Source organism: Streptomyces sp. YIM 121038 (assembly GCF_006088715.1).
Classification (GTDB): domain Bacteria; phylum Actinomycetota; class Actinomycetes; order Streptomycetales; family Streptomycetaceae; genus Streptomyces.
Map to the genome: position 1 here is coordinate 10,076,757 of NZ_CP030771.1, position 53,798 is coordinate 10,130,554.

At 69.7% G+C, this 53,798-nt stretch carries 48 protein-coding genes and 4 pseudogenes (1 of these 52 only partly in view); 29 read left to right on the forward strand and 23 right to left on the reverse strand.

The features are described from left to right. The 4 genes from C9F11_RS48350 to C9F11_RS42505 all read right to left on the reverse strand — a co-directional run. Window positions 1-158, reverse strand: partial view of a cold-shock protein gene (locus tag C9F11_RS48350; protein WP_212767888.1) — the 5' portion only. 46 nt of this gene lie to the left of the window's left edge; 158 of the gene's 204 nt are visible here — the first part of the coding sequence; the start codon lies at window positions 156-158; the stop codon falls past the left edge of the window. A 325-nt stretch (window positions 159-483) separates the two neighbouring features. Further along, the gene (locus C9F11_RS42495; protein ID WP_138957309.1) at window positions 484-672 is read right to left on the reverse strand and encodes a hypothetical protein; all 189 of its coding nucleotides are present in this window, start codon (window positions 670-672) and stop codon (window positions 484-486) included. Between the two features lie 243 nt (window positions 673-915). Further along, the gene (locus C9F11_RS42500; protein WP_138965827.1) at window positions 916-1,581 is read right to left on the reverse strand and encodes an MSMEG_1061 family FMN-dependent PPOX-type flavoprotein; all 666 of its coding nucleotides are present in this window, start codon (window positions 1,579-1,581) and stop codon (window positions 916-918) included. Window positions 1,582-2,606: 1,025 nt separating this feature from the next. Next, a complete protein-coding gene (locus C9F11_RS42505) occupies window positions 2,607-3,593 on the reverse strand; it encodes an alpha/beta hydrolase (protein WP_138957308.1) in 987 nt (328 codons plus the stop codon). Window positions 3,594-3,737: 144 nt separating this feature from the next. On the opposite strand from C9F11_RS42505, the gene C9F11_RS42510 reads away from it, so the two are divergent. Further along, entirely contained in the window at window positions 3,738-4,367 is a 630-nt protein-coding gene (locus tag C9F11_RS42510; protein ID WP_138957307.1) for an XRE family transcriptional regulator, read from the forward strand. Between the two features lie 127 nt (window positions 4,368-4,494). Then, window positions 4,495-4,758, forward strand: coding sequence for a hypothetical protein (locus tag C9F11_RS42515; RefSeq protein ID WP_249401523.1), 264 nt, complete (start codon window positions 4,495-4,497; stop codon window positions 4,756-4,758). A 68-nt stretch (window positions 4,759-4,826) separates the two neighbouring features. Here C9F11_RS42515 and C9F11_RS42520 read toward each other — a convergent pair whose 3' ends face one another. The 3 genes from C9F11_RS42520 to C9F11_RS42530 all read right to left on the reverse strand — a co-directional run bounded on the left by C9F11_RS42520 (window position 4,827) and on the right by C9F11_RS42530 (window position 7,531). After that, on the reverse strand, window positions 4,827-5,336 hold the full coding sequence (locus C9F11_RS42520) for an Imm63 family immunity protein (RefSeq protein WP_249402121.1): 510 nt from the start codon (window positions 5,334-5,336) through the stop codon (window positions 4,827-4,829). A gap of 260 nt (window positions 5,337-5,596) precedes the next feature. After that, window positions 5,597-5,929, reverse strand: a complete 333-nt coding sequence (locus C9F11_RS42525; RefSeq protein WP_138957305.1) for a hypothetical protein — start codon at window positions 5,927-5,929, stop codon at window positions 5,597-5,599. A gap of 822 nt (window positions 5,930-6,751) precedes the next feature. Beyond that, window positions 6,752-7,531: an SDR family oxidoreductase gene (locus tag C9F11_RS42530; RefSeq protein ID WP_138957304.1), complete on the reverse strand. Its 780-nt coding sequence runs from the start codon at window positions 7,529-7,531 to the stop codon at window positions 6,752-6,754. 428 nt (window positions 7,532-7,959) lie between these two features. On the opposite strand from C9F11_RS42530, the gene C9F11_RS42535 reads away from it, so the two are divergent. Next, window positions 7,960-8,775 (forward strand): SDR family oxidoreductase, encoded by an 816-nt coding sequence (locus tag C9F11_RS42535; protein ID WP_138957303.1) that lies wholly within the window; start codon window positions 7,960-7,962, stop codon window positions 8,773-8,775. Window positions 8,776-9,036: 261 nt separating this feature from the next. Further along, window positions 9,037-10,542: an FAD-binding oxidoreductase gene (locus tag C9F11_RS42540; RefSeq protein WP_138965817.1), complete on the forward strand. Its 1,506-nt coding sequence runs from the start codon at window positions 9,037-9,039 to the stop codon at window positions 10,540-10,542. A 316-nt stretch (window positions 10,543-10,858) separates the two neighbouring features. On the opposite strand, the gene C9F11_RS42545 is transcribed toward C9F11_RS42540, so the two are convergent. Then, window positions 10,859-11,710, reverse strand: coding sequence for an oxidoreductase (locus C9F11_RS42545; protein WP_138957302.1), 852 nt, complete (start codon window positions 11,708-11,710; stop codon window positions 10,859-10,861). A 204-nt stretch (window positions 11,711-11,914) separates the two neighbouring features. On the opposite strand from C9F11_RS42545, the gene C9F11_RS42550 reads away from it, so the two are divergent. Then, entirely contained in the window at window positions 11,915-12,796 is an 882-nt protein-coding gene (locus C9F11_RS42550) for a helix-turn-helix transcriptional regulator (protein WP_138957301.1), read from the forward strand. A gap of 568 nt (window positions 12,797-13,364) precedes the next feature. Continuing rightward, entirely contained in the window at window positions 13,365-13,973 is a 609-nt protein-coding gene (locus C9F11_RS42555; RefSeq protein WP_138957300.1) for a hypothetical protein, read from the forward strand. A 25-nt stretch (window positions 13,974-13,998) separates the two neighbouring features. Here C9F11_RS42555 and C9F11_RS42560 read toward each other — a convergent pair whose 3' ends face one another. Continuing rightward, entirely contained in the window at window positions 13,999-14,187 is a 189-nt protein-coding gene (locus C9F11_RS42560) for a hypothetical protein (protein WP_138957299.1), read from the reverse strand. A gap of 715 nt (window positions 14,188-14,902) precedes the next feature. On the opposite strand from C9F11_RS42560, the gene C9F11_RS42570 reads away from it, so the two are divergent. Then, window positions 14,903-15,448 (forward strand): hypothetical protein, encoded by a 546-nt coding sequence (locus C9F11_RS42570; RefSeq protein ID WP_138957298.1) that lies wholly within the window; start codon window positions 14,903-14,905, stop codon window positions 15,446-15,448. Here the strand turns inward: C9F11_RS42570 and C9F11_RS42575 are convergent. The 4 genes and pseudogenes from C9F11_RS42575 to C9F11_RS42585 form a co-directional block, all read right to left on the reverse strand. Next, complete coding sequence (locus C9F11_RS42575) at window positions 15,412-15,933, reverse strand: EF-hand domain-containing protein (protein WP_249401522.1); 522 nt, start codon at window positions 15,931-15,933, stop codon at window positions 15,412-15,414. The genes C9F11_RS42570 and C9F11_RS42575 overlap by 37 nt on opposite strands. Window positions 15,934-16,890: 957 nt before the next feature. Next, window positions 16,891-17,262 (reverse strand): Clp protease N-terminal domain-containing protein, encoded by a 372-nt coding sequence (locus tag C9F11_RS42580; protein ID WP_269078152.1) that lies wholly within the window; start codon window positions 17,260-17,262, stop codon window positions 16,891-16,893. Further along, window positions 17,248-17,436 (reverse strand): annotated as a pseudogene (locus tag C9F11_RS49145) (Clp protease N-terminal domain-containing protein); the annotation flags it as partial. The gene C9F11_RS42580 and the pseudogene C9F11_RS49145, both read right to left, overlap by 15 nt. Window position 17,437: 1 nt before the next feature. Next, window positions 17,438-17,680, reverse strand: coding sequence for a hypothetical protein (locus tag C9F11_RS42585; RefSeq protein WP_138957296.1), 243 nt, complete (start codon window positions 17,678-17,680; stop codon window positions 17,438-17,440). Between the two features lie 873 nt (window positions 17,681-18,553). On the opposite strand from C9F11_RS42585, the gene C9F11_RS42590 reads away from it, so the two are divergent. Continuing rightward, a complete protein-coding gene (locus tag C9F11_RS42590) occupies window positions 18,554-18,883 on the forward strand; it encodes a hypothetical protein (protein WP_138957295.1) in 330 nt (109 codons plus the stop codon). A 209-nt stretch (window positions 18,884-19,092) separates the two neighbouring features. Here the strand turns inward: C9F11_RS42590 and C9F11_RS49150 are convergent. Further along, window positions 19,093-19,191: pseudogene (locus C9F11_RS49150) on the reverse strand (IS5/IS1182 family transposase); the annotation flags it as partial. Window positions 19,192-19,250: 59 nt separating this feature from the next. Next, on the reverse strand, window positions 19,251-19,655 hold the full coding sequence (locus C9F11_RS42600; protein WP_138957294.1) for a Rid family hydrolase: 405 nt from the start codon (window positions 19,653-19,655) through the stop codon (window positions 19,251-19,253). Between the two features lie 248 nt (window positions 19,656-19,903). Between C9F11_RS42600 and C9F11_RS47845 the strand changes: the two genes are divergently transcribed. After that, window positions 19,904-20,116: a hypothetical protein gene (locus tag C9F11_RS47845; RefSeq protein WP_171075581.1), complete on the forward strand. Its 213-nt coding sequence runs from the start codon at window positions 19,904-19,906 to the stop codon at window positions 20,114-20,116. Here C9F11_RS47845 and cutA read toward each other — a convergent pair. Further along, window positions 20,073-20,231: pseudogene (gene cutA / locus C9F11_RS42610) on the reverse strand (divalent cation tolerance protein CutA); the annotation flags it as partial. The gene C9F11_RS47845 and the pseudogene cutA overlap by 44 nt on opposite strands. A gap of 368 nt (window positions 20,232-20,599) precedes the next feature. Here cutA and C9F11_RS42615 point away from each other — a divergent pair. The 14 genes from C9F11_RS42615 to C9F11_RS42680 all read left to right on the forward strand — a co-directional run bounded on the left by C9F11_RS42615 (window position 20,600) and on the right by C9F11_RS42680 (window position 40,211). Beyond that, complete coding sequence (locus tag C9F11_RS42615) at window positions 20,600-21,175, forward strand: transcriptional regulator (RefSeq protein ID WP_138957293.1); 576 nt, start codon at window positions 20,600-20,602, stop codon at window positions 21,173-21,175. A 748-nt stretch (window positions 21,176-21,923) separates the two neighbouring features. After that, window positions 21,924-24,047, forward strand: coding sequence for a hypothetical protein (locus tag C9F11_RS42620; protein ID WP_138957292.1), 2,124 nt, complete (start codon window positions 21,924-21,926; stop codon window positions 24,045-24,047). Between the two features lie 213 nt (window positions 24,048-24,260). Continuing rightward, window positions 24,261-25,946, forward strand: coding sequence for a Mu transposase C-terminal domain-containing protein (locus C9F11_RS42625; protein ID WP_138957291.1), 1,686 nt, complete (start codon window positions 24,261-24,263; stop codon window positions 25,944-25,946). 12 nt (window positions 25,947-25,958) lie between these two features. Continuing rightward, complete coding sequence (locus tag C9F11_RS42630) at window positions 25,959-26,723, forward strand: ATP-binding protein (RefSeq protein ID WP_249401521.1); 765 nt, start codon at window positions 25,959-25,961, stop codon at window positions 26,721-26,723. Beyond that, window positions 26,720-27,529, forward strand: a complete 810-nt coding sequence (locus C9F11_RS42635; protein WP_138957290.1) for an ATP-binding protein — start codon at window positions 26,720-26,722, stop codon at window positions 27,527-27,529. Before C9F11_RS42630 ends, C9F11_RS42635 begins: the two co-directional genes overlap by 4 nt. Beyond that, window positions 27,526-29,148, forward strand: coding sequence for a hypothetical protein (locus C9F11_RS42640; RefSeq protein ID WP_138957289.1), 1,623 nt, complete (start codon window positions 27,526-27,528; stop codon window positions 29,146-29,148). The genes C9F11_RS42635 and C9F11_RS42640 overlap by 4 nt, the downstream gene beginning before the upstream one ends. Before the next feature lie 227 nt (window positions 29,149-29,375). Then, window positions 29,376-31,034 (forward strand): Mu transposase C-terminal domain-containing protein, encoded by a 1,659-nt coding sequence (locus tag C9F11_RS42645; RefSeq protein ID WP_249401520.1) that lies wholly within the window; start codon window positions 29,376-29,378, stop codon window positions 31,032-31,034. Continuing rightward, window positions 31,031-31,855: an ATP-binding protein gene (locus C9F11_RS42650; RefSeq protein WP_138957288.1), complete on the forward strand. Its 825-nt coding sequence runs from the start codon at window positions 31,031-31,033 to the stop codon at window positions 31,853-31,855. The genes C9F11_RS42645 and C9F11_RS42650 overlap by 4 nt, the downstream gene beginning before the upstream one ends. A 122-nt stretch (window positions 31,856-31,977) precedes the next feature. Further along, on the forward strand, window positions 31,978-32,667 hold the full coding sequence (locus tag C9F11_RS42655) for an ATP-binding protein (protein ID WP_249401519.1): 690 nt from the start codon (window positions 31,978-31,980) through the stop codon (window positions 32,665-32,667). Beyond that, window positions 32,664-34,124 carry a hypothetical protein gene (locus tag C9F11_RS42660; protein WP_212767777.1) on the forward strand — a complete coding sequence of 487 codons (1,461 nt, stop codon included), beginning with the start codon at window positions 32,664-32,666 and terminating at the stop codon, window positions 34,122-34,124. The genes C9F11_RS42655 and C9F11_RS42660 overlap by 4 nt, the downstream gene beginning before the upstream one ends. Window positions 34,125-34,233: 109 nt before the next feature. Beyond that, window positions 34,234-34,923, forward strand: coding sequence for an ATP-binding protein (locus tag C9F11_RS42665; RefSeq protein WP_138957286.1), 690 nt, complete (start codon window positions 34,234-34,236; stop codon window positions 34,921-34,923). A 460-nt stretch (window positions 34,924-35,383) separates the two neighbouring features. Further along, the gene (locus C9F11_RS42670) at window positions 35,384-37,432 is read left to right on the forward strand and encodes a histidine kinase (RefSeq protein ID WP_138957285.1); all 2,049 of its coding nucleotides are present in this window, start codon (window positions 35,384-35,386) and stop codon (window positions 37,430-37,432) included. Then, window positions 37,429-39,552, forward strand: coding sequence for a GAF domain-containing sensor histidine kinase (locus C9F11_RS42675; RefSeq protein ID WP_138957284.1), 2,124 nt, complete (start codon window positions 37,429-37,431; stop codon window positions 39,550-39,552). The genes C9F11_RS42670 and C9F11_RS42675 overlap by 4 nt, the downstream gene beginning before the upstream one ends. Further along, window positions 39,549-40,211 carry a response regulator transcription factor gene (locus C9F11_RS42680; RefSeq protein WP_138957283.1) on the forward strand — a complete coding sequence of 221 codons (663 nt, stop codon included), beginning with the start codon at window positions 39,549-39,551 and terminating at the stop codon, window positions 40,209-40,211. Before C9F11_RS42675 ends, C9F11_RS42680 begins: the two co-directional genes overlap by 4 nt. Before the next feature lie 555 nt (window positions 40,212-40,766). Here the strand turns inward: C9F11_RS42680 and C9F11_RS42685 are convergent. Continuing rightward, window positions 40,767-41,267 carry a hypothetical protein gene (locus C9F11_RS42685; protein WP_138957282.1) on the reverse strand — a complete coding sequence of 167 codons (501 nt, stop codon included), beginning with the start codon at window positions 41,265-41,267 and terminating at the stop codon, window positions 40,767-40,769. A 126-nt stretch (window positions 41,268-41,393) separates the two neighbouring features. Continuing rightward, complete coding sequence (locus tag C9F11_RS42690; RefSeq protein WP_138957281.1) at window positions 41,394-41,636, reverse strand: hypothetical protein; 243 nt, start codon at window positions 41,634-41,636, stop codon at window positions 41,394-41,396. Window positions 41,637-42,192: 556 nt separating this feature from the next. Here C9F11_RS42690 and C9F11_RS42695 point away from each other — a divergent pair. Together C9F11_RS42695 and C9F11_RS42700 are read left to right on the forward strand one after the other, a co-directional pair. After that, a complete protein-coding gene (locus tag C9F11_RS42695) occupies window positions 42,193-44,445 on the forward strand; it encodes a tetratricopeptide repeat protein (protein ID WP_138957280.1) in 2,253 nt (750 codons plus the stop codon). Between the two features lie 62 nt (window positions 44,446-44,507). Next, a complete protein-coding gene (locus C9F11_RS42700) occupies window positions 44,508-45,353 on the forward strand; it encodes an AAC(3) family N-acetyltransferase (RefSeq protein WP_138957279.1) in 846 nt (281 codons plus the stop codon). A 114-nt stretch (window positions 45,354-45,467) separates the two neighbouring features. Here the strand turns inward: C9F11_RS42700 and C9F11_RS42705 are convergent, their stop codons facing one another. The 3 genes from C9F11_RS42705 to C9F11_RS42715 form a co-directional block, all read right to left on the reverse strand. After that, window positions 45,468-45,692, reverse strand: a complete 225-nt coding sequence (locus tag C9F11_RS42705) for a hypothetical protein (protein ID WP_138957278.1) — start codon at window positions 45,690-45,692, stop codon at window positions 45,468-45,470. 103 nt (window positions 45,693-45,795) lie between these two features. Continuing rightward, a complete protein-coding gene (locus tag C9F11_RS42710; protein WP_138957277.1) occupies window positions 45,796-46,176 on the reverse strand; it encodes a hypothetical protein in 381 nt (126 codons plus the stop codon). Then, a complete protein-coding gene (locus C9F11_RS42715; RefSeq protein ID WP_138957276.1) occupies window positions 46,173-46,610 on the reverse strand; it encodes a hypothetical protein in 438 nt (145 codons plus the stop codon). The genes C9F11_RS42710 and C9F11_RS42715 overlap by 4 nt, the downstream gene beginning before the upstream one ends. Window positions 46,611-46,873: 263 nt before the next feature. Here C9F11_RS42715 and C9F11_RS42720 point away from each other — a divergent pair, with 263 nt between their 5' ends. From C9F11_RS42720 to C9F11_RS42730, 3 genes are all read left to right on the forward strand, one after another. Further along, the gene (locus C9F11_RS42720) at window positions 46,874-47,125 is read left to right on the forward strand and encodes a hypothetical protein (RefSeq protein ID WP_138957275.1); all 252 of its coding nucleotides are present in this window, start codon (window positions 46,874-46,876) and stop codon (window positions 47,123-47,125) included. A 695-nt stretch (window positions 47,126-47,820) separates the two neighbouring features. Next, a complete protein-coding gene (locus tag C9F11_RS49155; protein ID WP_249401518.1) occupies window positions 47,821-48,180 on the forward strand; it encodes a hypothetical protein in 360 nt (119 codons plus the stop codon). A gap of 202 nt (window positions 48,181-48,382) precedes the next feature. Then, window positions 48,383-49,606 carry a hypothetical protein gene (locus C9F11_RS42730; protein WP_138957274.1) on the forward strand — a complete coding sequence of 408 codons (1,224 nt, stop codon included), beginning with the start codon at window positions 48,383-48,385 and terminating at the stop codon, window positions 49,604-49,606. 139 nt (window positions 49,607-49,745) lie between these two features. Here the strand turns inward: C9F11_RS42730 and C9F11_RS49160 are convergent, their stop codons facing one another. Together C9F11_RS49160 and C9F11_RS42740 are read right to left on the reverse strand one after the other, a co-directional pair. Then, a complete protein-coding gene (locus C9F11_RS49160) occupies window positions 49,746-50,147 on the reverse strand; it encodes a DUF6193 family natural product biosynthesis protein (protein WP_269078063.1) in 402 nt (133 codons plus the stop codon). Continuing rightward, entirely contained in the window at window positions 50,144-52,966 is a 2,823-nt protein-coding gene (locus C9F11_RS42740) for a DEAD/DEAH box helicase family protein (protein ID WP_138957273.1), read from the reverse strand. Before C9F11_RS42740 ends, C9F11_RS49160 begins: the two co-directional genes overlap by 4 nt. A 275-nt stretch (window positions 52,967-53,241) precedes the next feature. Here C9F11_RS42740 and C9F11_RS42745 point away from each other — a divergent pair. Continuing rightward, a pseudogene (locus tag C9F11_RS42745) lies at window positions 53,242-53,798 on the forward strand (transcriptional regulator); the annotation flags it as partial.

Genomic DNA, 53,798 nt, shown 5'->3' on the forward strand with positions numbered 1-53,798 from the left:
GCCACCTGGTACTCCACGCGCTGGCCCTCCCGCAGGCTCCGGTACCCCACGCCGATGATCTGCGAGTAGTGGACGAAGACGTCCGGGCCGGAGACGTCCGGCGCGATGAAGCCGTACCCCTTCTCGGCGTTGAACCACTTGACGGTGCCGAAGTTGATCAGATCACGCCGGCCGTCCGGCGCACGCACGCTCTTCGCCCGCCCGGTATCGGCCCACGCCGGGGCGCAGGGCGCGAGCAGGACACCCAGGACGAGGAGCGGCGCGCAGGCCGCGGCACGGCGGCGGGCGGAGTGGCGCATGACGGGGCCTCCAGGCGGGAGATCGGCCGGGCCGCCCCGGCGGCGGGTACCCGCAGCACCGCTCGGCGACTCGTGCGACAAGGCTGTACGCGCACTCACCGTGCGCACGGGACCCAAGCCCCGCAACCCCGAACACCCGTCCGGGCGACGCCCGCCACCGGCACCGGTCACCGCACCTCGGGGGTCAGGCCGCGCGGGTGTAGCGGTCGGCGGCCCTGGTGCGCGCGGCCGTCAGGCGGGCCTTGGCCCCTTCCCGGCCCAGCACCCGGCGGCGCGGCGCGGCGGCCTTGCGCGCCTCTCGTACGAGGCGGTGGCGGGCGGCTTCCTGGGCGAGCTCGGCGGCGCGGAACTGGTGGATCTCGTAGTCGAACATCTTCTTCTCCCCCTGCGGTGCTGGTGTCTCGCTCTGTGCGATGACTCCACTGTCGCTTCCCAGGCGGATGCGGCACATCGGGAAGGTTCCGCATCTTCCAGCGAGGCGGGGGCCTTAGACGCAGGGGAGTGCCTTAGCCCGCCGGCCGGGCCCCGCCCCGGGGGCCCCGCAGGCATGCCGCAGCGCGGCCGCAGGAGCCCAGGAGGCGGGGCGCGGGAGGCGAGGGGCGCGCCCGCGTCCGGTTCACTCGTAACGCAGGCGCAGCGACTCCCGTTCGGCCTCCTCGACCTGCTCGACCGTCAGGCCCGGCAGGTTCAGCTGGGCCAGCGTCACCTCGGCGCTGGCGGGCTGGGCGTCGGCGGACACCCACTTCTCCGGCTGCCACGCGTGGGCGCGCATCAGCGACTTGGGGCAGTGGGGGTAGACCTGTTCGACGTGCACCACCAGCGCGGTGACGGGCGGCTTGCCGACGGGCGTGAGCTGTTCGAGCAGTTCCGGGCGGGCGGAGACGCAGGCGCGGCCGTTGACGCGCAGCGTGGTCGGGCGGCCGGGGATGAGGAAGACCAGTCCGGCACGCCCGGTCTGCAGCACGTTGTGCAGGGTGTCGAGCCGCTTGTTGCCGGTCGCGTCGGGAATCACCAGGGTCCGCTCGTCCAGCACGGAGACGAACCCGGCCGGGCCCCCGCGCGGCGTCACGTCCGCCCGCCCTTCGGCGTCGGCGCTGCCTATGAACACCAGGGAGGAACAGCCGATCAGCGCGCGGGTCTGTTCGGTCAGGTGGTCGGTCTCCTTGCGCAGTGCGTTCGGGTTCGGCTGCGAGTAGAGCTCGGCCAGCTGATCCGGGCTGGTGAGAGCGTCCGCCCGCAGGGCATCGAAGAGCGGGCCGGTGGTCCCCGTATCGATCATCATGGAAACGACCCTAGAAGACGACCGGGGCAGCGCGGGGCCCAGCACGTGATCACGCCCGCTGGAGCCGGCAGCCGCGCCCTCCGTCACGTGGGAAGCGCGGGGCGCGCCTGTGCCGTTGGTCTTCGCCTGGAGGAGGCCGCCCCAGCCCTTGGTGGCGTAGAGCTTGAAGCCCCCGGTGATGTGATGAATGATCCAGTCAATCTTGTCCGCGATGTCCCAGTCCCAGTCCCAGTCGTAGTCCTCGTCGGACTCAGCGATGGGAAGGGAGACGGGCCACACCCCAACGAGCCTGGCCTGCCCGGTGCTCGAGGCGGCACCGACCTCCTGGATCGTGACGACCTCGGCCCTGATGTGGGTCTCCCCCTGCCATCAGACTGCATCGGCCCCCTCCGTTGAGCGCCAAAACCCCCTGTTTCAGGCATAGTTGAACCAATCATCCCTTCTCGGTCAGGGGCTGCCGCTCAACTGAGCTCGCCGTGATCTCGGCAGCCCGTTCGAGGGGGCGCATGGCAGCGGCACGCGGACCGCAGAGCCTGCACCGCCGGGCAGCAGAAGGGGCGACCTTCTGGTGCGGCTGCCGTGGCGGTGCTGCGCGCCATCGATGCGGCGATGATCGTGGGGGGCCGCGGCCGTCGTTCCCTTCGCCCAGGCCGTCGCGACGCAGGCGGGCGGTGACTTCTACGCCCGGGTGCGGCGGCTCTTCAGCCGCGCTGTGAAGCGCGGGGGCGGGGAACTGACCGAGAGGACGGTCGCCGAAGCGGCCCTGTACGTCGTGAGGGATCCCGGCCGGAGGTCCGGCCGGATGCCCCGCAGGCGGACCTGATCCGTGGTCAGGCTGCCGGTGCCCGGGTGGTGTTCGAAGTGCGTGGTAGGCACCTGGCGGGCGTGCGCGCGGGGCCGACCACGCCTGCGTTGTTGGCCAGGTGCGGTGCGGCTGTTCGGCCTCGGCGAGCAGACCGGCGCGGGCTGCCTCGGTGCGGCCCGCCCGGAACGCGGCGCCAAGCTGCCCTGGCAGTCGGCCTGGTTCAGCTCTGCGTCGTGGTGAGCCAGTCGGTCAGCAGGCGGTTGACCTCGTCGGGGCGTTCTTGCTGGATCCAGTGGCCGCAGCCTTCCAGGAGGTGGGAGGCCGACAGGCGGGGGAGAGTGGTGGGGTAGGCGTCGATGGCGTCGGCCATCCAGGTGGTGGAGGCGTCCAGGGCACCGCCGATGAACAGGGCGGGCTGTGTGAGCGGGGCTCCGCGGTGGGGGGTGAGGTCTTCCCAGTCGCGGTCCATGGTGCGGTAGCGGTTGAGGGCGCCGGTCAGGCCGGTGCGCTCGAACTCCGCGGCGTAGACGTCGAGGTCGTCCTCGGTCAGCCAGGCGGGGAGCGGGCCGGTGGGGAAGCGGTCGCGCAGCCGGCCGCCGCGGGTGACGAAGTGCGGGTCGGGCTCGCCCTCGGCCGGCATCGTGTCGGCGGACAGGGCCGCGTAGAAGCCGGCGAGCCAGCTGCGGACGTCGGGCTCGATCTCCGCCTCGGCGCGACCGGGCTCCTGGAAGTAGGAGACGTAGAACTCCTGCTCGGGGCCGCCGATCCGGCCGAAGACGTCGGTGGGGCGGGGGCCGCCGGGCGGTGCGTAGGGGACGCTCAGCAAGCCGACCGCGCGGAAGACTTCGGGGTGGAGCAGGGCGGAGGCGGCGGCGATGTTGGAGCCCCAGTCGTGGCCGACGATCACCGCGCTCTCCTCGCCGAGGGCGCGCACGACGGCGACGTTGTCCTCCGCCAGGTCGACTATGCGGTAGGCGTCGGTTGCGGCGGGCCTGGAGGAGCGGCCGTAGCCGCGTACGTCGATCGCCGCTGCCCGGAACCCGGCCGCGGCGAGGGCCGGGAGCTGGTGGCGCCAGGAGTACCAGGACTCGGGGAAGCCGTGGACGAGCAGGACCAGCGGGCCGGTGCCCTGCTCCACCAGGTGCAGGCGCCCGGCCGGGGCCTGGACGGTGCGGTGGCGCGGTGCGGCGGTCGGCTGGGATCGCATGGGGACTTCTCCTCGGTTCGTGGGCGGCCGGCGGGGACCCGTCGATCATGCGGTGCCGCGGCCGTCCGGCGCGATCAGCGTTGCCGGTCTGGCAAGGTTGCAGGACAGGGCGGTGAAGCGGCGCGGCGGGAGGGAACGGGGACGGTGGCAGGGGACGACGTGGCCCGGACGCTGGCGGCGATGGGGCCGCGGCTGCGGGCCGTGCGCGAGCGCCGCGGCGTCACGCTCGCCGCTGTCAGCCGCGCGACCGGCGTCTCGTCCAGCACGCTGTCGCGGATCGAGACCGGCCGGCGCAAGCCCACCCTGGAGGTGGTGCTGCAGCTGGCGAAGGAATACGAAGTCTCCCTGGACGAGCTGGCCGGCACCGCACCCGCCCCTGCGGCCGGGCCCCGCAGCACGGCGCCGCACAGCTTCGGCGACGACAAGGCGGTCTTGCCGCTGACCCGGTACGTCGGCGGCCTGCACGCCCACAAGCACGTCCTGCCCGCCGTCGGGGAGCCGCCCGGGCGGCCCCGCCAGGGGACCCACGAGGGCTACGAGTGGCTGTGCGTCCTGTACGGGCGGTTGTGGATCGCGCTCGGCGACCAGGACCTCGTCCTGACCGCCGGGGACGTCATCGAGTTCGACACCCGCGTCCCCCACGGACTCGCCAACGCCGGATCCACCGGACCGGTCGAGTACCTGATCATGTTCGGACCTCAAGGGGAACGTCCACGACTGCGTGCCCCTGCAGCCGCTGGTCGCGGGACCGGTGACGGCGAGGCTGCTGAATGAGCAGCCGTGACAAGCCGCGCGCCTCGTCGGTGACCGCCCGCGCACGCGCCGGCCCGACCGGGGCCGAGGGCGGGCCGGTGCCCTCATCGTGTTGACCGCCCCCGGCAGGCAGTGCTGGAGCCGGCGCGTGGACAGCATCCCCGCCGACCGGCGGCTCTGGAACCGGATCAGCAGCGCCTACCAGCGCGAGCACGACCGCCGAAGGCGACGGCGCGACCAGCTCACCTGCGGCGACTGGGTCAGGGTCCTGCGCGGCGCGGGTCTCGTCATCGACGACCTCATCGAGCCGCGGCCCGAACCCGGAAGACCCAACGGCTGCAACGAAACCGACCCGCCCCACTGGGCACACCGCTGGCCGGCGGAACTGCTGTGGGTGACCCGCACACCGTAAGCGCGAGACGGGGGAGGGGGCGCAATGCGGCCGGTGGCGGTGCGGGCAGGGCCAGGGGCACGGGGAACTCAGTACGGTTCGCGCAGCTTGTCGCGCAGGGTGCGCCACTGCCGGGCGAGGAAGGACTCGTCGGCGGTTTTGATCGCGACCCAGGCGGCGAGGGGGTGGGCGTCCACGTCCTCAAGCCGGACTCCCGGGCATCGCACGGGGATATCCGCCCGGTACTCCTCGGCCCACTGGTCATCGAGGAGACGCAGGAGGGCGACCTGCTTGGCGTTCCAGCCGATCCGTGTGTCCCGGTCCTCGGGCCACCGGTCCCGCTGGCCCAGCTCCCAGCGCATGGCCATGGACCTGGTGGCGTCGAGAGCGACCCAGTGCATGGCCTCGTGCAGGTCCTCGGTGGTGGTGGGGCCGTATCGCACGCCGCGCTCCATCAGGGTCCAGTGGATGACTCCGTCGTGGACTTCGATCCAGGGGTAGGAGCCGTCGCGGATGCTGAACCCGACCAGGTCGTACCGGCGCCCGCCGTAGAGCTTCGCGGACATCTCGTGCACCGCGGACCGCACATCCTCGATCATTATCGTCACAGCGACGATTATTGCATCTGTTCGATCCGCACCCGCATCCGGCCGACGTGACGTGACGGGGGCGCTATGCCCTCCTGCCGCCTCGTCGGGACGCGTGCGGAGGCGGCCCGCGAGGGCGGCATCAGCGACGACGCGCTGCCAGGGGCCGGTGAACGAGGTACCTCCGGCCGGAGCGCGGCCGCCGGTGGCCGGGGGCGGCGACGGACTGATCGTCGGTACGACCGGGCGCCGCCCCCGGCAGGGGAACGGGGCTAGCCGAACTTCACGAAGGTCGGGAAGGGGGACGAGAACGTCTCGAAGTTCCGGGAGCCGACGAAGCCGGCGAACACCGTGCAGGTGCTGTTCGTGTACATGGTGGCGTCGGTGTCGGTGTCGTTGTGCGCATCACGTGCACCACCGCTGACGGCGATGCATGTGCCATTGGGTGTCGGGACGTTGAGGGTCGTCTCATGCCCGTTGTCCGCCCGCGTGTAGAAGAACGTGCCGGTGGCGGCCTGGGCGTTGCTGGTGGACAGGCCCGTGACCAGCGCGGCGGCCGCGCCGATGGCCAGAGTTGCCCTGCCGATTCGGTTGAGTGCACGCATGAAGGGTCCTTCCCCTCTTGTCGTGGCCAGTGAGAATCACGCCGCAGTTGCAGGATCCACCCCGTATAGGCAGAGTTGAGGGTTTTAGCGAATAATCACCCGAATGAATGATATTGCGGCTTCCTCTCAACCATCAGAGCCTGGGAGGCAGGACGCCCCCGGCACGCGCCGTTGACGGGGAGCCCCGCACGCCCGTCCTCATGCCCGCCGACCAGCTCGGCCAGAAGTCGCCTCAGCGCGGCGCGGGCAGGCATCAGGTCCGAAATCGCCAACAGCATCCGCCTGAACGGCCCCAGGGCGTGGCCCGGCTGCAAGGGGGCCGACGCGGCCGGGAGCACGGCAATCCGAGCCGCCCTCACCTGGCTCACGGAAGCGAAAGCCGACGTGCGCGGGGCGCTCGCCGCGCGGGACCGCGGCGACCTCGCCTCCCTCTCCGCCCGGCACGCCCGAGTCTTGATGTGCCTGCCGCAGCGCCTGGGCCGATACGCCGCCCGCCACCCGCGCACCCAGCGCGCGCTACCCGGGCCCCTGCCGCACACGCAGGCGCACATACCGGTCCTCATCCCGCCAGCGCCCGCGGGCTCCCGGTCCGCGCCGCAGTCCGCCGTCCCTTGGGCGCGGCCAGTTCACCCGTGCCCCGGATCCGGCCGGGAGCGCCCCGCTCATCCTCACCGGCCCCGGCGGCCTGCGCGGCCGCGCAGCAGGAGCTGAAGAAGGTGCCGCTGGCCCTTACGGCCGCCAAGGCACCGGGGAGGACCAGCACCGCACTTCGCTGAGGCGGCGCAGGCCGACGTCACGGCCCCGGTACGCGCCCGCGCCAGATCACCGGGGCGCGATCGGCCCGAGATAGGTGCCGCCGGAGACGTCGATGCTCTGGCCGGTCACCCAGCGCCCCCGCGGTCCCGCCAGGAAGCCCACCACGTCCGCGACGTCCTCCGGCTCGCCGATCCGTCCGAGCGCGGTGATCGCCTCGAGTCCGGCCACCGCCTCGGGCACCTCGGCGTAGTGGGCGATCATGTCGGTCAGCACCACCCCGGGTTCGACCGTGTTCACGGTGATCCCACGCCGGCCCAGTTCGTTGGCGAGCGAGGGGCCAAGGGCGGCCAGCGCCGCCTTGGTGACGGTGTAGCCGATCTGGTGGGGGTCCGCGATCCGGGTGGACGCCGAGCCCACGTTGACGATCCGCCCGCCGTCCCGCAGCAGCGCCAGCGCCCGCTGGACCACGAAGACGGGCGTACTCACGTTGACGGCCAGCAGCCGCGCGAACTCCTCCTCGGTGAGCTGCCCGATCGAACTGACCGAGTGCATGCCCGCGTTGTTGACCAGGATGTCCAGGCCGTCCGCACCATGGTCGGCGAGCCCGGCAGCGAGCCCGTCGAACAGCCGGTCCACCGCGCCGCTTTCACCGAACCGGGCCCGCACCGCGAACGCCCGGCCGCCGGTCTCGGCGATCTGCGCCACGGTCTTCGCAGCGGCCGCGTCGTTGCCGCCGTAGTGGACCGCGACCAGCGCCCCCTCGGCGGCCAGTCGCAGAGCGACCGCGCGCCCGATCCCGCGCGAGCCGCCCGTCACCAGCGCGGTACGGCCGTCCAGTTCCCCCATGAACACCTCCGTGATGTACCCGATCGGATCCCAGAGCGATTCAGCCTAAAGGGCCGCAGCCGGATGCGGGGCCGGTCCTCCCGTACCCACCCGGGCCGGTGCCCGGGCAGCCCCAAGGATCACCACGCGATGCCAACTCGGCTCCCCTCCGGGCGGCCCGCCCGCCCGGCTCGCCGCGTCCGGTGCGGCACCGCAGGACAGCACCCCCAGCGCGGCGACCGCCTCCAGGAAGGCCTCCTCACTCCGGCCGGGCTGGACCTGGCGGGATGCCGTGCGTTGTCGTGAAGCCGCGGGCCCCCAACAACAGGCAGAGTCCTGGCACTTCACGGCCTGCTCCGACCAGGCCAGCCCGGCCGACCCGGCAGCACGAGCGCTTCGTATGCTCGACCTGCGGGGAACCGGAAGCCGATCTTTGGAGGCGAACGACCATGGCAGAACAGCGTGTTGTCCTGGTGACGGGCGGGGGAACGGGAATCGGGGCCGCCACCGCCCGGCTGCTGCGCGCGGCCGGGCACCAGGTCGTGATCTCCGGGCGGCGAGCCGAGCCGCTGCACCGGGTGGCCAAGGAGACCGGAGCGCTGGCCCACCCCTCCGACGCCGGCGACCCCGAGGCCGTGCGCGACCTCGTCGAAACGACGGTGACGGCCTACGGGAGGCTCGACGGTGTGGTGCTCAACGCCGGAACCGGGAGAGGGGGCGCGGTCGGCGACACCACGGTCGAGGACTGGGAAGAGCTGATGCGGACCAACCTCACCGGCCCGTTCCTGCTGCTGCGCGCCGCGCTGCCGCATCTGCTGGCCGCCCGCGGCGCGGTGGTCGCCGTCGCCTCGGTCGCAGCCCTGCGCAACGGCGCCGGCAACGCCGCCTACGCGACATCCAAGGCAGCCCTGCTCCACCTCTGCAGCTCCCTGGCTGTCGACTACGGGCCCCAGGGGCTGCGGGCCAACACCGTGTGCCCGGGCTGGGTGCGCACCGAGATGGCCGACCAGCGGATGGCCCGGTTCGCGGCGGAGGCAGGCCTCGAGGGCGGCACCGAGGCGGCGTACGAGGAGGCGACCCTGCTGACTCCCGCCGGGCGGCCGGGCGATCCGGAGGAGGTCGCCGAGGCGATCGACTGGCTGCTGTCACCCGCCGCGTCCTACGTCAACGGCGCCGTCCTCACCATCGACGGCGGGCTGACCACGGTCGACGTCGGCGGCGCCGCCTTCGACCACCGGATCCAGCCGCGCACCCCGCACCAGTAGCAAAGGCCCCTGACGGCACGGCCGGCCCGACCTCGACGACACGGCCGACCGCCCCTGGCTGGCCGTCCCGGCCGCGCCGCAGCTGGGGTGGTCTGAGGCGAACAGCCCCGGACCACCCCACGCAGCCACAGAAGCCGCACCCCGGCCCGCTTACCCACCGTTGAACCGCTGTTGATCACCAGATGCCAGCTTTCTCCGTGACGCCCCGGCGTCGCCGTATCCGTACGGCACGAGAGTTCACGAGAGACAAGGAAGCACCAGGTGTCACAGCAGCAGCCCGGCCGCCGCACCGCGCTCAAGGCCGCGGGGGCCGGCGCCCTCGCCGTCGCCGCCGGTGCGGTGGCCGCCGCCCCGGCGCCCGCCCAGGACAGCACGACCGCGACCCGGGGCGAGCGCGCTCTGGCCGCACAGCTGCGCCGCGCCCTGCCCGACGACCGGGTACTGGTCCGCGGGGACGCGGCCTACGACGCGGAGCGCGCCGCCTACCACCGGGTCATCGACCACCACCCGGCGGCGATCGTCGTGCCGTGCCACGCCGATGACATCGCCACCGCCGTACGCATCGCCTCCCACCACCGCGTGCCGATCGCCGTGCAGGCCACCGGCCACGGCATCGCCCGCTCCGCACACGGCGGACTGCTCATCAACACCCGCCGGCTCAAGCGCATCCGCATCGACGCCGCCCGGCGCACCGCCGTGGTGAGCCCCGGCGTGGTCTTCTCCGAACTCATCGACGCGGCCGCCGCCCACGGCCTGGCGCCCGCCAGCGGCTCGGCCGTGGACGTCAGCGTCACCGGGTACACCAGCGGCGGCGGCCTCCCGGTGATCGGACGCACCGTCGGCTTCGCGGCCGACCACGTCACCCGCGTCGACCTGGTCGACGCCAAGGGACGGCGGCGCAGGCTCACCCCGCACCGCGACGCCGACCTGTTCTGGGCGGTGCGCGGCGGCAAGTCCAACTTCGGCGTGATCACCGAGATCGAGACGGCGCTCTTCCCCCTCACCCGCCTGTACGGCGGAAACATGCTGTTCACCGGCGGCGTACCCGAACTCCTCAAGACCTACCAGAAGTTCACCCGCACCCTCACCGAACGCATGACGACCTCACTGGTGATCGTGAACGTCCCCACCGACAGCCCCGCCTTCCCCGAGCCACTGCGCGGCAAGACCCTCGCCAAGCTGCGCGTCGCCTTCACCGGCAACGCGGCCGAGGGCGAGAAACTGCTGCGCCCGCTGCGCGCCCTCGGCCCCGCCCAGGACAGCGTGGCCGAGATGCCCTACACCGACCTCGCGAAGATCTACGCCGACCCGGCGGGCCCGATCCGCACGCGCGAGCGCGCCGGTGCGCTGCGGGCACTGGACGACGCGACCCTTGGGCGCCTGCTGCGCGCCGCGGGCCCCGACGCCGACCGCCCCCCGATGGTCGTCGAGATCCGCCACCTCGGCGGTGCGCTCGCCCGTGCCCCCAAGCACCCCAACGCGGTCGGACCGCGCGATGCCGCGTTCAACCTGTTCGTCGCGGACGTGGCCCCGGATCCGGCCAAGGACGCCGCCCTCGAAGCCGGGCAGCAGCAGGTCTTCGACATCCTCGGCCCCTCCCTGACCGGGCACACCCAGCCCAACTTCCTCACCGACCACGACAAGACCGCCACGCGCGTACGCCGCGCCTACCGGCCGCGCGACTACGAACGCCTCACGACACTCAAGCGCCGCTACGACCGGCACAACCTCTTCCGCGTCAACCACAACATCCCACCCGCGGCCTGACCGGCCGGGCCGGACACCGCACTCGCGGGCCGGGGCACGGCACCACGGCCTACGGCGCCGTCGGGCGGCTCGCGGAGGCCGTGCACCTGCGGTCGTGGAGGTGGCCGTGGGCCGGTCCGTAGGGCGTTGGGCTCCTCGGCTTGAGCTGTGGCCTCTCCCCGGTGACCCGGTGACCCGGTGACCAGCAGGCGCCGGGTGGCGCGAGGCGGCTACGAGCATCCCCGTCTGCGGTGTGGACCAAGTACGGGCCGGGCCGGGTTGCTGCTGACGGCCGCCGGCGGGACCCCGCGCCCGGGGGCCCCGCCGACAGGTGACGTCAGGCGGACCGGCCGACGTCGTCGAAGTCGGTGGAGGCCGAGAGCCCGGCCCATGCCCGCAGGTCGCGCTCGAAGGCGTCGCGTCCGGCCCGCACGAGCCGAAGCGCGTCGTTGCCCAGCAGCAGGCGCGCCGGCGGCTGGTCGGCCGCCACGATCCGCAGTACCGCGGCCGCGGCCTTGTCCGGGTCGCCCGGCTGGGTGCCGCTGCCGTGGACGCGCCGGGCGCGTATCGGCTCGAACAGCTCGTCGTAGTCGGCGATCGCCCGGGGCGAACGGATCATCGAGCGGCCGGACCAGTCGGTCCGGAAGCTGCCCGGCTCAACGGCGGTGACATGGATGCCGAAACCGGCGACCTCCTTGCCGAGCGTCTCGAGGATGCCCTCCACCGCGAACTTGCTGCCGTGGTAGAAGCTGAGGCCCGGCATGGTGATCAGCCCGCCCATCGAGGTGACGGCGATGATGTGGCCCCGACGGCGCTCCCGCATGTGCGGCAGAACCGCCTTGATCACCGCCACGGTTCCATGGACGTTCACCTCGAACTGGCGGCGGAGGTCGTCCATCGACGACTCCTCGAAGAGCCCGTCATGGCCGTACCCGGCGTTGGCGACGAGTACGTCGACCGGGCCCAGATCGCGCTCGGTCTCGGCCACGACCGCGTCCACCGCGTCGTGGTCGGTCACGTCCAGGATGCGGGCGTGCGCGTCACCGGCGACCGCCTCAAAGCCCCGTGCGTCGGCGGGCGTGCGCACCGTGCCCACCACCCGGTGGCCCGCGGCCAGCGCCGCACGCGCCAGGGCGCGGCCCAGGCCGGTGCTGACGCCGGTGATCAGGAATGTCTTGGTGTCCGACACAGGAGTTCCCTTCGTACGATGCGAACGCAGACCCACCGCGGCGGTCAGGCCCGGCCGGTCTCGACACGCTCCACTTCAGCACCCGAATGGGCCACTGACCGTCTTCCCGGGGGCCCGCTCCGCCCCCGGGACAGCCCGACCGGGGGACTGCCAGTCCCCCCTTCGCGAACCATCCGGCCGATCTTGGGCCCTATCGTGAACGGCATGGACCGCAACACAGCTCTCGGTGAATTCCTCCGCTCCCGGCGGGCACGGATCACCCCGCGCCAGGCGGGCCTGCCCGACGACGGCGGCACCCGGCGCGTGCCAGGACTGCGCCGCGAAGAGATCGCCCACCTGGCGGGCGTGAGCGTCGACTACTACGTACGTATGGAACGCGGACGCCGGCTGAACGTCTCCGAGACCGTCCTGGACGCCATCTCCCGCGCGCTGCGCCTCGACCCCGTCGAACGCACCCACCTGTTCCAGCTCGCCAAGCCCGTCACGGGCAGGCCCCGCCGCACGGCAACGCGTCCGCAGCCGGTCCGCCCGGGGCTGCACGACCTGCTCCGGATCCTCGAACACACCCCCGCCCTGGTACTGGGACGGCGACTGGACGTACTCGCCTCCAACCAGATGGCACGTGCGCTGCTCACCGACTTCGACGCGCTGGCGCACCGCGAGCGGAACCTGGTGCGGTTCATGTTCGGCGACGAGACCGCCCGCTCGCTGTACACCCACTGGGACACCCACGCCCGGGACATCGTCGCCTCGCTGCGGCGCGACGCCGGACGCCACCCCCACGACCCGCTCCTTGCCGAACTCGTCGGTGAACTCTCCATCGCGGATGAGGACTTCCGCCGCTGGTGGGCCGACCAGAACGTGCACCGCCACACGCATGGCAGCAAACACTTCCACCACCCGATCGTCGGCCCGCTCACCCTCAACTACGAGTCCCTCACCCTGCCCGCCGATCCCGACCAGCGGCTGAGCGTCTACACCGCCGAAGCAGGCTCCAGCTCCGAAGAGGCACTCCGCCTCCTGGCCGCGTGGATACGCCAGCCCGAGACCCCGCACGAGCAGCACGCACAGCGTCCTCGGCCTTAGCCCGGACTGTTCGTCATGGCCCGGGTGGCGGCTGGGGGAGCGTGCTCGCAGTGTCTGGGGCACATCCTCTTGCCGCAGGCCAGGGTTGCTTGAGTGCTTCAAGTCTGGTGTGAGGAAGCCGCATCGGGACCCCTCCCGGTCCAGTGCTTTTATGCTCCGCGAAGTGACTTCAGCAAAGACGCGCAAACCACCGACGCCGGTCATGTGGGCGGTCGTGATCTGGGGGGTCCTGGCCGTCACGCCTCTGGCGATCGTACTCGTCGCGCTCATACGAGGCGCGCCGCAGTGGCTCCTGTTCGCCCTGCTGACGGTCCTGCCGGGCTCGATAGCCTGGGGGCTGTGGCAGGGGAATCGTGGTGCCAGGTTCTGCGGCATTTTCTTCGGCTTCATGACTGTGGGGCTGGGAATCCTGATGATTCTCCTGCTTGCCGTCCCCTGGGCCGGTCTCGTAGTCACGGGCGAGTCCGCGCTGGCGCACGAGCCAGCCGATGTTCGCCCCATCGCCCATCGGCGCGGGATGACTGCGAACCCCCGGGGCGCCGGGCCGTGTTGGACGGGGTGGACGTCGATGCCCGGGCGAGCGCCGCGCTCGATGGCGGTGGTGCGGTGGCCGGCGTCCGCTCACTCCTTCGAGACGCGCGGGTGGGCGGCCACGATCCCCTCCGCCTGCTGCGTGGGCAGCGCGGGGGCGCAGGACGCCGCGTGCTGGCAGGCCGCCGTCACCAGGGAGACGCAGGGCCAGCAGCGGACCTTCACCGCGCGGTGCGTCACCGCCGAGGCGGAACAGCCCATCCACGAAGTGGGGTTCGGCGATGCCCCGGACCGGCCGCAGGCGCCGGGCCTGCTCCCGCTGCCGACGGCGCCGCAGGCCGCGGCCATCGCACTGGCAGGAAACGGCGCGGACTTCACGACCGAGTTCCTGCAGATGGCGGGCACCGGCACGTTCACCGTGGACCAGGTCCTGGACGAGGCGGCCGCCACCGCCGCTTCGTGCGGGCTGCTGGCACTGCGCGAGGCCCAGCACGCGGGCCATCCGAGGGGCCTTGCGGCACCATCAAGTGGTGACGGAACCGAGCGGCGAGACGGGGCCGCACCGTCCCTCCTGCGCGGGATCTGGCGGGAGGTCAACGAGGCCGTGCACCGGTGCGGAGTCACGCGGCCTCATGGCGGCTACTGACCCATGCTGGTGCTCGCCCCATGGGTCAGGCGGCGCGGGTGTAGCGGTCGGTGGCCGCGGTGCGGGCGGCCGTCAGGCGGGCCTCGGCCCCTTCCCGGCCGAGGACCCGGCGGCGCGGCTTGGCGGCCTTGAGGGCTTCGCGTACGAGGCGGTGGTGGGCGGCCTGGGCGGCGAGCTCGGCGGTGCGGAACTGGTGGATTTCGTAGTCGAACATTTTCTTCTCCCCCTGGGCTTTGGTGTCTCGCTCTGTGCGATGACTCCACTCTCGCTTCCCAGGAGGGGCCGGGGCATCGGGAAGGTTCCGCATCTTCCGGCGGGGCGGGTCCTTAGGCGTACGGGAGGTCCTTAGCTCCCTGGCCAGGCCTCGTGGCCGCTGGGTTGCCCCCGCCCGTTCACCCCCTCTTGGGCAGGGCCATGATGGGGGCAGGCAGGGTTCGCATTCCCCGTTCCGTCACCGGGGTGAGGAAGCCGACATGAGCGACAGCCCGAGCGCCAACGACACTGCGGCGACCTTGTACGGGCCGGTCTCTCTCGGTCTGGGGGCGCCGCGGTCACCGCCTCCGTCTTCAGCGCCGTCATCGGCATCGCGTTCGCTCTGCTGACGGGCGTCCTCGCGGTGACCTTCGGCCTGCTGGGGCTGGCCAGCGGCTTCAACCGGAATCAGTCGCTGGCCGGAGTGCTCACCGGGAGCGTCGGTGTGATCTTCTTCGCCGTCCTCGTCGGAGGGATCTAAGGTCTCTGGCCTGGGCGGCAGCACTGGCCCGCCTGGCCAAACGCCTGCTCCCGCGCGGCGGGTGGACGTCCGCAGCCCCTCCGATCCCCATGGCGCGGTGCACGCCACGCCGGAGAAAGCGAGCGCCGGGCATCAGCTGGACTCGAAACGCCCCCGCCAGCCGCGGGCGCGGAGCAAGAGGACGTGGTGGACCCCCATGGCAGATCCCTGGCCCCAGAACGGTGAGCTGCCGCCCGCCCTGGCCTGGCGGGTCGGGGACGCCGCCGAGGTACTCCGCGAGCTGCCCGTGCTGGACGTGTGCTTCTCCATCTACGGAGCCCTCTGGCACGCCGATCCTGCCCGGCTGCTGCCCGTGATCCACCACCGGCTCCGCTCCGGCGGCATCCTGGCCTTCTCGGTCAACGGCCCGCGCGACGGCGAGCTGCCCGGCCGCCGCGTGGACAACCTCACCCTGGGCAACGGCGCCCACCTGCCGGTCGTCCACTACTCCTACGGCGCCGACGCCTGGTGGTGCCTGCTGCACGAGCACGGCTTCACCGCCACCCACGCGCTGCCCGTCGAGGGGCCCGTGACCAGCCTGTACCACAGTCCTGCGGGCCCGCCGCAGCGGCACCGGAGGGTCAGGGTCGGGCGAGCTCCGCCCGTTCTCCTAGCTGCAGGCACAGGCACAGGCACAGGCACAGGCGCGGGACGGGGCGGATCGGGTCAGTGGGTGGTTGTTGCAGGTGTGCCGGGAGGGTAGGCGTGGGTCATGGGGGAGTGGCCGGTGGTGAGGAAGTCGTGGATCGCGGCGAGGTAGACGGTGCGCTGGATGAGGCCGTTGCGGTGGGTGTCGAGGGCAGTGAAGGCGGCGTCGGCGCCTTCGGGGCTGTTGCCGGTGGCCGCGCGCAGCCGGGTGAACTCGTCGCGGGTGAGGTGTCCGTCACCGTCGTGGTCGGCGAGATCGAAGAGGGAGCCGAGGGCGGGGCGGCAGGATTCTTCGAAGGCGTCGTGTCCGGCCCAGTCGCGGTATTCCTCGTAGGTGACGGTGCCGTCCGCGTTGCTGTCCATCTGGCGGAACACCTCTTCGTGGGCCGCGCGGGCGGCGGCCACCAAGGCATGCTCTGGGTCCCGGCCGCAGGCGTCCGCAGCCCGGTCGACCCGGCCGAGGTATTCGGCCCGGGTGATGACTCCGTCGCCGTCGACATCCAGCATGGCGAAGATTCGCCGCTTTGCGGTGTCCGACATTCCGTCACTTCCGTTTCTCCGTAGCCGATCGTCCTCCCCCGGGAAACGCAACGCCTCAGGACGGGGTTGGTTACTGTGCTCGGCAGTGTCCTCTATGCCCCCAAGCGGGGCAGGGAGGACACTGCCGAGCACCCAGAGCCCCTGTCCGGCCGGATCATCGACGCCGACAGGGGCACCCTGGCTCTGTGGTGGGGGAGTCCGGGGTCCCACAACCGCTGCTTACCGGCTTGCTCCTGGCGCGGGCCGCCTCGCTGTTCTCGCGCACTGCCGTCCGTCGTCTGGGCTCCGGGTGGCCACGCCCTGCTCCAGCGCATTCGCCGCGGGCTCCCCGGCAGGCGTGCAGCTGGCATCGGCGGTGCTGGGGGAGCGGGGACCACCCGTGCACGCGCGGGACGGACGCAGGGCCTGGCTGAGGTGGGCGGCGGCCCACCGGGCGCGAGTCGCGGGCCGGGTCGGTGCCGAGTTGCCCGCACACAACCGACCGCCGGCCTCAACCTGCCTGGCCTCGCCTTCAGTGCAGGCCGCCCTGTCCCTCAGGCACTCCCGCCTCGGGCCCCTGGGGACGACGAAAGCCTGCGTTTGCTGCTTGCAGTGCCAGCTCGTCTACGGTACCGACCAGGAGATTCATCCCGCGATGGCCTGCGCCGGGCTGCATCTGACCGCACGGGGTATCTGTATCGTGACGACGGCGGCCCCGCCTTCAATGGCGACGGCGCCCTCACCGCGCTGGCCACCAGGCCCTCTCCCGGGTGCAACAGCCTGCTCAAGCCCGACATCTGCACCGCCGTCCCGCCCTACACCGACTGGATCAACGACGACAGGTAGCCGGCCCGCCCCCCCGCTACGCCGCGGGCCCGTGCGGGAGCCGGGGCTTCCGCACGGGCCCGCGGCGAGACGGCCGGTGCGAGGCCGGCCTTCGCGTGAGATGAGCGGGGCGGCTCATCTCCGCAGCCGGTGCTACGAGGCGCCCCCGGCCACGCGGGCCAGTACCGCCTCGCGCAGCCCCGCGCGGTCGACCTCCAGGGCGTTCAGGACGTCCAGGCCACGGCCTTCTCCTGCGGCCAGCAGACCGAGCAGGATGTGTTCGGTGCCGAATCTGTCGTGGCCGAGCGCATGCGCCTCGCTCAGGGTCTGTTCGAGGGCTTTGGTGGCGTCCTGGGTGTAGGTGGGCCGGGGGTACTGGAAGGCGCCGGGGCCGAAGTTGTCGTCGGCCTTGCGCTGGATCTCCTCGACGTCGATGCCGAGGGAGGACAGGGCGTCCTTCGCGCCTTGCCCGCCGGTTGTGGCGACTCCGGCGGCTTCCAGGATGCGGAGGGTCTCCTGCCTGATCCGCGCTTGCTCGACGCCCTGCTTGCGCAGTACCTCCCCGGCCGTGCTCCGGTCGGTGCCGGCCAGGCCGAGCAGGAGGTGTTCCGTGCCGATGAAGTCGTGGCCGAGGGCGATCGCCTCGTCCTGGGCCAGGGTCACGGCGTGCCGTGCCCGGTCGGTGAAGAACTCGAACATCCTACTTCTCCTTGCCTTCGGCTTTACGCCTGCTCGCATGCTTCTCGTGCACTGACTGCCGGCTGACGTTCAGCGATGTGGCGATGCTCTGCCAGGACCAGCCCTGGCTGCGGGCGTTGTCGACGTGGACCCGCTCGAGTTCCTCCAGCAGGCGGCGCAGGGCGACGACGGCCTGCAGTCCGATCTCGGGGTCTTTGTCGGTGACCTGTCCGGCCAGCGAGGCCGGTGTGTCCTCAGCTCCCATATCTGTCAGGGTGCCCTGACGTGCAACGAGTGTCAAGACACCCTGACAAGCGGCGTCGGCGCCACGTTGCTGACCTACGAGGCCGGCGCAGGGACCGCGTGTCGCTCGTCAGCTCTTCTCATGCCGTTCACCGTGCCCATCAAGCCGCCGAACCCCGCACGTGCGCCTCGCCGTCCCCCGGACCCTGCACGCGCCAGGTGGGCCGTTACGCGAGCAGGGGCTGTGGAGGTGTCCCTGCGGTGGCCGGGCCGTCAGCTTGTGGAGTACGACGGCGCGGCCGTAGCCCAGTCTTCGGCTGCCGGGGCCGGGGAGCTGCCATGCTCTCGCCGCTGGCCGAGCGGCCAAGACACCCACGGCGCAGAATCCGCGCCACATGAAAAGACAAACGGGGAAACACCAAGCATGTACAACAGCTCGTCCAACCGCGCCCCTTCCGCGCGCACTTGCACCGCGTTACTGGCGGTGATCACGGCAGGCGCCATCTTTACGACCTCAGCAGCCGCATACGCCTCCGACGCCGAGGCACCCAGGTCGGCAAACGGAGCATCGGCCCCTGCCCTCGCGAACGCCGACGTGGAGGAGCTCCTGGAGCCCCTTGTGGCCATACCTGATGACGTCCTCGCACAGGGAGGCGAGGCCACGCTCGCTCACCTCGCTGTGAGTGATTCGTGGTGGCCAGAACGGGTTCAGGGTGTGTTCGGGTGCAGCCGGTCGGTTCCCTCGCGGGTCGGTGGCTGGCGGGTCGCGTGCCCCGGAGCGTACGCCGTGCCGCCACCCCTTTTGAGTGCATTCCTGGCCGGAGGGCAGCGGGCTCGCGGACACGGCTGCTGTTGTGGAACCGGATACCGCCCGCAAACAGAACAGGGGTCCCTCATGCACAGGTGGAAACGACTGGCCCGGATGACCGTGGTGGCCGCTTCGGCGGCCGTGCTGGTGACGGGACTGTCGACCAGCGCTCAGGCCGCGAGCGGCACGTTCGCCTACAACCGGGCCGACACGGGCTTCCGGATGGTCATGGAGAACCCTCCGGACGACGAGTGCATCGTCATGCCGGGCGGCGCCGGCGTCGTCGACAACTTCACGGACACCGTGGCCACGCTCTACCGCGACGAGGCCTGCACCATCCCGCAGGACACGCTGCCGCCCAACACCGGCGGCGCGTACGGCGGAGCGACGACCGTGCACTCGGTGTTCTTCGGCTAGCCGGCAGGGGTGCGCCGCCAAGGTGGCGCGCCCTGCGCGGCAGTTCTCCGGTGAGTGGTGCGGGCCGGGGGCTTGGGCTCGCGCCATGCGGCCACGGGTTTGGCCAGGCGGCGTGTCATCAGGGCCATCACACTCCAGGCCAGGTGTGCTTCGGCGTGCTGGGGCAGCGTTTCGTAGTCGCGGCAGTTGCGCCGGGATCTCATGATCCACGAAATCGATACCGGCAGGCCGCGGGTGTCCACGGCCAGGTGGCGCTTGCGCCCAGTCGCCTTCTTCCCCGCGTCGTAGCCGGTCGTCGCCCTCGACGCTGCTGACCTGTAACTATTCAGGATGAAAGAGGCCGAAGGAATCAGGCCGGCCTCCTCACCTATGGCTTCACATCGAGACGCACGAGCGCGCCGATCTCCACGAGTTGGTCCGGCAGTGCCAAGTCGGAAACGCCCATGACCGTGCTGGCGGGCCGGTGCTCCCCGAAGTACTCGGCGTGGAGGCGTGCTGTCGTGTCGAAGTTCTCCCGCAGGTTCCTCACCAGAACCGTGGTCTCCACTATCTGGCTACGCTCGGCCCCGAACTGCCTCAGCACCAGGTCCAGATTCTCCAGCGTGGTGCGGACCTGCAGTGCGAAGTCGCCGGCACCCACGAAGTTGCCGTGACGGTCATGAGACAGCTGCCCCGACACATAAACCGTGTCACCCACCTGAGTGGCCTGACTGTACCCGTACAACGACTCCCACGGCATGCCGAACCCGAATGCCTTCACCTGAGAACTCATGACTCACTCCCTTGATACAGCGCGCGGAACCGTCAGTTGCAGACGGGCCCCTTGCGTGTAGAAGTTACGGGTCCGTACAAGCGATGCTTGTCTGGTAGCGCCTTCCAAGTGTTCTCTGTGCGCACAAAATTGGCTGCAGTGGGCTCCTCCGGGCGCTGGTGTGATGAGTGGAACCTGTACGCCGACGACGAGGTGCCCTGCTTCCTCACCACACCCCTCGGCCAGCCTCTTTCACCCTCCAGCAGAGGATGAAAGAGGCTCACTGCGGGCTCCTGATCCTGTGCTCGGCCCGCCTGCCCCTCCGCGAGCTCCTGCCCCTGCCGCCGCGCCTCCGCCAGCTCCCGATGCTGCTCGCTTCCCTGCGCCTTCGTGCGCTGCTGCTCCTGTCCGTCTGCCGACTCTCGTTCCTGCTCGTGCTTCTCCGGTGCCGAACTCCCCGGCGTGCCAGGACACGGACGTGACCGGGCCGATGATCTGGGCACCTGCCGCGAGCCGCTCACGCACGACGCTGCGGGCCAGCTCGACTGCCTGTTGGCGGTGTTCAGTTGCTGTCGATACCTGTACATAGTCAGCCATGCCGCGAGCGTAGCCGCGTGTACGAAAGACGAAAGGCCTCCCATCCGAAGACGAAGGGAGATCAGACGTCTCAGCGGGCGACCGGGCCAGCCTCAGCGCCGGTCACCCCGGCGAGGGCGGCGATCGTCGGCAGCTGCCAGCACCAGCGCGCCAGTGTGTCCAGCCGCCGCTCATGCTTTATCCAGAGCCTTGGCTTTTTACTCGCCGCGCTGCACCAGGAGCGCGAGCTGAAACGTCTTGTATTCTGCCGCCCCAGAGAATTATTAGATTTCACACTTTGGATATGTGCTAACTCGCATCAGGGTGAGGGTAGTTGAGGTATTCTGGAGGCCGTGGTGTACGGGTAGTGGGAAAGGGAATGGATCGGGATGCCGGAGAGGAATGACGAGTTCGGTAAGTATGGTGCTCGTGGCATCAAGGGCCATGAGGCTGTTGCTCGTCAGCTCGACCGGCTTGCTGGTTTCATTGCTACTCCCATTACTGTGAGGCGTGGTCTGGTGGCGCGTCTGCATTATCTGACGCGTACTGAGCGTTCTCGTGAGGCTGCGCGTGAGGCGGGTTTGACGGTTACTGACCGTACGGTGAAGGCGTGGCTGGAGGGTAAGCGGAGTCCGTCGAAGCGGAATCTGGAGAGGATCGAGGCTGCTTACCGGGCGGTTCGTCGCCGTAATGTGGCCCGTTATCTGCTGGCTCGTCTGAACCGTGATGGCCGGGGGACTAGGGTGGAGTTTCATCCGTTGAACCAGTCGCAGGTGGAGAGGCCGCGTCAGCGGGTGGTGGAGTTCCGTACGCTGAACGTCCGTCACTGGGACCGTATTGTTGAGGCGTGGGTCAGAGGTGATGGCGCTTCCCTTGACGAGGCGTGGGTCGATGACGCTGTTGTGGATCTCGGCTCGCAGTGGGGGCAGTTCGAGTATGTTTCGAATATTGGATTTGCGGCCTAGCTTCACGGGATTTGTGGGGGATCGCCGATTCCGACTGGGGATTGATGGAACTTCAGAGCCCCAGAAATTTCTGACACCCTGTTAGATCGAAAGGGAAAGCCAAAAGTGACGGCTCGTCAACCCCGTAGCCAGCCACAGGAATTCGCGGAGCGAATTCCTGAACCGAATCGCGGAGCGATTCGGTTGCCGGGCAACGGAGTTGCCCGGCGCCGGCTGTGAATCTGTGTGGGTGTGTCACTGGTCTGAGCAGGGTGTCACTGTTGCCGCTGGACTTGTACAGCACCGTGCTGGTCTGTGGTGATGTGTTCGCCGGTGTCATCGACATGGGTGGTGTGTGGTGTCATCTGGGTGACGATGGGCGTGTCAGTGTGCTGAAGATCCCTGAGCGAATGGACGGGGACGGCGATCACCCACTTGTGGTGGGGACGGGATACTCCCATCTGACGTGTGGTCTTGATGGCTGTGCTGTGTGAGAAGAGGCTTTCGTGCTGGCTAGCGGCTAATGGGGTGACAAACTGGGTGAATGCCTGGTCAGTCCTTCACCTTCTTGCCGCTGTCGTACGCAGCCAGACCACCCCGAGTCGTGGTAGTCGCGCCACACAGGGAGGAGGACTGGGTCCAGTGGACGGCAGCAGCCCTGGCCCGGCTGTCGGCAATATGGGGCTGCAGCGGGAGTGTGGTGATCCCGGCGAGCGCAGTCGGACATCCGGCAATCGAGCGGTGCCTGGCGCATTCGCACCCTGATCATGTGATGGCCTACGGGCCGTCATGGGACACGTTTGACGCTCTCTACCCCGGCAGTATCGAGCAGATGCTGGCCGTGCAGCAGCTTTCCGGCAGCCCCGGTGCTGATCAGTTCAAAGTGATGGTCCGCCAGCACCCGTGGGACGATCCCCTGATCCGCGAGGCTGTGGCGACTGCTGACGCACTGCGCTCGCGGGTGGGCACGAACCATCACGAGGAGCATGTCCAGTGCAGTCACCTGTTCGATCATGACGATGTGCGTGATCTGACGCCACTGGCCGCGATTGCCGCAGTTCCCGTCATCGGTGTTCCAAGGGGACTTGTGACCTCGGTGGAGGCCTTGGCCTATGCGATGCACGTCGGTATCCAGGCCCAGGCAACTGGCACCGGCGGGGACGTCTCGGCTGAACAGTGGCGGGAGGCAGCGCTCCGCGGCGCCGAGTCCCCGCTGCTGTCACAGTTGCACCCCAGCGCACCCGATGGAGCGCGCGCGGTGCGCTCCCATGAGGCCGGACGGTGTATCCCGGTCACGAGAGCCCTCCAGCGCCCAGACCGGATCGTCGTTCTGGGAGACCAGCCAGAGGACTTTGCTCTGGCTGAGGTCCTCCGGCAGACCCCTGGCGCGGTGACATGGATGCCATGGGAAGCGTCTGTGAGCGACATGTGGCTGTTCCCCGGCCGCGCATCCGGCAAAATGCAGGTGACGAGCGCCTCGTTGAGCGTGGCAGAGACCCAACGGCACATCGACGCACGATGGGACGAGCGCCCCGTCAGGCACACTCAGCCTGCAGAGGTGGAGCGCCCGTTCGAGGCAGTCGACCCTCTCGACATCGATCTCAACCACCCGATCATGGTCGTCTTGAAAGACGCCTGGGACCAGCCGCGCTCCCTTCCCGCGAGAGAGGAACCCGACGGATCACTCCAGACATCGCTCTCGCTGGCTGCCGAGGTCCCACGCGGCCTCGACCCAGACAAGCACCGCTGGCAGATCACTCTCACCGCCGGCAAACACCCTGTCCCCCCACTCGCCGTACTGGGATCGTCCACGGTCACGGCAACAGGCCAAAACCCATGGGAGACCTTCGTCCGTGCCGCAGACGGAGGGATCACCTACTGGTCTCACCGTTACGACTTCGTACCCAGCGGGGCATCCCTGACCGGCACGCTTGCCTCTCCCAAGCTGGCCTGGCCAGGCATCAAGCGCATCCTGCACATCGCAGCTTCAGCAAACGACACCACCATCCGCTCCAGCCCGGCGGGGAAACGCGCCGCCATCATGGAACGGCTCCTTGGATCCCGCACTGCTCTGGAAGCACTGGCGGCTAGCCCGGGCTGGCCTCTGCTGCACCGCTTCGCCCAGAACACCACGAACCACGATGGCCCGGAACACAGCCGGTGGAAACTGAAGTCCGCTGTCGTCCTGTCCTGGGAAGCCATCGTGGCTCATAACGACGACACCTGGAACCTGGAAGCGCGCAGAAACCAGATCGACCAGTGGACGTCACAGGGCGTGCTACGCCGCGGGCTGATCCTTGGCTGCGGCCATTGCCCCATCCTCGAGTTCTACCCACTTGCTGAGATCAGCCAGAGCTACCGCTGCAGACGCTGCGAAGGGGAGAACCAGCTCACCAAGAGCCACTGGAGACCAGCCGCAGATGAACCCCGCTGGTTCTACGATCTGCACCCAGCAGTGCTGGAACTCGTCGTGAACAACGGCGACGTACCGCTCTTGGCCACGAGGTTCCTGCGTAATCAGCACTGGTCACGCCAAGCCCTCGTCTGCGAGGAATTCGAACTCCTCAAGAGCGGCAACCGTTTCGTGGAGATGGATTTCGCCCTGGCCACCAGCGAAGATCTGTGGCTGGGAGAAGCCAAAAGCAACGACTCCCTTGGTAACAGCGTCCGCGAGCGGCAGCGCGAGGCGGGCAAACTCATGGAAGGATGCGCACTCGTCGGAGCAGCCGGCCTCATCCTGGCCACTGCGAAGCCTCAGTGGTCACACGGCACAGTCGAGACGCTCAGCTCAGAGCGACAAGGACGCCTAAGAGCAGGTAAGCCAGCCCCGCAGATCAGCCTGCTGACAGACCTTGGAACAACCCCCAAGCTCACCGCATTACCCAACACGTGAGACCGCACCGCCTCCCACAGACAGAGGAACGCGCCTGTGCATAGGCGTCGCTAGCTTCGCCGATCGCGCGGGCACAGTGTCACCCCGGCGCCGATCGCGGTGTCGTTGAGCTGCTCACTGAGCGAGCAGGGGAGTGTAGGGGCTGTTCCCGGCTGACTGCAGATTTTCCCTGTACCCGCCGATGGATCAGCGCCGTGGGCTGAGGGTGTCGGTATGACCCACCGATCCATTCCATCCGAGACCCCCGCCTCAGGCATGGACCTCGACGCGGCCAGCGAGACGCCAGCCCCGGTGGTGCCGCGGTTGCTGGGCCGCCAGCAGGCTGTCACGCGTCTGCTGGCGTTGGACGAGCGCGGGGAACTCACCACGGGGCACGCTCGTCTGGTCGCGTCGTCGCTGGGGGTGTCACTGCGGACGGTGTGGCGGTGGCTCGAGGCCGCTCGGCATGAGGGCCGTACCGGCCCCGCCCCACGGTTGCGTTTCACGGTCACGCCCGAACTGCACGCACGCCTCACTCGATGGTGCGGTAACGCCGCCGCGGTACACCGGGAACTGCTGGCCGAGCACGCCCAGGCCCTGGCCGAGCACGCCCAGGACGCCGTCGAAGGAAACGAGGCGCCCGCACCACCACCGTCGCTGGCGACGTTGCACCGTGCGATCCGCCTCGACCTGAACGCCGGCCAGCGGGCCGCCCTGGCCGGGGGAGAACGCGCGAGGCGAAGGCATGACGTTCACCTGCGCCGCCCGAAGCAATGGCGGAACGCCTGCTGGGAAGCCGATCACAAACACATCCCCATCGAGGTCCTCCTCGACGGCCAGCGGGTCTTTCCATGGGTGACGTGGTTCATCGACTGCGCCACCAAGGCGATCACGGGGGCGGCGATCACTCCGCACCAGCCCTCCCGAGACGCGATCCTGGCCGCGCTACGCATAGCCCTGCAGCGCAACGAGAACGACGCCTTCGGCCCCATCGGGGGCCTGCCCGCCCTGGTACGCATCGACCGCGGCTCCGACTTCCTCTCCCACACCGTCGCCCAGGCTCTGGGTGCGTTCGCTGTGCCGATCCAGGACCTGCCCGCTTACCGGCCGGAACTGAAGGGCACGGTGGAGAACCTGAACCGCTGCGCCCAGCGCATGTTCTTCGCCGCCCTGCCCGGCTACACCCACGCCCCGACCGCCTCGGTGCGACCGGGCACCGCACGGGGCGGCCGTGTGCCGGTGGGCGAGTTGATGGAGTTCTCCGTGTTCGTCGAGCAGCTGCTGGAGTGGATCGGCTGGTGGAACACCGAGCACTCCTCCCAGGCGCTGGGCGGGCGTACGCCGCTTGAGGCGTGGCAGCAGGACCCCACCCCGGTCCACGACGTCGACCGCTCCCTGCTGTGGGCGTTCACGCTCGAGGACGACGGCCGCATCCGCACGCTGACCACCAGCGGCGTGCGGTGGAATAACCGGTATTACGTGGGGGAGTGGATGGCCGGAGGCGCGGACGCGGGCACGAAGGTCCGGGTGCGCTGTCTGCCGCACCACGACCACGAGATCGAAGTCTTCGACGCCGCTACGGGCAAGCACCTGGGCACGGCCCACCTGGCCGACGCGGCCACCGACGAGCAGCGCCGGGCACTGCGCCGCGGCAAGGACGCCGAGAAGCGTCGTCTAGCCCGCGCGCTGGCCCAGGCCTCGCGGCGTACCCGCCCGAAGTACGCGGCGGTGACCCGGGCCGAACAGCCCAAACGCCTGGGCGCCCTCACCTCGGCCGAGGCCGACCAGGCCCTGACCGCAGCCCACCTGACCGATGCGGCTGAGCTCGCCCTGCCCGACCTGATCCCACCCGCCACAGCGCCGAGCCACTGGCGCACCCCTGCTGCGCCACGCCCCACCGACGGGCCCGGCTCCACCTAAGGAGGAGCATCAGTGACCACCACCCTGCCCCCGGCCGAGGGCGACCAGTACCTGAAGCTGCCCGGCGCGCACATCGTGGCCACCCGCGCCCTGCTCAGAGCACGGGAAAACCTCGCCGACACGATCGAGGCGAGGGCGATGATGTGCGTCTACGGCGGCGCGGGCTTCGGCAAGACCCTCTCGGTCAACACCTGCCTGCGCGAGCTGGAGCCCGACGAGGAAGTGCGCCGGATCGCGTTCCGCTCCCGCCCTACCGCCCGCGCGGTGCGCCACGAGATCTTCGCCGCGCTCGACCTGGCCGGCACCCCGCCCGCACACCCGTCGGAGTTCGACCACCTCCTCAAGGACGCACTCGCGGCCCGCCCGCGCACACTGATCGTGGACGAGGCCCAGTGGCTCAACTCCGAGGCCTTCGAGTACTTCCGCTACCTGTGGGACGACTACGCCACCCAGCTGGCCATCGTCTTCGTCGGCGGCCAGGGCTGCTACACCGTGCTGCGCAAGGAGCCGATGCTCGCCTCGCGGATCTTCATCTGGCAGAAGTTCTCCCGCCTCACCCCCGAAGAAGTCCTCCAGGCCATCCCCCTGTTCCACCCGGTGTGGGAGAACGCGGAACCCGACGACATCCTCTTCGCCAACACGCACGCCGCCCACGGCAGCTTCCGCGACTGGGCCTGGCTGACCACCCAGGTACGCCTCGGCCTCAAGCGCCTGGGCAGGCAACGCGTCGACCAAGAGGTGCTGCGCTGGGCCTTCGCCCGTCTGGGGGAGGCATGACGCCCACCGTCAGCAGCACGCGCACGCCTCCGGCCCTACCCGGCCCCGGCCCACAGCACTTCCTGTCGCTCCCCGGTGCCCGGACCGTCCGGGTCCCTGCCCTCGACGCGGTCGCCCGCGCTGTGGAGCAGACCCTGGCAGAGCAAGCCGTCATGTGCCTCTACGGCGACGCAGGCTGCGGCAAGACCTACGCCCTGCAGACTGCGCTCAACTCCCGCCCCGCGCTGCCCGGCGACGTACACATCTGCCATCTCAGCCCGCGCCCTGCTCCGACCCCGCTCGTTTTACGCGCCGAGCTGCTGCTCGCTGCCGGTCTCCCCATCCCGCCGACGCGGGATCCGGGCATCCTGGACACGGCCTTGCGCACCCGACTCGCCGCGCACCCGCACCTGCTGGTGATGGACGAGGCCAGTCGCCTGACCACCGGCTGCGTCGAGTACCTCTGCTACCTCTTCGACGACCCCACCACCCAGCTCACCCTCATCCTCGCCACCAGCACCAAGGGCTTCCACACCCTGCGCCGCCAGCCCCTGCTGGCCACACGCACCACCCGCTGGCTGCAGATCCACCCGCTCACCCCCGGCGAGGTACGCCGCGCCATCCCGCAGCTCCACCCGCGATGGCACGACGCCGACAACGACGTCCTCGACCGCCTCGACGCCCGTCACGGGCACGGCAACTTCCGCCGCTGGGCCCAGATCACCCACCACACCCTGCGCCTCGAACGCCGCGCCTCACCCTCGGGCAAGCGCCTGCTGGAGACGACGCTCGACGGCTGTCTCCCGCCACACGAAGACCCCCGATGACACCCCCAACGCCTCCGCCCGTCACACTGATCATCGACGTGGACGACGACACCCGCGTGCTCCAAGCGGCCCGGGCCAGCTCAGACCCCCAGGCCGGCCAGGCCACGGTCGACCTCACCCCGCACACACCTCGTACCGCCTACCTGCCGCGGGACATCCTGCGCGCCCTGGGCCGCACCGACTACCAGCCCACCGCATCCGAGCCCATCACCGCCGCACCCGCCTGGCGGGCCGCCGCCTGCTGGATCACCGTCCTGGGAATCCGCCGCCTCGTCATCCTGCGCGCCCACCACCTCGCCGAGGCCCGCACCCGCCACATCGCCCAGCTACGCCAGGACACCGGCATCCACCTCGTCCTGATCGCCCAGCCGCCCACCCGTACCGCCGCCGCACAGCTGCGCACCCGGCTCGCCCGCCACCACCTCGACCACGACCTGCAGCAGATCACCGACAGCCACGAGGCCCTCGATCTCCTCGGCCCGCCCACCCCACACCGCCCTCAGCCCGTCCCGGACCACACCATGCCCCTGCCGGACCTACCACGCCTCCCGGTCGCCCGCTTCCGCGCCGAGCTGCGCCGCTGTCTGCCCGCCGCAGACTTCGCCCGGGTCGATGCCCAGTACTGGGCCGGCCTGTATGCGGCCAGGGCCTACCTCACCCGCCACCCAGGTCTGCCCACCCAGCAGGACCTGGAGTTCTTCCTATCCCGGCTGACGACCAGCAGCCCCAGCCTGCGCCACACTCTGACCCGGCTGCGCGGAGCCCAGGCCGGATTCCTGCGCGCCGGTCTCCTCCTGGACCTGCCCGACGACCTCGAAACGGCCACGGGGCCGGGCACCACCACACGCCCATTCACGCCATACACGGCCCACCGCATCAGCCGCGGCATTCCCCACCCACTCCAACTAGCCGCACTGACAGCCCTGTTGACGACAGGAACCCACCCCGACGCCCTGTACGCCACCCCCGTCGCCGCCCTCGACGAGCGCTGCACACGTCTAGCCGTCCCCGACGTCTGGCACCCCGAACACGGTTCGACCACTCCGCCACCCGCCGTGGCCTACGCCGTCCCGCCCCGAGCTCGCCCCGTGCTGCGCACGGCTCTCCGGTTCCGCCGCTCAGAGCAGGCGCAAGATCACTTCCTGCTGTTCAGCAGCTCCTTCGGCCACCGGCTCACAGACCTGGCCCACGACGCCGCAGTGGACATCCCCGCCCTCGGCCCTCTCCAGCCCGGCCCCGACTGGCACCACCGCGCCCGCTGCGCGCGCCCAGCCACCACCACGCCACACACATCGACCGACCAGCCCCCTCAGCATCACCCACGGACGAAAGAGGAACTCCAACTCGCAGCTCCACCACACCTGCTGAGCTCACACCAACGCGCCGAGCTACTCGCTACCATCGGTCCCCCGACCGACACTGCCCTCCCACACGACCAGGCCGCCCCCGTTGTGGAGATCCTGAGGCATTACCTTGGCTCCCGCCGGCCTCCCGTATCGGTCAGTGAGGATCTTTTGGCCGATGTGAGGTTCGGGGAAGAGGGGTTGGGGTGTTCGGGTTTCCTCGCCATTGATGCGGGATCGTTTTTGTGCTGGTCGTTGGCCGTGTCAGCTGGTTGATCTTGGTGGCGGTGATCCGGATTTGGTGGTGATGACCCCGGACCGGCGGGTGGCGTGTTCGTCGGATCTCCTTCGTGGCGAGCTCTATAGCGCGTGTGTGCCCGAGCCGGGGGCGGATCGATGGGGTGTCACTCGTCTTGGGGAGGTCTCGGCCTGCCTCTCCGCGTGGGGGGCTCTAGCGTCGCTTCCGTCGCGCTCGCCACGGGCGTTGCTTGAACTGCCCTTGTGTGGGGCGGCTGTTGACTGCTGGAGGCTGGCATCGTGCCCCTTGTTGCGTTATCCGTTCACCCCTGTCACGGGTACCGATGACAGAGACTGGCGACGCGTCCGAGGCCATGGACATCGGTTTGGGGCGGCATCGGGATGAGCTCAGGCCTGCGGCGGTGGCTCAGTTGCTGCGGCTGCGGGCCGCGGGGGAGTTGACGACCGGACATGTACGGCTGGTCGCTGACGCGGTGGGTGTGCACAAGAGGACGGTGTGGAGCTGGCTGGTCCGCGCGGAGGAGACCGGCAGTGTGGAGAAGCCGGAACGTCGCCGGTTCCGGATCACCGAGGAGATCATCGATGTCCTCGCTGATTATCAGGGCAACGTGAAGCGCGCTCATGAGCGCCTGGTCGAGGTGGCGGTGGCGGCAGGGGAGAAGCCGCCGGGACTGACGACGCTGCACGATGCGATTGCCCGGGATCTTGATCCGGGGTTCATGGCGGGCCTGCGGGAGGGGATTCCCGCGGCTCGGGGGTTTGATCCGGCGTTCCAGCGGCCGGCGGTGGCCCGTAATGAGGTGTGGGAGGGGGATCACAAGCAGGCCGAGACCGTCGTGATGATGCCCGATGGCAAGCCGTCGAGGGTGTGGGTGACGTGGTTCGAGGACCGCGGCACCAGCTATGTGATGGGCTGGGCGGTCACCGCTGGCTCCGCGCACCGCGGTTCGGTCCTGGCCGCGGTACGTATGGCCGTGCTGCGCGAGGCCCCCTACGGCCCGCCCGGCGGGCTGCCGCACCTGGTGCGCGTCGACGGTGGCGCCGACTTCCTGTCCAAAACCGTCCTGCGCGCCTTCGGCCTGCTGGGCGTGCCGGTGCACCGGGTGCGCAGCGCCCGCCACAAGGGCGGTATCGAGCGTCTGAACCACACCAGCATGACCCGCTTCTTCGCCGACCTGCCCCGTTACACGAAGGCGCCCCGGCTTGATCACCGCCGCCGCCTCGGCGAGACGGACCCGCCGCTGACCTTCGAGGCGTTCGTGGGCCTGCTGGGCGAGTGGGTCGAGAAGCACAACACCGAGCACGTCATCGAGCGCACCGGTATGACGCCGCTTGCGGCCTGGCTGGCCGATCCCGCTGAGGTCCGGCCCGAGCCGAGCGCGGCCGAGCTGCGCGCCCTGATGCTGGAGAGCGACCACCGGCCCCGCAAGATCACCAGTCACGGGGTGGAGTTCAACAAGCGTGCCTACATGCCCGAGAACGGGGTGGGCCGGATCGGGCTCGAGGTCCGGGTGCGGTGGATGCCGCACCACCATCACGAGATCGATCTGTACACCTTCCGCGGCAACCGCTACCTGGGCCGGGCCTTCCTCAGCAACGAGGCCAGCGAGGAACTGCGCGCCAAGGTGCTGCACGACCGCGATGAGCACAGCGCGGAGCTGCGGCGGGCCTTGAAACGCTCCGGCGAGCGCAAGCGGGAACGCCACCTGCCGTCCACCCGGCCCGAGGTGCCTGTCCGAGCCCTGCGTATGACCGAGCGGGAGGCCCGCGCCGAACTCAAGGGCACCGTCCCGCCCCCGCTGCCTCGCCGTCGGGCACAGCCCTACCGGCCCCTGACCCCGATCCCGGCCGCGTGGAAACGCCCCGGCCTCACCGACACCACATCTAAGGACGACGCATCGTGACAACGGCCCCCAAGCACAAGCACATTGGCCAGCGCCGCCAGCCGGTCACCGCATCACCGGGCGAGGCATCGAGGCGCCGCCCCGACCTGCGCCCGCAGCACTTCCTCGGCCTCAAGGACTCCACGCTGGTCGCCACGGACACCCTGCTGCAGATCAAGGACACCGTCATCGACACCGTCGAGTCGAAGGCCATGTCCGTGATCTACGGCGACCCGGGGCTTGGCAAGAGTTTCTCCACCCGCGCCACGATCCAGGAGATGAACCCGGACCTGATCCTCCCCCTCGACTTCGCCCGTTCCCGCCCCGGGCCGAAGGACCTGCGCGAGGAGCTGTTCCACCAGATGCGGCTCAACTGCAAGATGCCCGGCACTGCGACCGCGTTCGACAAGCTGCTGCGCGAAGCCCTGCCGCGGCGTCCGTATGTGATCGTGTGCGATGAGGCCCAGCAGTACCGGCGGGAGAATTTCGAGTTCCTGCGCAAATTGTGGGACAACTGCGACCCCCAGCCCGCCATCGTCTTCGTCGGCGGCCGCGAGGCCTACGAGACCCTGCAGAGCGACCCGGCGCTCGCCTCCCGGATCTACATTCGCCTGGAGATCCTCGCGATGACCGAGGACGAGATCCTCAAAACCGTCCCCGACTCCCACCCCGTGTGGCGCGGTGTGGACGAGGCGCTGCTCAAGCGGGTCGACACCCAGTACGCGCTGGGCTCCTTCCGCGAGTGGGTCAAGGTGACCAAGCACGTCATCAAGGGCATGGAGTACTTCGGCGTCGAGCAGGTCAACGATGAGGTCGTCGACTGGGCCCTGGCCCGATGCTGACCAAGACGGCGGCGCGGCCTTTGGCGGCACCACGGCCCTTCCCCCTCGCCGGTCAACCAGCGCCCCCGGAACTGCACTTCCTCAGCCTTCCTGGGGCGCGCACCGTCCTCACTCCCGGTCTCGTGGCAGTCGATCACGCGCTCGCCGAGGCCTGCCAGCAGCAGCGTTTCCTGTGCGTACTGGGCGACGCTGGAGTCGGTAAGACCTTCGCCGTCCACCACGCTGCCCGTACCCGCTTCCCTCAGGCGCGCGTCTCGCTGCGTCTGGGAGCCAGGCCCCGGCCGGCCGACCTGCGCGCCCACCTGCACCACGCTCTCGAACTGCAGAACGCTGCGCCGGCCGAACCGGCGGCTGCCGACGCCCTGATCCGCCGTGCGCTGAGAGCCAGGCCGCGCATCGTGGTCGTCGACGAAGCCGACCGGATGCCCGAGGCATGCTTCGAGTACCTCCGGTTCCTGCACGACGACCTTCCCGGCGGACTGTGCACCGTCCTGATCGCCGGACAGCGAGGTGAACGGGCCCTGCGCGCCCAGCAGATGCTCCACACCCGCACCGCGCAGTGGCTCACCCTCCCACCGCTGGCCCGTGATGAGATTCCCCGTACCGTTCCCGTCCTGCACCCGCTGTGGCAGACCGTTGCACACGATCATCTCTGGTCGCTGGACGGCGACTTCGCCCACGGAAGCCTGCGCCGCTGGGCCCTGCTCACCCACCACATCCAACGCACCCTGACCGCCACCGGTGCAACCAGCCCCCACCCGGGTCTGTTGCGGCAGATCATCCGCCGTATCGACACCTCCCACCGCCCATGACCGCCCCCGCCCACCTCACCGCACCGTCGGCCCCGCCGCCCGTCACGCTCCTGCTGGACGCGAGCGACGACCGAACCATCCACCACGCCGCCCACCAGCGAGCCCACCCCCAGGGCGGCTGCATCACCGCCGATCCCACCCCGCACACCAACAGCCTCGCCTACCTCGCCCTGGACCTGCTGCGCGCCATGGGCCGCGACAGTTTTACCCGCCCCGACGCCGAGCGGATGTCCACAGACGCGGCCTGGCGCGCCGTGACCTGCTGGACCCTGACCACCGGGCTCAAGCAGGCCATCGTGCTGCGCGCCCACCGCCTCACCCCCGAACGCCTGGCGCGCCTGGCCACCTGGCGCGCCGAGACCGGCATCCGCCTCGTCCTCATCGCCCACACCTCCACCGAGGCCACCGAGTACCGCCTGCGGGCACGCCTTGCCGCCACCGGCCTCGCCGATCCACACACCGTCTCCGGCACCCCCGCCATCCTGGACGCCATCGGCCCGCCCGACACAAGCCGACGCCACGGCCCGCCCCCGCCCGATCACATCCCTCCGCTGCCCGACTTGCCCGATGGCGACGCCGCCTCCTTCCTCCAGGAGTGCAGACGCCACCTGAACAAGGACGACTTCGCCCGCACCGACAGCCAGTACCGGGCCGGCCACGCCGCCGCCCGCACCTGGCTGGCCCGTCACCCCAGCTTCACGCCCGCGGCGACGGCCACCGTCATATCCCCGGACGAGGGCACCGGCCCGCACGAACCCACCGACTGGAAGGACATGGAGAGCCTGCGCCTGTTCCTGTCCCGCCTCACTGTCTCAAGCCCCAGCCCTGGGCACACCCTCGCCCGCGTACGCGGTGCCCAGGCCCACTTCCTTGGCCGGCAGCTCCACCTCGACGTCCCTGACGACCTCGCCGCGCGCTGCGGCCCCGGCGTCACCACCGTGCCGATCACCCCGCACGTGGCTCACACTCTCACCACGAACCTGCCCAATCCGCTGCGCGCCGCCGCGGCAGCCGCCCTGCTGTTCACCGGCACCGACCCGTCCCTGCTGTCCATGACCCAGATCACCAGTGTCGACGAGCAGGCCACCCTCTTGGCCATCGACCGCGACTCGAGGATCTACATCGGCATGCCGCCCGGCCCCCGGCACATGTACGCCATTCCGGCCCGCGCCCGCCCCCTGCTTGCCGCCGCCCTCGCCTTCCGCCACCGCACCCCGCGCACCGCCGACCATTTCGGGCTGTTTGCCGGCTGCTTCGGCACCTCCATCCGCTTCGACCACCTCATCCGCGACGCCGGCCTCGACATCCCGGCCGTCACACACCCGCACCCCGCCGAGGACTGGCACACCGCCGCCCGCTGCCAGCACGTGAACGTCCCTGTCCCGGCCGCCCCCGCCGCCCCGGCCTTTTCGGCCCGGGCGCGTCTGCGCCCACCCACCACTCGACGTCCGCTCTGAGGCTTCCGGCACTGCCGCCGACAGCCGCTTTGACCGCAGAGGATCCCGACATGAGTTCTGCCCTTGGCCAGACAGAAGAGTTCGGCACTCCCGGCGACTGGCCCGACTGGTGCCGACCTGGGCACTGAACGCAGCCAAGACCGCGATCAAGGACGCCGTTGAGGGCGGTCGCATGACGTGCCTTCATGGCGACGCAGGTGTCGGCAAGACACTCGGCGCCTCCATCGCGCTGCGCACCATCGGATGCGAGCAAATGATCTGGCCATGGCTCCGCTTCAGTTCCACCGCGCGCACCCTGCGCGAGAAACTCTTCCACGCCCTGGTGCTGGACGGGCCTGTGCCCCACCGGCCCGCAGCGGTGGACGCGTTGCTGCACGAGGCACTCGCCCGCCGCCGCTATGCCCTGGTGCTTGACGATGTACAGAACCTGAACGCCGACTGCCTGCGTCTGATTCGCTCTCTGTGGGACGCGGGAGACAGCCACAGCCGTCCTGCTGTCGTGTTCATCGGTGACCAGCGCGGCTATAAGAAGCTGCGCAGGGAACAGGCCGCGCGGATCTCTACCTGGAACAGGATCGACCGCCTGGGAGCCGACGAGGTCCGCACCGCAGCGCCCGCCTTCCACCATGAGTGGGCGAAGGTGCCCCTAAACCTCATTGGCAAGGCCGACGCGTACGGTCCGCAGGGCCGTATACGAAGCGGACTGACGGTGCGATGGGCCTGTCCCGGGAGGAACGCGTCCCCTCCTGCGGCGACGCAGGGGTGCGCTGCCCGCCCGCCGACGCATCCCCGGGTATGACCTGCTGTTTGCCTTCCGGCCAGCCTCCAGCTGCCACCTCGGTCTGCTGTGCCTTGGCGGGGCCCTGATGGGTGGGCATCCCGTCCGCCGGGTGTGTGCGGTCCCTCCGTCATGTGAGCAGGGGAGACCGGCGCCTTGAGCGGCTGAGGAACACACCTGCGGTCGCTGGAGGGTGCTCCTCGGCTCGCGGTCTTCGGGGCCCGAGAATGCGCGGCGGGATGGCTTTTTTCGTACTTGCGTCTCTCTGCGTTGTCTTGAAGAGCGTGGTTCTGGGAGGTTCGTCACGTGACTAGAGCACCTGCCTTGTAGGGGCTGGGTCTCTTGTGCGGGTGACGTGGCGGGGTGGGCCGTGAACGAATCGGCAGGACTGGTACAGGAGCCGGCCCCGGGCACGGGGGGTGCGCGGGGCCGGCTGGTCAGGCTGCGGGCCGCGTGGGTGTTATGGATTCTTACGGCGGGCATGGGGATCCTCACCCTGGTGTGCGTCGTGCCGACCCGAGGGGACCCCCGGCCCGACTGGGACCCGTGGTTACTCGCCGTGGCGGAGCCCGTGCCGCTCGTCGCCTACGCCTACCCGGGCTTCGTGGTGGCCCGGCGTCGCCCTGGGAACCGGATCGGGTGGTTGCTGCTGGTGTCCGGGTTCGGGGGCGCGCTCGACGCGCTGGGGCACGCCTACGCTGTGTATGCAATTGGGCGGGACCTTCCCGCAGGCATCCTGGCGGCGTGGGTGTCCAACTGGGCCTTTGCTCTGCACTTCTTTCCGCTCTATTTCCTGCTGCTGTGCTTCCCTGATGGCGCGCTGCCGTCCGGCCGATGGCGGATCGTCACCTGGTACACGGGTGTGTGCGGAGTATGGGTCCCACTGTCCGTTGCCCTTTTGCTGGGAACGATTGACCGTGACTACTTCCCGAACGTACGCAACCCGCTCGGCCTCTTGCCGCTGGAGGCGTTCTACGTCCCATACGAAGCCTTGCTGTCGTCGGTGCAGGTGGCCGGCCCCTTCGTGCTCTGCGCCCTCTCACTCCTGGCCCGCTACCGCCGCACGAATGCAAAGTCCCGGCAGCAGTTCAAATGGGTGGCGTTCGCGGCGCTGGCGAGCCTGGTCATGCTGGCGGGGGCGGTGCTGCTCCAGGACCCCTGGATCAGCGTCGCTATCGATCTGATCCTCGTGACGTTCAGCGTGTCCATCGCGATCGCGATCGTCCGCCACAACCTCTTCGATATCGACCGCCTGTTGAGCCGGTCGTTGCTGTACCTGGGGATGACCGCGGGTGTGGCCGGACTCTACATCGGCGCCGTGAGCCTGTTCGCACTGATGTCGCAGCGTTTCATCACCGCGAAGGCTCCCCTGCTGGCGACCGGTGTCGTGGCGGTCGTCCTCCAGCCCTTGCGTGCGCTGCTGCAGCGCGTGGTCAATCGTCTGGTCTACGGGCTGAGGGAGGATCCGTACGCGGTACTGGCCGGCCTCGACCGCCGCCTGGAGACGGTGCTCGCCCCCCGCCAGCTGCTGCCCGAGGCCGTCGCGACCATCGCCAAGGCCCTGCGCCTGCCCTACGTAGCCGTCGAAGTGAAGCGTGCGGCGGCATACGGCGCCGCAGGAGGCCGCCTCGCGGTACACGGAGCCGAGCGCCCCGTGGCGCTGCGGCTCGCGCTGGTCCATCAAGGCGAGGAGATCGGCACGCTAGCGGTCGCGGCGAGAGCGGCCGAGGACGGCTTCTCGGGCGCGGACCTGCGTCTGCTCGCGGACGTGGCCCGCCACCTCGCGCAGGCGGCAGCGGGGGTACGGCTGTCGCTGGCCCTGCTGCAGGAGCAGGAGCGGGCGGTGACTGCACGGGCCGAGGAGCGCAGGCACCTGGCCCGGGACCTCCACGACAGTGTCGGACCGGTGCTCAGCCATGCCGCCTCGGCCGTAGAGACGGCCTGCGCGGCAGTGCACACCGACCCCAGCAGGGCCGCTGACCTCGTGACCGGGGCACTGGTCCATATCCGGCAGGGCTCCGACGACCTGCGCTGGATCGCGCTGGGGCTGCGCTCACCCGTCGATCAGCTGGGGCTGCGTGAGGCCGTTCTGGCTTACCTCGACCGCGTCCCCGTGACCGTGCACACCGACATGCCCGACCTGCTCCCCCCGATGCCTGCGGCGGTCGAGGAGGCGGTGTACCGAATCCTGACCGAGGCGGTAACCGATGTGCTCCGGCACGCTCGCGCCGCATGCTGCTGGGTGAGCCTGGAACTGAGCGACGGGCACCTCACATTGACCGTTGCCGACGACGGCCAGGGACCGCCCGGAGCCGCTCGGCCGAGCGAAGGGCTGGCCTCGATACGGGAATGTGCCATCGCGATCGGGGGCATGTGCGAGTTCCGTGCCCGCTCCGGCGGCGGCCGCGCGTACATCGCACGTCTTCCCCGCAGCCTGCCCGGCGCACAGCTCCCGGCAACCCGGGAGGCGAGTCCCTTGCAGCCGGGACCACGCCACCGCGACAGTGACCGTGCTGGAGGTGAGCCATGAACGAGCTCACGGGAGCTCACACGGCGCACACGGCGACTCCCCGCATACTGGGCTGGCTGTCACGTTTGGCGACGAAGCGAACAGCCTGGGGCCTGTGTATCGCTGCGATGGCCACCGCAACTGCGAATGGCGTCTTCGCAGTCCTGTCGCGTGCAACGCCACGCCCGGAATATCACCCGTGGTGGCTGATCGCCGCGGAATCCCCGACCGGTCTGATTTTCGCAACGCTTGGGCTGCTGGCGGCGACCCGCCGACCATGCAATCCCGCGGGGTGGCTGCTGCTGGCCGCCGGATTCGGTGCGTCCCTCGACCTCCTGAGCCATTCCTATGGGCTCTATGCGGTGCCGCGGGAGCTGTCGGGCGGCGTGCTGGCTGCCTGGATCAGCAGCTGGGGCTTCGTGCTCTTCATCTTCCCGCTGATGTTCCTCTTCCTGCTCTTCCCCAACGGCCATCTGTCGTCTGTGCGCTGGCGGTTCGCCGCCCGGTACGTGAGTGTCTGCGGGCTCATCAGCGTGTCCATCGGGGCTTTCGCTCCGGGGCCGCTGGGGTTCGGGTACTTTCCCTCGGTCTCCAACCCGGTGGGCATCGCAGCACTGCTGTTCAGCGTGACCCACGTGGGCCTCGTGTCGGTATTTGCGATCCTTGTCCCCTTTCTGGTGTCGGTTTCCTCGTTGCTGTTTCGGTATCGGAACTCCACCGGGCTTCTGCGCCGGCAGCTGAACTGGGTGGCCTGGGCCACCATGATGACCATCCTCCTGGTGGCGATACAGATCCTGGTGGGAGACAACCCTGCCGGAACGATTGCTGTTGATCTGGCGCCGGTACTCCTCGGCACGGCCATCACTATCGCGATCTTGCGCCACAACCTGTTCGACATCGACCGGATGCTCAGCAGCACGCTCATCTACGCCGGACTGACCGCCGGTGTCGTCGGCCTCTACATCGGCATCGTCAGCGCATTCGGGCTGCTGCTGCAACGTTCGGCCTCCGGGGTGGCTCCGTTGCTCGCGACGGGCGTGGTGGCCGTGGTGCTGCAGCCCCTGCGCACGCTGCTCCAGCGCTCGGTGAGCCGGCTCGTCTATGGCCTGAGGGATGACCCTTATACGGCACTGGCCCTGCTCGGCCGCCGTATGGAAGCAACGAGCGATCCGAAGAAGATCCTGCCCGAAGCTGCTGCGACCGTGGCCGAAGCTCTGCGTCTGCCCTACGTGGCCATCGAACTGGACAGCACTTCGGCGACGGGCATCGACCGGATGCGCGTAGCCACCCACGGCACCGAGGTCCGGGAACCGCTGAAACTACCCCTGGTACATCAGAGCGAAGAGATCGGCCTCCTGATGGTCGGGCTCCGCCCCTTGGACGAGCGCTTCTCGGCGGCGGATCTTCGCCTGCTGCGGGACGTGGCCCGGCACGTCGCGCAGGCCGCATCAGCCGTGCGGCTGTCGCTGGCCCTGCTGAGCGCGCAAGAGCACGCGGTCGCCGCGGCGGCCGAAGAACGCCGCCGACTGGCCAGAGACCTCCACGACAGGGTTGGCCCCGTGCTCACCGGAGCCACCTGGACCCTCCAAGCGGCCCTCACCAAGCTGCACACCGACCTCGACGCCACGCACGGACTGCTGACCACCGCCCTGGTCCATATGCGCCAAGGAACCGAAGACCTGCGCCGGATCTCCACGGGCTTGCGCTCACCGGTCGATCAGCTGGGGCTGCGTGAAGCCGTTCTGATCTATCTCGAGCGCGTGCCGCTGACCGTGCACCCCGCACTGCCCGACGAGATCCCGCGGCTGCCCGCGGCAACCGAGGAAGCGGCCTACTGGATCGTGGCCGAGGCGGTCGCCAACGTCCTCCGGCACGCCCACGCCGATAACTGCTGGGTGACCGTCGAACTGGGCGGTGCTCTCGTGCTGACCGTCGCGGACGACGGCAGGGGACTTCCCGACCGCTTCCGGCCCGGGGTGGGGATGGGGTCCATGCGCGAACGTGCCGCCGAGATCGGCGGAACCTGCCAGATCCATCCGCGTGCCGGCCAAGGCACCGAAGTCGTCACGCGCCTGCCGCCTTCCCTGCCCGGCGCAGAAACACAACACAGCAAACAGACAGTGAAGGGCGGGATCACATGACGGACCAGGACATTCGTGTCGTCATCGCCGACGACCACGCCTTCACCCGGTACGGACTGCGCGTACTGCTGGAATCCGATCCCGGCATCACCGTCGTCGCCGAAGCCAGCGACGGCCACGAAGCCGTGGAGCAGACCATCAAGCTCCGTCCCGACGTCGTCGTCATGGACGTACGAATGCCCAACGGCAGCGGACTGTGGGCGACCCAGGAAATCCAAAAAGCCCGCCCCGGAACCAAGGTTCTCGTCCACTCCGAGTACGAGGCAGACCCCAACGTCATGGCCGCGATGCGAGCCGGCGCCTCGGGCTTCCTCATGAAGGCCGGAGACGTCACACAGATCATCCGCGCGGTGCGCGACGTCGCCGCCGGCGCGTGGATCTTCAACCTCTCCGACACGGCCCGCATGCGCCCCTGGTTCGATGACCTGCGCACAGCCCGACGCGAAGCCGCCTTCCCCCAACTGACCTCCAGGGAAAGGGAGATCCTCAACATCATCGCTACCCCGAAGCAGACCACCGCCAGCGCCGCGGCCCGCCTAGGCATCAGCACCAAGCGGGTCGAGAACGCTGTGACCGACATCAAAGCCAAACTCGGCGCCACCGACCGCGCGCAGCTCATCACCATGGCGCGCACCGCAGGTCTCGGAGCAGTGCCATGACCCGCTCCTCCCGTGCCCCCGGTCGGACACTCCCGTGACTGTGGGAATGCTGCAGACACACGCTGGTCCCAACAAGACATCGGGGACGGGACCAACGGGAGAGACAGATGCACGGCAAGAAATCAGCACACCACAAGACATGGTCCGAGGGGCGGCGCAGGAACCGAAACTGGGCCAGGACCGTACGGTTGTGGACACCCGTCGTGGCGACTGCCGTCACGACTGCCATCGCCGTCTACCAGGCATGGCACGGACAAAGCATCTGATCAAGTACGGGATGACAGGCTCCCCTTCAGCTATATGCCCGTTGTCCATCTGCTGCCCAGTGGAGTCCGAGGTCGGCGAGTTGCTGGAGCTGCTCACCGGTGAGTCGGGCCTGTCGTTGGCGTGTGGTGTGGAGGCGCTGGCGTCAGGTTCTTCGGCCACACCCCACACAACGTGGCTCACGCCCTGTGGACACCGTCACTGCCTGCCGTCTTCCCGCTGCTGTGCCTGCTCCCGCGTGCCGTGGTCTGCGGTCTGTGTCCAGGGCAGGCCAAGGCCGTGGAAGAGGGCTTACTGTTGTGGGGGGTAGGTGTGGAAGCGGGAGCGCACCGCGTTCAGCCGCCGCCGCAGCTGCACCTCGATGCCGTTGATGCGGGGCCGGTAGGTGTCGTGGACGCAAGTCCTGCCGTCCTCGCCGACCAGCGGCCCGACGTCCTCCAGATACTGACGGGCAGCGGTGACGATCTCCATCAGCCGCTCGGTACGCGAGCGCGGCACACGCGCCGCGCCCGCGGTCTTGACCCGCCGGTCGCCTGTGGCCGGTCCGATCCGCAGCTCCAGGAGCGCCGCGCGCTGCTCCTCTGCCAGCCGGGGCCACCTGCGGTGCTGGTCGCACAGCCACTTGCCGAGATCATCGCCGCGGAAGATCCGCTGTCCGGTGAGGAGTTCGCCGCGGCGCCCGCCCTCTTTGTAGAAGGCTTCCAGCAGGACGAGTTTGCGCTCGAAGGCGGCGTTCCAGGGTGCTCCGTCCTGTACCCGCCACACGCCGAGCTCCTCCAGCGCGCGGACCACGTCGCGTTCCTGCTCCCGCGCACCGTAAGCGGGTCGGCGGCACTCGCTCAGCAGTCTCCCTATCCGCACGTCCTGCCCGTCGGCGCTGATGGTCTCCTCGATGCCGGGCAGGCGGTGCCCATATGGCTATGCGTGCAACCGAGCCGCCTCCAGCAGCAGTTGCCGGGCCGACGCCTGCGGCTTTCCCATGCACCCGTATTCGCCAAACAGGGCGGACAGGTCCGCGGGCACCCGCCGCGGCCGCCCATGCCAGACCTCTAGCCCTTCCTCGGGGCCGAGCTCGGCGGTCAGGGTGCGCAGGGCGTCGCGGGTGCGGCGCCACTGCCGCCGCACCCGCTCCAGCCGGACCACCACGACCCCTAGCCCCACAGCCCGCTCCTGCTTCTCCGTCGACTTTCGCCCCCGCCCCCCCTGCCTGTCCCTCGGCCCGCTCCCGGTCCTGCATTTCCACCTGCTCCTGACCCTGTCCTGCGGCCCGGTCCAGGTCGGACTCGGGCTTCTGTTCCTGCGCCAGCTCCTGCCTTCCCGCGAGCTCGGGCACCTGATCCTGCTCGTGTTCCTCCGCCACCTTCTGCTGCTCCTTGTCCTTCTTCTTGAACAGAGGGACGCGGGTGTAGCCGAGGGGGAGGGTTTCGTGCCAGTCCACAGGTACGCGTAGGCGCCTGTTGCCGCGGAGGCTGGCTTCGCGGAGCCGCATCAAGGCCTTCACGCATCTTCGACCTGTGTGTGGTGCGTACTTCGTCCCGCGGACTGCCGTGGAGCGCCTCCCTGTGTTCCACGGCTGCGTCATTGCGCTGGTTTATGCGCAGAGCACGGCTGGAAGTCTGTGTCACGGAGCCCTAGGCGCTCTATTCCGGGGGGACTGGTGGACGCGAGCCTGGTGTGGACGGCGGCGGGCACGTTGGGGACGTGTGCCGGGTTAGGTATGACGTGGATCCAGTTACGGGTCCAGCCGGTGGACAACCGTCAGGACCCGGTGCCGCGGACGCCGTCGGTGCTGGGGGCGTCGGTGGTGCCGCCCACTGGGCGGTTGCCGGTCGAGACGCGCGGCCGCGACCTGGTGCTGGGACAGTTGCAGGAGTGGTTGCGCAGGCCCCCGGCGGCAACCATTGTGCTTGTCGGGCTTGGTGGTGTCGGCAAGTCGACGGTGGCGGTGGCGCTGGCCGAGCGTGCTCTCCGCGGAAGGAGGGTGCGCCGTCGGGGCAGGCGGGTGTGGTGGATTTCGGCCGCGGATGAGTTGAGTCTCACGGCCGGGCTGGTCACGGTCGCCCGGCAGCTGGATGCCACCCCCGCCGACCTGCATGCTGTGGCATCAGGGGCGCCGGACGCCCCTGACCGGTTCTGGTCGCTGCTGGAGCAGACAGCGCCCGGATGGCTGTTGATCTTCGATAACGCTGACGATCCTGCGGTGCTTGCCGGGGGTATGTCGAGATGGCGGGGCGGATGGAGGCGTTCCGTCGCGGGAGGCGGATCAGCGGTGAGTGACGGAACCGGCTGGATACGTCCGTCCCCGTGCGGACTGACCGTGGTGACAAGCCGGGACTGCGACCCGCGAACGTGGGGGCGGCACGCCAAGGTGCGTCCCATAGGTCCGGTGGATGAGGACGCCAGCGTCCGGGTGTTGCTCGACCTGGCCCCCCAGGCGGGAGACGAGGCCGGAGCGCGGCTGCTGGCCCAGCGGCTGGGCGGCCTGCCACTGGCGCTGTATCTCGCCGGAACATATCTGGACTCCGCCGTTGCGCGGTGGCGAACCTTCACCGCCTACCACCACGCACTCGACAGCGCTGGGAGGGCGCCGCTACTGGACGACCCTCAGGCGGAGTCTCGCGCCATGGTGACGCGGACGTGGGAAATCTCCCTGGACGATCTGGCGCGATGCGGAGTGCCGCACGCGCGTCCCCTGCTCCGCCTGCTCTCCTGCTGGGCCGCCGCAACCTCGATACCGCTGGACCTGCTCGACGTACGCTACCTCGCGTGCCTGCTTCGGCCGCCAGCCGCTGGCCATGCCGGTGAGGGGGACGAGAGCGACGCAGACCAACTAGAGACGGCGCTGCGCGGCCTGAGCAGGCTGGGCCTGATCGAAGCGCGGATATCCGGTCCGCAGACTGCGATCGTCATCCACCCGGTGGTGGCTGACAGCAACCGTATTCACCTGGCGTCGGGCGTCGCGCGCCCGGGCGAGCCGGACGCGGATCGCGTTCGGCGAGTCGCCGTCGATCTCATCACCTCGGCCCTGTCCGGTCTGAGTCCGTACGCGCCCGCCGACTGGCGACGCTTCCAGTTGATCGGTGCGCATCTGCATGCCCTGTTCGGCACTGTTGCCCTGCACTTGGTGCATGAGCCCCTCGCAGCGCTGATCTCAGCCGCCTGCACCACAGCTTGCGCCCTCGACCAGAGTGGAGCCATCAGTGTCGGCGAAAGCTTGTGCCGTGCTGCGTTGGACCACGCGTCCAGCCTCGGTGAGGATCACCCTCTGATCCTCCAACTCCAGCACCAGCTTGCGTGGGAGACGGCCACCATGGGCGGCCACGACCAAGCGGAGGGCATGTACCGACTGGTGTACCTGGCACGTCGGCGGATACTCGGCGAGGATCATCCCGACACGCTGGTCACCCGCCACGAGCTGGCCTGGGTCGCCGCCGCCCAAAAACGCTGGGCAGAGGCGGAGAGCGGCTACCGGAGTGTCCTGCCCGCTCTCCAAAGGACACTCGGTGAGGAGCACATCGCCACTCTGTACACCGGTCACGAACTCGGCTGGGCGCTGGCGAACCAGGGGCGGCTGGAGGAGGCCGAGGCCGAGCTGCAGCCCGTCCTGCGGACCCGGCGACAGGTACTCGGCGAGGAACATCCGCACACACTGACGACAATCCACGAGTTGGCGTGGATTATGGCCAGGCGCGGTAGGTCTACCGAAGCGGAGGTGATGTACCGGCAACTGCTGGACGCGCGCCTGCGGATACTCAGCGACGAGCACCACCACACCCTGTCCGCCCACCACGAACTGGCCTGGGTCCTGACCCTGCAAAGTCGTTGGAACGAGGCGGCGGCGGAGTACGAGAAGGTCCTGAGGGCCCGGCGCCGGGTGCTCGGAGAGCCCCACCCCGACACACTGGCGACCCTTTCGGCACTCCAGCAGCTCGAGCACGGTCAAGTCGCCGACGCACGCCACGTCGCCTGAGAACACTTCACAACTCACCACTCAGATCACGCGGAGCACCGGACAGAAGGGAACGCGGCATCATGGTGATCACTGCCGAACAACTCGTCGCAACCATCGACGAACTGGCACTGGCGCAACGGCCGGTCATGATCCATGCATCGCTTCGGTCCTTCGGCGAGCCCATCGAGGGCGGAGCGGACGCTGTACTGGACGCCTTGCTCTCCCGCGGCTGCACCGTGTTGGTCCCGTCGTTCACCGAACCGCAGTTCGGCGTCATTCCACCAATTACGATGCGCCCGGCCCGCAACGGCATCGACTACGCGGCTCTGCCCGACGAGGCGGCGGCCAGACCCGAGGCAGCCGCCCACTACACCGTCGACTGCGGCGTCATCAACCCAGGCATGGGCGTACTGCCGACCCGACTGCTCGCCCGAGGCGCGGCGAGGCGCGGCCAGCACCCGCTCAATTCCTTCGCAGCCATCGGGCCACAAGCCGCCGAACTCGTCGACACTCAGACCCCGACCAATGTGTATGGACCCGTGCGTGCCCTTGCAGACACCAACGGCTCCATCCTTCTGGTGGGTGTCGGACTGAACCGGATGACCGCGCTCCACCTGGCCGAACAGGATTCCGGCCGACAGCTGCCCATCCGCTGGGCGCGCACAGCAGACGACCGAGTGATCATGGTGGAGACAGGCTCGTGCTCAGAGGGATTCCCACGCTTGGGACCCTGGCTGCAGCCGCTGGCACGCACTGCCCGGGTGGGCGGGTGCCTGTGGAGCGTCTACCCAGCGAAGGAGACCCTTGCCGCCGCGGTCGACGCCATGATCTCCGATCAGGGCGTCACCCACTGCGCCGACGCCGGTTGCCTCGCCTGCCGGGACTCGGTGGCCGGCGGTCCGATCGGCCCGATTTCGCTGGGATGACGCAACCGACTCCACCAACGGCAGGGGCCGGGCGGCCCGGACGGAGCCCAGTGGCTCGCCAGCGACCAGCTGGAATACATCCGCTACCTGTGAGACGACCTCTACGAGCCTGGCCTACAGCTCCAGCAGAGCCCAGAGCCGGTTGCCCGGCTCGTCGCGTCCGGTGTCGGCCCCGCAGGAAAGCACCCCCAGCGCAGCGATCTCCTCCAGGAACGCCTCGCCGCTTGGGCCGGGCCCGTCCTGGTGGGAGAGCGCCATGACGAGTGCGGCGCCGTCCTGGTCGGCGACGTGGACGGTGATGCGCTGGCCGCCGTCGCCGAGCGCGGCTAGCAACGCCATCCATTCGCCTCCCGAGTCCGCTGACGGCCGCCGGGCTGAGCGCCCGTCACATGCTCCCTTGTCTCGGGCGTGGCCGCGGCGTCGGCGGTGGCCTGCAGGATGCTCATCGGGCGGTGTGCTCCTTCTCGTCGTGGCGGGTGAGATAGGTGAGCTGGAGCCAGCGCCGGGCGTCGTAGCCCTCGGCGCCGCGCCACGGAGCGGCCAGGTGCCACACGCTGTTCCAGGTGGCGCGCACCCGGCGCAGCCGCTCGGCCTCGACGGCAGGCCCGGCGCTCTGCCGGTAGAGGAGGTCGTGGTGCAGGGCGGCGGCCAGGTGGGTGAGCGCGGTGGCGAAGCCGAGGGCGGTCCTCTGTGCGTTGCCGGACGGGCCGTCGTAGGCCAGCGGGCGGACCCCATCCATGAGGTAGTCGTGGACCGCCTCGACGTCGGCCCAGGTCAGCTCGTCGGCGTAGCGCAGCAGGCACACCGGCCGGTCCGCGGTCATGGGTGGGCCCGCCGGGCGCGCTCGTCCGCCACCACCGCATCCGCCGCCTGCTGGGCCTCCCACCAGTCGCTGTGGTTCTTTGCCTCGGCAGCCTGCCGGGCTTCGCGGAAAGCGACTTGCTGCCAGCGGTCGACGTCATATCCCTCGGTGTCCCGCCAGCCCGCGGTGAGCCGGCAGAGCTCGTTCCAGTGCCCCATCCGGGCCTCCAGCGCCTCGGCGGTGCCGTCGTCGGCGAAGTCGCGGCGCAGCTCGAACAGCTGCCGATTGATCGCGGCCCCCAGGCCGTGGGTTACCCGGCAGACCTCGGGGTCGTTGCGGTGCGCCAGGCGCAGCTCGTGCAGCCGGGCGGTCATGAAGGCGTCCAATGCATCGACGTCGGCGCGGGTGATGTCGGCGGTGTACGGCAGCGTGAAGATCGACTCGGTCTCGGTCATCGAACCGTCTTGACTCCCCTCCACTCCGCGACCCTCTGCAGCACGTGTCATGTGGTGCTCCCTCCCTGCGGGCGTCCCGGTGCTTGACTGTTCGTCATGTCCGGTCTATCGCCCCGGCACGGCCCGGGGAGCCCGTTCGGCTAAATCTGTCAGGCCACCCCTGGGGCTGAACACGGGCACTGCACCCTCCAGCCCTCCGGTACACCCACCCGTTCGGCCGCAGATGCTGGCTCGGTGAGGCGCCGGGCCCAGAACATGAGGTCATGACGACGAATGGGCCCACCCCGGGCCATCCTTACGATCCCGCACTCAACGAATCGCTGGTCGGCTCCGCCTGCTACGAGGCGATGGCCACCGGCGCCGTGGGCGTCGAGACGGTGCGCCAGACCGGAACCATGGTCAAGACGCACCTTGAGCAGCGCGGCGAGACCCGCCGCACGAAGATCAACGCTGATGTCGAGCGCGAACGTATCCAGCAGTCCGCGCCCCCGCCGCCGGACGGCGACAACCCCTGATCAGGACGGCTCACCACCGCCGGGGCAAAACACCCGCCCCGGCGGGCACCTCCAGCAGACGGGGCACGTCGGATCATCGCGACCAGATGATCCAAAAGAAACGACATAGAGGGGTCATCAGCGGGCGTTGCGGACGTTCGCTGTGGTCCGCCACCACCTGGTACTGCCGGTCCTGGACGGCCTGGACGAGATGGACCCCCCCAGCCCCCCGACAACACCCCCGCCCCCGCCGCGCCCGCGCCCCCAACGCCTACCAGGCCTCACACCCGATACAACCTCCCCCGAGCCCTGCAATCGCGGGCCCGCGGATCCCACCCACCTCGGAAGGCACCACGCCGTGACCAGCCCGCCCCCCACCGCCCAAGCCACTGCCCGTCTGGAGCCGGTCCGGCCCAGCACCGCACCGGTCGCCCACGGCGCGGTCATCATCAGCGCGATCGAGACCGTGTGGAAGGAAATCCGCGCCCGCCACCCGGCCGTGCCGGACATCTGTGTCACCACCCCGCCCACCGCCAGCAAGCACGATCCCACCAGGTGCACCACGCTGCGCACAGGCCGCCGCTTCGTCCGCGACGGCCGCCTGGTCATGGAACTGCAGGTCGCAGCCGCCACCTTGAGCCACGGAGTGCGTCTGATGCTGGAAGGGCTGCTGCACCATGCCGCCCACGGGCTGGCCCTGAACCGGGGGATCACCGATGTCAGCGGCGGCGACCGACGCTGGCACAACAAGCGCGTACCTGGCCCGGGAGGTGGGTCTGCTGCCGCCCCGCCGCTCGGACCCCTTTGTCGGCAGGGCCCACAGCATCCTCACCGACACCGAGGCCGCCCGGTGGACCGACGTCATCACCGCACTCGACGCCGCGGCCGCCGTCCAGCTCCAAGCCGCCGTCCAGATGGTCGAAGCCCCGCGCACCGCCCGGTCCGGTACCCGCTTCGCGATCGCCTGTGAATGCGTCCCGCCCCGCCGCCAGCAGGTCACACCGTTCTTCTATGAGCAAGGACCCGTGCTGTGTGGCCTGTGCCTGACCGTGTTCCGCCGGCACCCCGGCTCATGACCAGGGTGCAGGGCACTCGTTGGGCAGGGCGCTCGCGTAGAAGTGCACAGCGGGCCCGGGGCTGTCACCGCGACGGCTTCGGTCCTCTGGTGCTGGCGGCTGCGTCCAGGACTCGGCGGCCCGCCCTGCCGACGAAGCCGTACGCATCCTGCGTACCGCTGCCCTCGTACCGATTGTCAGTGGTGGTGTTCACAATGGGGGCATGCGTGAGCACAGTGGGCCATTCGGTAAAGGCAGTCTCCGGCAACTTCTTGCAGGTCGCCTGGACAAGGCCATGAAAGCGATCAACGCCTGGGACGCGGATGATCTGTTGGCGTCGCCCGAGACCGACATCATTGAGCACTTGATCGATGAGTACGGAGCACAGGCTCCCGTGGTGCATCGGGACCGGATGCAGCGACTGCCCTCGAGCGACCACATCTCGACCGTTGACGATTTCATGGGGCGCCGGGAGATCCGGCAGACTGAGATCACCTTCTTGGTGCCCTGCGAGGGCGACCTGGACCTGATGAGATACCGCCCGGGTGCCTACACGTCGTTGCTGAGCGGACAGACCGCGAAGATCGTGGGCTCAGAGATCGAGGTGATCTGGCGTGGGAAGACCTCTGACCCCGCCGTCGTCCTGCACAAGATCAATGATGAACTCGACATCATCGAGAAGAACCTGGACAGCGCACGTTCCGAGATCGCGGGCCACAACGAATTCCTGAGGAAGACGGTGTCCGAGCGGGTGTCGCTCAGGAAGCGCAAGATCCTCGCCGATCGGGAGCTCGAAGCTGCTCTCGGGATCCCTGTGCGGCAGCATGACGGGCCGCCAGCGTTCTCCGTTCCCGTCAGCCGTCGGCAGGTGATGCCCCGGCGCCATCCCGTAGCCGCGCAGCCGTTCCAGCCCGAATGGGAACTCCTGGAGAAGGACTACGAAGAGGCAATTCGCGTCATTACGCACTCCCGTAACGCTCTCGAGCGGACCCCTGGAACCATCGCCAAACTGGGCGAGGAAGACATCAGGAACCTGCTCTTGGTCAGCTTGAACAGCACGTTCATGGGAGCAAGCGGGGGCGAGCTGTTCAACGGGGACGGCAAGACGGACATCCTGGTCCGTGTGGAAGACCGCAATGTCTTCATTGGGGAGTGCAAAATCTGGGACGGCCCTAAAGTCGTCGGTGATGCACTCACCCAACTCTTGAAGTATCACGTGTGGCGCGATTCAAAGGGCGCCCTGCTGCTCTTCATCCGACGGGGAGACGCGACGAGCACGATCCGCAAAGCGATCCAGAAGATCGAAGAGCACCCGAACCACAAGCGGACCCTTGATGCCCGGCCGTCCGACGGCCGCTACGACTTCGTGATTCGAGCCAACGACGATGCCGAGCGGGAAATCCACCTGGCATTCCTTCCCTTCATTCTCCCCCTCAAGCAGGACTGACTGGCACAAGGGACCGCCGACCCCTCACGCCCCGATGCAGCAGCTGCTCCACGGACACGGAACTTCATGACGTCGCCGCAGCCGGCTTGCTCCCGGCCTGGCCGGTCAGATTCCGGCACACGGCCGCGTGCCCGATTCTTCAGCCTTCGTGTGTCTGCTGCTTCTGTGTTGCGGCTTCATGAGCTGCGAGTTCCTCGGGGGTGCCGAGGAAAGCGGGGCCGCAGCCTGACGGGAGGTGCTGGATCACCATGGCGATGGCCTCCCGCGCTGTGGCTGCCGGGCCTACCGTCTGGCTCCGTAGCGGGCCGGAGACCCGGTAGGTGCCGCCAGCGGCGGGCCGAATGTAAGGGATGTCCCAGGTCCACCGTGGTTCGGTACAGCGGCTGAAGTGCAGCTCTCCCATCCCAGTCCAGGGAAACAGCCGCCGCAGGCGGGGTTCCTCGTAAGCCGCTTCCAGCAGCTCGCCCCGCACCCGTCCCTCAGCATGCACTGCCTGCCAGCCCGCTTCGACGCGGACTTCGACGCTCGTATCCCATTTCACACCCCTATCGTGCCTCCAGATCCGTCCGGGGCATGCCCCGGTACCGGGCCGCCCAGCTGCTCCTGCGCGCTGTCGTGGGCCGTCTCCGCCCAGGGCAGGCCGAGACCTGCGAACAGCGCCTGCTGCTGCGGGGGATAGGTGGGGAAGCGGGAGCGCACTGCGTTGAGGCGTCGCCGCAGCTGTACCTCGATGCCGTTAACGCGGGGCCGGTAGGTGTCGTGAACACAGTGCCGGCCGTCTTCGCCGACGAGCGGGCCGATCTCCTCGAGGTGTTGGCGGGCGGCGGTGACGATTTCCATCAGCCGCTCCGTGCGGCTGCGTGGCACGCGGGCCGCGCCCGCAGTCTTGACCCGCCTGTCGCCCGTGGCTGGCCCCATCCGCAGCTCCAGGAGCACCTGGCGCTGCTCCTCTGCCAGCCGGGGCCACCGTCGGTGCTGGTCGCACAGCCACTTGCCGAGATCGTCCCCGCGGAAGACCCGCTGTCCGGTGAGGAGTTCGCCGCGGCGCCCGCCCTGGGCGTGGAAGGCTTCCAGGAGGACGAGCTTGCGTTCCCACCCAGCGTTCCAGGGTGCGCCGTCCCGCACCCGCCACACGCCGAGCTTCTCCAGCACGCGGGCAACGTCCTGCTCCTCGTCCCGGGCGCCCCAGGAGGGTCTGCGGCATTCGCTCAGCAGTCTCCCGATGCGTACTTCCTGCCCATCGATGCTGATGGTCTCCTCGATGCCGGGCAGGAGGTGTCCGTACCGGTCCGCGTACTCCCGCGCTGCCTCGACCAGGAGCTGCCGTGCTGAGGCCCGGGGTTCCCACACGAACCCGTACTCGCCGAGCAGGGCAGCCAGGTCCGCGGGCATCCGCCGCGGCCGCGCGCGCCAGACCTCCAGGCCTTCCTCGGGCCCGAGCTCTGCGACCAGGGTGCGCAGGTCGTCGCGGTCGCGGCGCCACTGCCGCCGTACCCGCTCCAGCTCCCACCCCAGCCGCACCACGACCTGCGGCTCCTGCGCGAGCTCGGGCACCAGATCCTCCCCGAGCCCCTCCGCCAGCTCCTGCTGCTCCTCGCTCTCCTTCTCGAGCAGGGGGATGCGGCTGTAGTCGACGGGGAGGGATTCCTGCCAGTCCACCGGCACCCGCAGGTGCCCGGTGCGCTGGTGGTAGGCGGTGACGGCGCGCATGAGGCGTTCGGTGTCGGCGGTGACGGGGTCGGACAGCACGGTGATCTTCAGCCAGTCCGCGACCACGGCCGCTGAGCGCTGCCGGGTGAGCTCCAGCATCTGCTGGAGCTCGCGCGCGCGTTCCTCGGCCCGCTCACGCGCCTCCGTGGCCGGCTGCACGCGGTGGGGGCCGCGGCTGCTGCTGCGCCCGGCACGCTCCAGCCGCCGTACGGCTTCCTGCGGCCCCTCCGGCTCCTCGTCTGCGCGGTCGGTGTGGTCGGGTTCGTAGGACTCCAGTGCGCGCAGCATGTTGATCACCGGCACCCAGTCCGGCCCGACCAGCGTGTCGTCAGCGGCCTGGGCGAGGTGGAGGACGGGCACGATGATGGAGGCGACCTTGTCCGGGTTCCCGTGGTCGTAGCGCACGGCGCGTCCGGCGATCTGCAGGAGGTCGCCCTGCGCCGCGCGCGGGTCCACGAGGGCGACGGCGTCGACGGCCGGGACATCCACGCCTTCACTCAGCAGCCGCACGGAACACACGACCGCCAGGTCCACCGGCCGCCCCCGGAGATCTGTGCCCGCCGCCAGCGCCGCCAAGGCCCGCTGCCGCTCCCTGGCCGGGGTGCCCTCATGCAGGGCTGCGGCCCACACCCGCCGCGGCGCCGACGTCCCCTGCCCATGCAGCACCCGCGCCAGCTGCGCCAGCGAGGCCGCGGCCGCGCGTGCTCCAGCCACAGTGGAGTGGTAGGTCAGCAGCCGCCGGCACCCCACCCGCCCTGCGGCCCGCAGCACGGCCCCCAGCGACGCGGTGAGCAGTTCCGCCCGCACTCCCGCGTCAGCCCGTCCCCGCGCCGCGACGAGCTCGCGCAGACGCGCCTCGTCGACCTCGGCGGCCACCACGGGGCTGTGCGCGAGCTTCCCGCGCCGCTGTGCCTCCCGAAGCCCCAGCCGGTAGGCGACGGGGCCGTGCCTGCGCTCTGAGAGCCGCACCACCGGATCACTCGCCCGAAGCCGCCCCTGCTCATCCCAGTGCACCGCCCCCAGCAGCCGCGGTGTCGCCGTCATCGACAACCGGTGCCACGCGGGCACGAGGTGCTGCTCGTTGATCCGCCCCCACACCCGCGAGGTCTCGGTGTGGTGGGACTCGTCGCACACCAGCAGGTCCCATTCCGGCAGCGGCCGCGCCCCGTCCCGCTCCACACTCAGCCGGTGCCCGGCAATCAGTGAGTTCTCCACGCTCGCGTACGTCGCCAGCACCGTGAACCGGCCGCCCTGGGCGGCGAAGGCGTTCGCGTGCCACGCCACCACCCGCGGGTCCGTCGTCACCCGCACCCCCGGCTCACCGGCCAGCGCGGCGTCCCGCGGCGCGTACACCGCGATCACCGGCCCGCCGCGTCCGGCCGCGCGCAGCACCTGGTAGGTCTGCTCGAGGAGCGCCCGTGTGGGCACCACCATCAGCAACGACCCCCGCGCCGCGACCAGGCCCGCGATCCGCGCGGCCACCCACGTCTTGCCCAGCCCGGGCGCCATGTGCAGCTGGGCCCGGAACCGCGGACGCCGCGCCCTGGGGGAGGGGGTGTAGACCCGCATGATGGCGGCGACGGCGTCGTCCTGGTGGTCGTAGAACGCCGCGAGCTCGGCCTCCGACCGGACGGCCGCATCCACCTTCACGATCAGCTCCCGGAGATGCTCTGCAGGGGTGCCCGCGGATCAGCCGAACACCCAACCAACTTCCTTTTGTGACAACCTAGACCGCCACGCCCGGCGCTGTCTGCCGGATGCGGGACATCCCTCCTCGCCCGAGCGAGCAGTCGAACACACACCCCAATCACCACCTCGAAATTCCGGCGATGAAAAGCCTGTGAAATGGCCGTCAACTCACTGCGGAGTAGCGGGAATTGCGGTAGTGTGTAACCAAGCGATTATGGTGATGGGAGGAGGGGAAAGTGCCGGAAAGGACGATGGAGTTCGGTAAGTACGGTGCCCATGGCGTCAAGGGCCACGAGGCTGTTGCCCGGCAGCTCGACCGGCTCGCTGGATTCATCGCCACGCCCATTACCGCGCGCCGTGGTCTGATGGCCCGTCTGCACTACCTCACCCGCACCCCCCACGCCCGTGAAGCGGCCCGTGCGGCCGGCCTCACCGTCACCGACCGCACCCTGAAGGCCTGGCTGGCCGGCCAGCGCAGCCCCTCCAAGCAGAACCTGCAGCACATCGAGACGGCCTACCGCACGGTGCGCCGCCGTAACGTGGCCCGGTACCTGACCAGTCGTCTCAATCGTGAAGGCCGCGGTACTCGGGTGGAGTTCCACCCCCTGAACCAGTCCCGTGTCAGCCGCCCCCACCAGCGGGTCGTGCAGTTCCGTACCCTCAACGTCCGCCACTGGGACCGCATCGTCGACGCCTGGAGCACCGGCAACGACGCGGCCCTGGACGACGCGTGGGTGAATGACGCGGTGGTCGACCTGGCCACAATGGGGCCAGTACGAGAACGTCACCAACA

Excerpts from the sequence above, each read along its gene's own strand:
- C9F11_RS42600 (WP_138957294.1), bottom strand. The coding sequence starts at position 19,655 with ATGAGTTCTCAGGTGAAGGCATTCGGGTTCGGCATGCCGTGGGAGTCG.
- C9F11_RS42670 (WP_138957285.1), top strand. The coding sequence starts at position 35,384 with ATGGGGATCCTCACCCTGGTGTGCGTCGTGCCGACCCGAGGGGACCCC.
- C9F11_RS42500 (WP_138965827.1), bottom strand. The coding sequence starts at position 1,581 with ATGATGATCGATACGGGGACCACCGGCCCGCTCTTCGATGCCCTGCGG.
- C9F11_RS42715 (WP_138957276.1), bottom strand. The coding sequence starts at position 46,610 with ATGACCGAGACCGAGTCGATCTTCACGCTGCCGTACACCGCCGACATC.
- C9F11_RS47845 (WP_171075581.1), top strand. The coding sequence starts at position 19,904 with ATGAAAGAGGCTCACTGCGGGCTCCTGATCCTGTGCTCGGCCCGCCTG.
- C9F11_RS42705 (WP_138957278.1), bottom strand. The coding sequence starts at position 45,692 with ATGGCGTTGCTAGCCGCGCTCGGCGACGGCGGCCAGCGCATCACCGTC.
- C9F11_RS42535 (WP_138957303.1), top strand. The coding sequence starts at position 7,960 with ATGGCAGAACAGCGTGTTGTCCTGGTGACGGGCGGGGGAACGGGAATC.
- C9F11_RS42495 (WP_138957309.1), bottom strand. The coding sequence starts at position 672 with ATGTTCGACTACGAGATCCACCAGTTCCGCGCCGCCGAGCTCGCCCAG.
- C9F11_RS42590 (WP_138957295.1), top strand. The coding sequence starts at position 18,554 with ATGCACAGGTGGAAACGACTGGCCCGGATGACCGTGGTGGCCGCTTCG.
- C9F11_RS42550 (WP_138957301.1), top strand. The coding sequence starts at position 11,915 with ATGGACCGCAACACAGCTCTCGGTGAATTCCTCCGCTCCCGGCGGGCA.
- C9F11_RS49155 (WP_249401518.1), top strand. The coding sequence starts at position 47,821 with ATGTCAGCGGCGGCGACCGACGCTGGCACAACAAGCGCGTACCTGGCC.
- C9F11_RS42520 (WP_249402121.1), bottom strand. The coding sequence starts at position 5,336 with ATGATCGAGGATGTGCGGTCCGCGGTGCACGAGATGTCCGCGAAGCTC.
- C9F11_RS42625 (WP_138957291.1), top strand. The coding sequence starts at position 24,261 with ATGACCCACCGATCCATTCCATCCGAGACCCCCGCCTCAGGCATGGAC.
- C9F11_RS42575 (WP_249401522.1), bottom strand. The coding sequence starts at position 15,933 with ATGTCGGACACCGCAAAGCGGCGAATCTTCGCCATGCTGGATGTCGAC.
- C9F11_RS42700 (WP_138957279.1), top strand. The coding sequence starts at position 44,508 with ATGGTGATCACTGCCGAACAACTCGTCGCAACCATCGACGAACTGGCA.
- C9F11_RS42555 (WP_138957300.1), top strand. The coding sequence starts at position 13,365 with ATGCCCGGGCGAGCGCCGCGCTCGATGGCGGTGGTGCGGTGGCCGGCG.
- C9F11_RS42695 (WP_138957280.1), top strand. The coding sequence starts at position 42,193 with ATGACGTGGATCCAGTTACGGGTCCAGCCGGTGGACAACCGTCAGGAC.
- C9F11_RS42635 (WP_138957290.1), top strand. The coding sequence starts at position 26,720 with ATGACGCCCACCGTCAGCAGCACGCGCACGCCTCCGGCCCTACCCGGC.
- C9F11_RS42640 (WP_138957289.1), top strand. The coding sequence starts at position 27,526 with ATGACACCCCCAACGCCTCCGCCCGTCACACTGATCATCGACGTGGAC.
- C9F11_RS42730 (WP_138957274.1), top strand. The coding sequence starts at position 48,383 with ATGCGTGAGCACAGTGGGCCATTCGGTAAAGGCAGTCTCCGGCAACTT.
- C9F11_RS42570 (WP_138957298.1), top strand. The coding sequence starts at position 14,903 with ATGGCAGATCCCTGGCCCCAGAACGGTGAGCTGCCGCCCGCCCTGGCC.
- C9F11_RS42530 (WP_138957304.1), bottom strand. The coding sequence starts at position 7,531 with ATGGGGGAACTGGACGGCCGTACCGCGCTGGTGACGGGCGGCTCGCGC.
- C9F11_RS42660 (WP_212767777.1), top strand. The coding sequence starts at position 32,664 with ATGACCGCCCCCGCCCACCTCACCGCACCGTCGGCCCCGCCGCCCGTC.
- C9F11_RS42680 (WP_138957283.1), top strand. The coding sequence starts at position 39,549 with ATGACGGACCAGGACATTCGTGTCGTCATCGCCGACGACCACGCCTTC.
- C9F11_RS42710 (WP_138957277.1), bottom strand. The coding sequence starts at position 46,176 with ATGACCGCGGACCGGCCGGTGTGCCTGCTGCGCTACGCCGACGAGCTG.
- C9F11_RS42615 (WP_138957293.1), top strand. The coding sequence starts at position 20,600 with ATGCCGGAGAGGAATGACGAGTTCGGTAAGTATGGTGCTCGTGGCATC.
- C9F11_RS42585 (WP_138957296.1), bottom strand. The coding sequence starts at position 17,680 with ATGGGAGCTGAGGACACACCGGCCTCGCTGGCCGGACAGGTCACCGAC.
- C9F11_RS42720 (WP_138957275.1), top strand. The coding sequence starts at position 46,874 with ATGACGACGAATGGGCCCACCCCGGGCCATCCTTACGATCCCGCACTC.
- C9F11_RS42560 (WP_138957299.1), bottom strand. The coding sequence starts at position 14,187 with ATGTTCGACTACGAAATCCACCAGTTCCGCACCGCCGAGCTCGCCGCC.
- C9F11_RS42525 (WP_138957305.1), bottom strand. The coding sequence starts at position 5,929 with ATGCGTGCACTCAACCGAATCGGCAGGGCAACTCTGGCCATCGGCGCG.
- C9F11_RS42505 (WP_138957308.1), bottom strand. The coding sequence starts at position 3,593 with ATGCGATCCCAGCCGACCGCCGCACCGCGCCACCGCACCGTCCAGGCC.
- C9F11_RS42675 (WP_138957284.1), top strand. The coding sequence starts at position 37,429 with ATGAACGAGCTCACGGGAGCTCACACGGCGCACACGGCGACTCCCCGC.